General features: G+C 63.3%; 50 protein-coding genes and 1 other RNA gene (1 of these 51 cut by a window edge). 27 read left to right on the top strand and 24 right to left on the bottom strand.

Features of this window, described 5'->3' with window-relative positions; all coding sequences use genetic code 11:
* Positions 1 to 236 carry the 5' portion of an HAD-IA family hydrolase gene (locus tag QYQ98_RS03200; RefSeq protein WP_302007324.1) on the bottom strand. It extends 406 nt beyond the left edge of the window, so the window shows 236 of its 642 coding nt (coding positions 1-236); it begins with the start codon at positions 234 to 236; its stop codon lies off the left edge, out of view.
* Between the two features lie 56 nt (positions 237 to 292).
* Here QYQ98_RS03200 and QYQ98_RS03195 point away from each other — a divergent pair, with 56 nt between their 5' ends.
* The 5 genes from QYQ98_RS03195 (at position 293) to QYQ98_RS03175 (ending at position 5,216) form a co-directional block, all read left to right on the top strand.
* Positions 293 to 1,447 (top strand): Nif3-like dinuclear metal center hexameric protein, encoded by a 1,155-nt coding sequence (locus QYQ98_RS03195; protein WP_302007323.1) that lies wholly within the window; start codon positions 293 to 295, stop codon positions 1,445 to 1,447.
* A 62-nt stretch (positions 1,448 to 1,509) separates the two neighbouring features.
* Complete coding sequence (locus QYQ98_RS03190; RefSeq protein WP_302007322.1) at positions 1,510 to 2,187, top strand: zinc ribbon domain-containing protein; 678 nt, start codon at positions 1,510 to 1,512, stop codon at positions 2,185 to 2,187.
* A 6-nt stretch (positions 2,188 to 2,193) separates the two neighbouring features.
* Positions 2,194 to 3,351 carry a bifunctional RNase H/acid phosphatase gene (locus tag QYQ98_RS03185; protein ID WP_302007321.1) on the top strand — a complete coding sequence of 386 codons (1,158 nt, stop codon included), beginning with the start codon at positions 2,194 to 2,196 and terminating at the stop codon, positions 3,349 to 3,351.
* 34 nt (positions 3,352 to 3,385) lie between these two features.
* An RNA gene (rnpB, locus tag QYQ98_RS03180) (RNase P RNA component class A) lies at positions 3,386 to 3,792 on the top strand.
* A gap of 26 nt (positions 3,793 to 3,818) precedes the next feature.
* On the top strand, positions 3,819 to 5,216 hold the full coding sequence (locus QYQ98_RS03175; RefSeq protein ID WP_302007320.1) for an RNB domain-containing ribonuclease: 1,398 nt from the start codon (positions 3,819 to 3,821) through the stop codon (positions 5,214 to 5,216).
* A 28-nt stretch (positions 5,217 to 5,244) separates the two neighbouring features.
* Here QYQ98_RS03175 and QYQ98_RS03170 read toward each other — a convergent pair whose 3' ends face one another.
* A complete protein-coding gene (locus tag QYQ98_RS03170; protein WP_302007319.1) occupies positions 5,245 to 6,510 on the bottom strand; it encodes a galactokinase in 1,266 nt (421 codons plus the stop codon).
* 122 nt (positions 6,511 to 6,632) lie between these two features.
* On the opposite strand from QYQ98_RS03170, the gene QYQ98_RS03165 reads away from it, so the two are divergent.
* Entirely contained in the window at positions 6,633 to 6,839 is a 207-nt protein-coding gene (locus tag QYQ98_RS03165; RefSeq protein ID WP_302007318.1) for a hypothetical protein, read from the top strand.
* Positions 6,840 to 6,915: 76 nt separating this feature from the next.
* On the opposite strand, the gene QYQ98_RS03160 is transcribed toward QYQ98_RS03165, so the two are convergent.
* Positions 6,916 to 8,574 carry a CYTH and CHAD domain-containing protein gene (locus tag QYQ98_RS03160; protein ID WP_302007317.1) on the bottom strand — a complete coding sequence of 553 codons (1,659 nt, stop codon included), beginning with the start codon at positions 8,572 to 8,574 and terminating at the stop codon, positions 6,916 to 6,918.
* A 122-nt stretch (positions 8,575 to 8,696) separates the two neighbouring features.
* On the opposite strand from QYQ98_RS03160, the gene QYQ98_RS03155 reads away from it, so the two are divergent.
* From QYQ98_RS03155 to QYQ98_RS03130, 6 genes are all read left to right on the top strand, one after another.
* The gene (locus QYQ98_RS03155) at positions 8,697 to 10,019 is read left to right on the top strand and encodes a glutamine synthetase family protein (protein WP_302007316.1); all 1,323 of its coding nucleotides are present in this window, start codon (positions 8,697 to 8,699) and stop codon (positions 10,017 to 10,019) included.
* Between the two features lie 20 nt (positions 10,020 to 10,039).
* The gene (locus QYQ98_RS03150; RefSeq protein ID WP_302007315.1) at positions 10,040 to 13,102 is read left to right on the top strand and encodes a bifunctional [glutamine synthetase] adenylyltransferase/[glutamine synthetase]-adenylyl-L-tyrosine phosphorylase; all 3,063 of its coding nucleotides are present in this window, start codon (positions 10,040 to 10,042) and stop codon (positions 13,100 to 13,102) included.
* A 47-nt stretch (positions 13,103 to 13,149) separates the two neighbouring features.
* Complete coding sequence (locus QYQ98_RS03145) at positions 13,150 to 13,464, top strand: hypothetical protein (protein WP_302007314.1); 315 nt, start codon at positions 13,150 to 13,152, stop codon at positions 13,462 to 13,464.
* A 66-nt stretch (positions 13,465 to 13,530) separates the two neighbouring features.
* Complete coding sequence (thrC, locus tag QYQ98_RS03140; RefSeq protein WP_302007313.1) at positions 13,531 to 14,976, top strand: threonine synthase; 1,446 nt, start codon at positions 13,531 to 13,533, stop codon at positions 14,974 to 14,976.
* 38 nt (positions 14,977 to 15,014) lie between these two features.
* Positions 15,015 to 15,212, top strand: coding sequence for a hypothetical protein (locus QYQ98_RS03135; protein WP_302007312.1), 198 nt, complete (start codon positions 15,015 to 15,017; stop codon positions 15,210 to 15,212).
* A complete protein-coding gene (locus QYQ98_RS03130) occupies positions 15,175 to 16,215 on the top strand; it encodes a S1 family peptidase (RefSeq protein WP_302007311.1) in 1,041 nt (346 codons plus the stop codon). The genes QYQ98_RS03135 and QYQ98_RS03130 overlap by 38 nt, the downstream gene beginning before the upstream one ends.
* Positions 16,216 to 16,245: 30 nt before the next feature.
* Here the strand turns inward: QYQ98_RS03130 and QYQ98_RS03125 are convergent, their stop codons facing one another.
* Positions 16,246 to 17,058, bottom strand: coding sequence for a hypothetical protein (locus QYQ98_RS03125; protein ID WP_302007310.1), 813 nt, complete (start codon positions 17,056 to 17,058; stop codon positions 16,246 to 16,248).
* Positions 17,059 to 17,162: 104 nt separating this feature from the next.
* Here QYQ98_RS03125 and QYQ98_RS03120 point away from each other — a divergent pair, with 104 nt between their 5' ends.
* The gene (locus tag QYQ98_RS03120) at positions 17,163 to 17,687 is read left to right on the top strand and encodes an NUDIX domain-containing protein (RefSeq protein WP_302007309.1); all 525 of its coding nucleotides are present in this window, start codon (positions 17,163 to 17,165) and stop codon (positions 17,685 to 17,687) included.
* Between the two features lie 9 nt (positions 17,688 to 17,696).
* Positions 17,697 to 18,305: a glycoside hydrolase family 25 protein gene (locus tag QYQ98_RS03115; RefSeq protein WP_302007308.1), complete on the top strand. Its 609-nt coding sequence runs from the start codon at positions 17,697 to 17,699 to the stop codon at positions 18,303 to 18,305.
* Here QYQ98_RS03115 and QYQ98_RS03110 read toward each other — a convergent pair.
* From QYQ98_RS03110 to QYQ98_RS03095, 4 genes are all read right to left on the bottom strand, one after another.
* Positions 18,263 to 19,162 (bottom strand): CPBP family intramembrane glutamic endopeptidase, encoded by a 900-nt coding sequence (locus tag QYQ98_RS03110; protein WP_302007307.1) that lies wholly within the window; start codon positions 19,160 to 19,162, stop codon positions 18,263 to 18,265. The two genes, QYQ98_RS03115 and QYQ98_RS03110, sit on opposite strands and share 43 nt — an antisense overlap.
* 33 nt (positions 19,163 to 19,195) lie before the next feature.
* The gene (locus QYQ98_RS03105; protein ID WP_302007306.1) at positions 19,196 to 19,663 is read right to left on the bottom strand and encodes a hypothetical protein; all 468 of its coding nucleotides are present in this window, start codon (positions 19,661 to 19,663) and stop codon (positions 19,196 to 19,198) included.
* On the bottom strand, positions 19,663 to 19,866 hold the full coding sequence (locus QYQ98_RS03100) for a transcriptional regulator (protein WP_302007305.1): 204 nt from the start codon (positions 19,864 to 19,866) through the stop codon (positions 19,663 to 19,665). Before QYQ98_RS03100 ends, QYQ98_RS03105 begins: the two co-directional genes overlap by 1 nt.
* A gap of 126 nt (positions 19,867 to 19,992) precedes the next feature.
* Complete coding sequence (locus QYQ98_RS03095) at positions 19,993 to 20,703, bottom strand: hypothetical protein (protein WP_302007304.1); 711 nt, start codon at positions 20,701 to 20,703, stop codon at positions 19,993 to 19,995.
* Positions 20,704 to 20,719: 16 nt separating this feature from the next.
* Here QYQ98_RS03095 and QYQ98_RS03090 point away from each other — a divergent pair, with 16 nt between their 5' ends.
* The gene (locus QYQ98_RS03090; RefSeq protein WP_302007303.1) at positions 20,720 to 20,890 is read left to right on the top strand and encodes a hypothetical protein; all 171 of its coding nucleotides are present in this window, start codon (positions 20,720 to 20,722) and stop codon (positions 20,888 to 20,890) included.
* A 118-nt stretch (positions 20,891 to 21,008) separates the two neighbouring features.
* Here the strand turns inward: QYQ98_RS03090 and QYQ98_RS03085 are convergent, their stop codons facing one another.
* Together QYQ98_RS03085 and glnA are read right to left on the bottom strand one after the other, a co-directional pair.
* Complete coding sequence (locus tag QYQ98_RS03085; RefSeq protein WP_302007302.1) at positions 21,009 to 21,944, bottom strand: TDT family transporter; 936 nt, start codon at positions 21,942 to 21,944, stop codon at positions 21,009 to 21,011.
* 107 nt (positions 21,945 to 22,051) lie between these two features.
* Positions 22,052 to 23,461: a type I glutamate--ammonia ligase gene (gene glnA / locus QYQ98_RS03080; RefSeq protein ID WP_302007655.1), complete on the bottom strand. Its 1,410-nt coding sequence runs from the start codon at positions 23,459 to 23,461 to the stop codon at positions 22,052 to 22,054.
* 237 nt (positions 23,462 to 23,698) lie between these two features.
* Between glnA and QYQ98_RS03075 the strand changes: the two genes are divergently transcribed.
* Positions 23,699 to 24,109, top strand: coding sequence for an RDD family protein (locus QYQ98_RS03075; protein WP_302007654.1), 411 nt, complete (start codon positions 23,699 to 23,701; stop codon positions 24,107 to 24,109).
* A 39-nt stretch (positions 24,110 to 24,148) separates the two neighbouring features.
* Here the strand turns inward: QYQ98_RS03075 and QYQ98_RS03070 are convergent, their stop codons facing one another.
* From QYQ98_RS03070 to QYQ98_RS03060, 3 genes are all read right to left on the bottom strand, one after another.
* Positions 24,149 to 24,937, bottom strand: a complete 789-nt coding sequence (locus tag QYQ98_RS03070) for a DUF4191 domain-containing protein (protein ID WP_302007301.1) — start codon at positions 24,935 to 24,937, stop codon at positions 24,149 to 24,151.
* Between the two features lie 115 nt (positions 24,938 to 25,052).
* On the bottom strand, positions 25,053 to 26,291 hold the full coding sequence (locus QYQ98_RS03065) for a MaoC/PaaZ C-terminal domain-containing protein (protein WP_302007300.1): 1,239 nt from the start codon (positions 26,289 to 26,291) through the stop codon (positions 25,053 to 25,055).
* 5 nt (positions 26,292 to 26,296) lie between these two features.
* Complete coding sequence (locus QYQ98_RS03060) at positions 26,297 to 27,646, bottom strand: 3-oxoacyl-ACP reductase (RefSeq protein ID WP_302007653.1); 1,350 nt, start codon at positions 27,644 to 27,646, stop codon at positions 26,297 to 26,299.
* A gap of 178 nt (positions 27,647 to 27,824) precedes the next feature.
* Between QYQ98_RS03060 and QYQ98_RS03055 the strand changes: the two genes are divergently transcribed.
* Together QYQ98_RS03055 and QYQ98_RS03050 are read left to right on the top strand one after the other, a co-directional pair.
* The gene (locus QYQ98_RS03055) at positions 27,825 to 29,120 is read left to right on the top strand and encodes an acetyl-CoA C-acetyltransferase (RefSeq protein ID WP_302007299.1); all 1,296 of its coding nucleotides are present in this window, start codon (positions 27,825 to 27,827) and stop codon (positions 29,118 to 29,120) included.
* Positions 29,121 to 29,160: 40 nt separating this feature from the next.
* The gene (locus QYQ98_RS03050) at positions 29,161 to 31,248 is read left to right on the top strand and encodes an acyl-CoA dehydrogenase family protein (protein ID WP_302007298.1); all 2,088 of its coding nucleotides are present in this window, start codon (positions 29,161 to 29,163) and stop codon (positions 31,246 to 31,248) included.
* A gap of 211 nt (positions 31,249 to 31,459) precedes the next feature.
* On the opposite strand, the gene lipA is transcribed toward QYQ98_RS03050, so the two are convergent.
* The 7 genes from lipA to sucB all read right to left on the bottom strand — a co-directional run bounded on the left by lipA (position 31,460) and on the right by sucB (position 41,910).
* Positions 31,460 to 32,548: a lipoyl synthase gene (gene lipA, locus QYQ98_RS03045; RefSeq protein ID WP_302007297.1), complete on the bottom strand. Its 1,089-nt coding sequence runs from the start codon at positions 32,546 to 32,548 to the stop codon at positions 31,460 to 31,462.
* A gap of 60 nt (positions 32,549 to 32,608) precedes the next feature.
* Positions 32,609 to 33,349, bottom strand: a complete 741-nt coding sequence (gene lipB / locus QYQ98_RS03040) for a lipoyl(octanoyl) transferase LipB (RefSeq protein ID WP_302007296.1) — start codon at positions 33,347 to 33,349, stop codon at positions 32,609 to 32,611.
* A gap of 48 nt (positions 33,350 to 33,397) precedes the next feature.
* Positions 33,398 to 33,787, bottom strand: a complete 390-nt coding sequence (gcvH, locus tag QYQ98_RS03035; RefSeq protein ID WP_302007295.1) for a glycine cleavage system protein GcvH — start codon at positions 33,785 to 33,787, stop codon at positions 33,398 to 33,400.
* Positions 33,788 to 33,789: 2 nt separating this feature from the next.
* Positions 33,790 to 34,884: a glycine cleavage system aminomethyltransferase GcvT gene (gene gcvT / locus QYQ98_RS03030; RefSeq protein ID WP_302007294.1), complete on the bottom strand. Its 1,095-nt coding sequence runs from the start codon at positions 34,882 to 34,884 to the stop codon at positions 33,790 to 33,792.
* A gap of 13 nt (positions 34,885 to 34,897) precedes the next feature.
* Positions 34,898 to 37,795 (bottom strand): aminomethyl-transferring glycine dehydrogenase, encoded by a 2,898-nt coding sequence (gene gcvP / locus QYQ98_RS03025; RefSeq protein ID WP_302007293.1) that lies wholly within the window; start codon positions 37,793 to 37,795, stop codon positions 34,898 to 34,900.
* A gap of 62 nt (positions 37,796 to 37,857) precedes the next feature.
* Positions 37,858 to 39,654, bottom strand: coding sequence for a dihydroxyacetone kinase family protein (locus tag QYQ98_RS03020; protein WP_302007292.1), 1,797 nt, complete (start codon positions 39,652 to 39,654; stop codon positions 37,858 to 37,860).
* 117 nt (positions 39,655 to 39,771) lie between these two features.
* The gene (gene sucB, locus QYQ98_RS03015; protein ID WP_302007291.1) at positions 39,772 to 41,910 is read right to left on the bottom strand and encodes a 2-oxoglutarate dehydrogenase, E2 component, dihydrolipoamide succinyltransferase; all 2,139 of its coding nucleotides are present in this window, start codon (positions 41,908 to 41,910) and stop codon (positions 39,772 to 39,774) included.
* A gap of 125 nt (positions 41,911 to 42,035) precedes the next feature.
* Here sucB and QYQ98_RS03010 point away from each other — a divergent pair, with 125 nt between their 5' ends.
* Positions 42,036 to 42,425 (top strand): oxidoreductase, encoded by a 390-nt coding sequence (locus QYQ98_RS03010; protein ID WP_302007290.1) that lies wholly within the window; start codon positions 42,036 to 42,038, stop codon positions 42,423 to 42,425.
* Here QYQ98_RS03010 and QYQ98_RS03005 read toward each other — a convergent pair whose 3' ends face one another.
* Positions 42,426 to 43,955 (bottom strand): leucyl aminopeptidase, encoded by a 1,530-nt coding sequence (locus tag QYQ98_RS03005; protein ID WP_302007289.1) that lies wholly within the window; start codon positions 43,953 to 43,955, stop codon positions 42,426 to 42,428.
* 117 nt (positions 43,956 to 44,072) lie between these two features.
* On the opposite strand from QYQ98_RS03005, the gene QYQ98_RS03000 reads away from it, so the two are divergent.
* A complete protein-coding gene (locus QYQ98_RS03000) occupies positions 44,073 to 45,191 on the top strand; it encodes a branched-chain amino acid aminotransferase (protein WP_302007288.1) in 1,119 nt (372 codons plus the stop codon).
* A gap of 7 nt (positions 45,192 to 45,198) precedes the next feature.
* Here QYQ98_RS03000 and QYQ98_RS02995 read toward each other — a convergent pair whose 3' ends face one another.
* The gene (locus tag QYQ98_RS02995) at positions 45,199 to 46,242 is read right to left on the bottom strand and encodes a nicotinate-nucleotide--dimethylbenzimidazole phosphoribosyltransferase (protein WP_302007287.1); all 1,044 of its coding nucleotides are present in this window, start codon (positions 46,240 to 46,242) and stop codon (positions 45,199 to 45,201) included.
* Between the two features lie 21 nt (positions 46,243 to 46,263).
* Positions 46,264 to 47,022: a DUF3043 domain-containing protein gene (locus QYQ98_RS02990; protein ID WP_302007286.1), complete on the bottom strand. Its 759-nt coding sequence runs from the start codon at positions 47,020 to 47,022 to the stop codon at positions 46,264 to 46,266.
* A 192-nt stretch (positions 47,023 to 47,214) separates the two neighbouring features.
* On the opposite strand from QYQ98_RS02990, the gene QYQ98_RS02985 reads away from it, so the two are divergent.
* Positions 47,215 to 47,559, top strand: coding sequence for an iron-sulfur cluster assembly accessory protein (locus tag QYQ98_RS02985; RefSeq protein ID WP_302007285.1), 345 nt, complete (start codon positions 47,215 to 47,217; stop codon positions 47,557 to 47,559).
* 125 nt (positions 47,560 to 47,684) lie between these two features.
* On the opposite strand, the gene asnB is transcribed toward QYQ98_RS02985, so the two are convergent.
* Complete coding sequence (gene asnB / locus QYQ98_RS02980) at positions 47,685 to 49,607, bottom strand: asparagine synthase (glutamine-hydrolyzing) (protein ID WP_302007284.1); 1,923 nt, start codon at positions 49,605 to 49,607, stop codon at positions 47,685 to 47,687.
* Between the two features lie 482 nt (positions 49,608 to 50,089).
* Between asnB and QYQ98_RS02975 the strand changes: the two genes are divergently transcribed.
* From QYQ98_RS02975 to QYQ98_RS02950, 6 genes are all read left to right on the top strand, one after another.
* Positions 50,090 to 51,175 (top strand): cytochrome c oxidase subunit II, encoded by a 1,086-nt coding sequence (locus QYQ98_RS02975; RefSeq protein ID WP_302007283.1) that lies wholly within the window; start codon positions 50,090 to 50,092, stop codon positions 51,173 to 51,175.
* A gap of 18 nt (positions 51,176 to 51,193) precedes the next feature.
* Positions 51,194 to 51,625, top strand: coding sequence for a cytochrome c oxidase subunit 4 (locus tag QYQ98_RS02970; RefSeq protein ID WP_302007282.1), 432 nt, complete (start codon positions 51,194 to 51,196; stop codon positions 51,623 to 51,625).
* Between the two features lie 432 nt (positions 51,626 to 52,057).
* Entirely contained in the window at positions 52,058 to 52,678 is a 621-nt protein-coding gene (locus tag QYQ98_RS02965) for a heme-copper oxidase subunit III (RefSeq protein WP_302007281.1), read from the top strand.
* Positions 52,679 to 52,733: 55 nt separating this feature from the next.
* Entirely contained in the window at positions 52,734 to 53,582 is an 849-nt protein-coding gene (locus QYQ98_RS02960; protein WP_302007280.1) for a c-type cytochrome, read from the top strand.
* Positions 53,579 to 54,802, top strand: coding sequence for a ubiquinol-cytochrome c reductase iron-sulfur subunit (locus QYQ98_RS02955; protein ID WP_302007279.1), 1,224 nt, complete (start codon positions 53,579 to 53,581; stop codon positions 54,800 to 54,802). The genes QYQ98_RS02960 and QYQ98_RS02955 overlap by 4 nt, the downstream gene beginning before the upstream one ends.
* On the top strand, positions 54,802 to 56,439 hold the full coding sequence (locus QYQ98_RS02950; protein ID WP_302007278.1) for a cytochrome bc complex cytochrome b subunit: 1,638 nt from the start codon (positions 54,802 to 54,804) through the stop codon (positions 56,437 to 56,439). The genes QYQ98_RS02955 and QYQ98_RS02950 overlap by 1 nt, the downstream gene beginning before the upstream one ends.
* Positions 56,440 to 56,779 lie beyond the last annotated feature (340 nt).

The following is a 56,779-nucleotide window of genomic DNA, read 5'->3' as shown; positions in this document are numbered from 1 at the left end:
TGCCAGCCGCCGGCGTGCGTGAAGTCCATGTAGGCGGCGAAAGCGCGCTCCCGCGTCGCGTCGTCCATGCCCAAGTTGGCCAGCGTCTCCTCCATCGGCGGGCCCGGGATACGCGCGATGAACTCATCGGACGGGTGCTCCCAGTCCACCGTGTCGAGCGCGTGGAGGAAACCGTCGCGAATGCCGGGGAAGGAGTCGATGAGTGTGCCGTCAACGTCGAGAAGCAGTGTGATCACGCACCCCAGCATGGCAGTGCGTTGCCGCGCTGACAATCGACCTAGACTGGGACAACATGACAACGACTGTTGCTGATGTCGTCGCGGCGCTCGACGCCGCGTACCCGCCGCGGCTCGCCGAAAGCTGGGATGCCGTCGGCCTGATCTGCGGCGACCCCGCCGCTGACGTGTCGCGTGTGGCGTTCGCCCTCGACTGCACCCAGGCGGTCGCGGAGCAGGCGGTGAAACTAGGCGCCGACATGCTCGTCGTGCATCACCCGCTGCTCATGCGCGGCGTGACCTCCGTGGCCGCTGACACTCCGAAAGGCAAGGTCATCCACACCCTCGTGACTGGCGGCTGCGCCCTGTTCGCGGCGCACACCAACGCCGACTCCGCGCGCCCGGGGGTGTCAGACAAGCTCGCCGAACTCGTTGGCATCACGCCCGGCCGCCCGATCAAGGTGGTCGACCCAGACGGCCGCGACCTGTGGGGTGTGCACATCCCGCCCGCCGACGTCGCCCACGTCACCGACGCCCTCTTTGCTGCCGGCGCCGGCTCCATCGGCGACTACTCCGAGTGCTCCTTCACCTGGGACGGCCGCGGCGGCTTCACCCCGCAGCCCGGCGCGAACCCCACTGACGGCGAAGTCGGCTCCCACTACTCCGCACCGGAGACCCGGGTGCAGTTCATCGCACCGTCCCGGTTGCGCTCGCGCCTGACCGAGGTGTTGCGCGAGGTGCACCCGTACGAGGAGCCGGCGTTCGACGTGGTGCAGCTCGCACCAACTGGGGTTATGTCCCGCGCCACCGGTCTAGGGCGGGTCGGCGAGCTCCCGGAGCCGATGACGTTGCGCGATTTCACCCAGCAGGTCGCCGACGCACTGCCGGAGACCGCGTGGGGAGTCCGCGCCGCCGGCGACCCGGATCAGATGGTGCAGAAGGTCGCGGTGTCCTCCGGCTCGGGCGACAGCTTCCTGGATGCCGTGCGCGGCCTCGGAGTGGACGTGTACGTCACTTCCGACCTGCGCCACCACCCCGTCGACGAGCATCTGCGCGCGGGCGGCCCCGCAGTGATCGACACCGCGCACTGGGCCAGCGAATTCCCGTGGACGCAGCAGGCCAGCGAGATCGTCGCCAAGGCGTGCCCCGAGGTGTCCACCGGCATCATCTCCGTGCGCACCGACCCGTGGACGGTGTCCGCGCATCCGCGATCCGTGGCCGGGACCGATTAATCCGAGACCCCTTGAACCGAGATTTCTTAAACTACGCAGAACTACCCAGAAAGAAGGCTGACGTGGAACTGGAACCCGATAAGCAACGCACGCTGCTGGCGCTCGCGGAGGCGGAGCACAGTCAGGCTCACGACGCACCCGCGTCCCCCGAGCAGCAGGAGCTGGAGAAGCTCGAGGCGCAGCGGCCGGAACTTGCCAACGCCGCTGCGGCCGCGCAGCTCGCCGTCGACGACTTGGAGGCGGAGATCCTTCGCATTCAGGAGGACGAGCGGAAGCTGAAAAAGCGCGAGCTGGACGACAAGCGCCAGCTCACCGCTGAGACTGACCCGGAGCGCCGCAAGGACCTCGAGCACGACCGGTACGCCGCGAAGTCCCGCATTGCGGACCTGTTGTACGAGCTCAAGGAAGCCCACGGCGAGGTCAAAGCCCTGCGCAATAACCGCGATGTGCACGGCGCGAAGCTCGACGAGCTGGACCGCAAGATCGAGGCCGCCCGTCGCGCCGCAGACGCCGCACCGGCGAAGGAGGACGTGGACACTGACGCGTTGCGCGCTGAGCTGCCGGCGAGTGTCCTCGGCGCTTATGCGACGGTCGGCGCCGCCCGCTTCAACGGCCGCACCTGCGGCTCCTGTTTCCTGCAGCTGCCCCCAGCCGAGCGCGCAGAAGTCATGGCCGTCCCCGCCGACGAGCTGCCCACCTGTCCGAATTGCGGCGCGCTGCTCGTGCGGGTCACGGGGTAGGCGCGCGTGAAGGTCACGGTTTATACCGACGGCGGCTCGAGGGGGAACCCGGGGGTCGCGGGATCCGGCAGCGTTGTCTACGGCGAGGACGGAACGACGCTCGCAGAGATCGCGTACGTCGTGGGCCAGAAGTCATCGAATAACGTCGCCGAGTACCACGGTCTGCTGCGCGGGCTTGAGGCGGCGCGGGATCTCGGTGCGAGCAAGGTCGATGTCTACATGGATTCCAAGCTCGTCGTCGAGCAGATGTCGGGGCGCTGGAAGATCAAGCACCCGGACATGAAGAAGTTGGCGCTGGACGCGCGCGATCTCGCCGCCGGGTTCAGCGCCGTCACGTACTCGTGGGTGCCGCGCGCGAAGAACAAGAAGGCCGACGAGCTGTCCAACGTGGCCATGGATGCCGCTGCGAAGGGCGCGAAGCCGGGCATTGTGGACAGCGCCAGCTTATCGACGCCTCCTGCCCCCTCCAGCGCCACCGACTCGCGCAAAGAGAACTCGGAGGCCCACAAGACGGGCAGCCCCGCCCACTGGCAGGGGCACGATGCGCCGCGCACGCGGTTCGTCCTGGTGCGGCACGGACAGACGAAACATTCGGCGCAGAAGAGGTACAGCGGTTCGTCCGATCCAGCGCTAACGGAGCTGGGGGAGAAGCAGGCTGCGGCGGTTGCGAGTGCGGTCGCGCGGTTCGGCACGATCGATGCGATCGTCGCTTCACCGGCGCAGCGCGCGCAGCAGACCGCGCGGGCATGCGCGGAGGCGCTAGGCATCGATGCTGCGGAGATCGAGACGGTCGACGGGTTCCGCGAGATGGACTTTGGCGCATTCGAGGGGCTCACCCGCGACGAGGCGAAAGAGAAATACCCGGAGGAGTTCGGAGACTGGGAGGCGCGTGCGTCGGTGGCGCCCCCGCGAGGCGAGAGCCTGAGCAGCGCGCACCGGCGAATCACCCGCGCCCGGTTGAAGGTGCAAGAGGCACATGAAGGACAGACCGTGCTGGTGGTCACGCACATGACGCCGATCAAATCGGTGATCCGCCAGGCGCTCGAATCGGGGCCGGACACGTTCAAGCATGTGTTCTTGGACTTGGCGTCGATAAACGTGGTCGAGTTCTACGGCGAGCATGGTGTAGTCCGCTGCGTCAACGACGTCGCCCACTTCCGCTGAAAGCCCCTGGGGGAGTACAGTTACTCGCTGCGAGTGAGTCGGCCGGGTGATCGCGGCGGCCTGTACCGCCACGCATGTGGGCTGGCAGGGGTCGAGGAAAGTCCGGACTCCACAGGGCACGGTGGTTGTTAACGGCAACCCGGGGCGACCCGCGGGAAAGTGCAACAGAAAGTAGACCGCCCGGGAAACCGGGTGAGGGTGAAAGGGTGCGGTAAGAGCGCACCGGCGGATGTGGCGACACAGCCGGCCAGGTAAACCCCACCGGGAGCAAGGCAAGAATCCCTGTCGCCTGCGCAGGGATCGTCGGACGCTACGAGGCTGCCCGCCCAGTTCGAAGGTAGCTGCTTGAGGCGCCGGGCAATCGGCGTCCTAGATGGATGATCGCCGCCTGGACCCGTTTGGGGAAGGGAACAGAATCCGGCTCATAGGCCGACTCACTCGCCCAGTTTCTGCCACAATTGGCCCCCATGAAGCTCTACGCCGCACCGCTTGATTTCCGCGCGATCGCCGATGAGTACGACGTGCCCACGGATTTCCCGCCCGAGCTGCACTTGGAGGCGGCGAACGCCCGCGATAGGTACGCCGACCAGCGGCGGGACGCGCGCGACGTCGAGTTTGTCACCATCGACCCCGCCGGTTCGATGGACCTGGACCAGGCGGTCGCGATCGAAGCTAACGGCGCCGGGTACCGGGTCTTCTACGCGATCGCGGATGTCGCGGCGTTCATCGAGCCGGGATCGGGACTGCACGAAGAGTCGCTGAACCGCGGCCAGACGATCTACCTGCCGGATGGACCGGCGCGGTTGCACCCGGAGGAGCTGTCGGAAGGCTCGGCGTCGCTTCTGCCGGATACGGACAAACCCGCTGTCTTGTGGACCTTTGAGCTCGACTCCGTAGGCGAATTGACCAGCGCCAACGTGGAGCGTGCGGTGGTGCGCTCCGTCGCGCGGCTCGATTACGACGGCGTGCAGGCCGACATGGACGCGGGTCGCCTGCACCCGTCGATCGCGCTGCTGCCTGAGGTGGGGGAGCTGCGCGCGGCGTCGTCGTTACGCCGGCACGCGATCAACTTGCGCGTTCCGTCGGTGCACGTCGTCGAGCTTGACGACGGCCGCTTTGAACTCTTCATCGAGCCCCGCCAGAAGATGATGGACTACAACTCTGAGATCTCCCTGCTGACCGGGATGGCGGCGGGGAACATGATGGAGGAGGCCGGCGTGGGGATCCTGCGCACTCTGCGCCCAGCAGGTGACGAGGCTGAGGCGACCTTCCGGTGCGAGGCCCGCGCGCTGGGCTTCGATCTGCCCGACGGCGAGGACATCGGAGAATTCCTACAGTCGGTGGATCCCGACACCCCGCGCGGGATGGCCGTCATGCGCGAGGCGCAGAAGCTGCTGCGCGGGGCTGGCTATGTATCGCTGGCAAACGACGAGCCAGAGGTGCACGCCGGTATCGGCGGCTACTACTCGCACGTCACCGCGCCGCTGCGCCGGCTTGTGGACCGCTACGCCACGGAGGTGTGCCTGGCGTTGTGCGCCGGCACGGAGATCCCCAGCTGGGTCCACGAGGACATCCCGCGCGTGATCAAGACTATGGGGCGCACGTCCCAGCTTGCCAACACCGTTGACCGGGCCTGCCTCAAACTCACCGAGGCCACCGTCCTGCAGCCGTGGGTGGGGCAGAACTTCACCGGGATGGTCCTGCGCACCGACGAAGAGTACGACACCGCACGCGTCTTCATCGCCGACCCGCCGGTTCTGGCGCAGTGCGCCGGCCACCCTGAGGAAGCGACTGAAGTGGTGATGTCGCTGGTGCGGGCGGACGTGGAGAAGCGCGAAGTGCTCTTCGCGTGGCCTGCGGACTAGCTGGAGGCTTCGGTCTAGCTGGCTTTCGCTAGCTGGTCACGCGCGCGGGCGCGCCGAGCGTGACCTCCACGACGGCGAAACCATCGGCCGAGAGGTCCGCGATGGCGTTGTCGGCCATGGCATCGGGGATGTATGCTAGCGCGGCCTGGGACATGCCCGCGGCCGCCGGCCGGGCAGCGCGGGCCCCGCGCAGCTGCAGCAGCTGGATTAGCTGGTCCGGAACGGGTAGGCCTGGGGTGTGCTCGGGCTCGCCGATGACGCGGAAGAAATCGTCGTCACGCATGGATCGTAGAGCCTTTGCGGCAGACGCGGAGAGCTCGGTCTCGGCCTCGCCGAAGTCGACCCAGGCGCGGGCGGTCTCCAGCGTCGGGGCGGAGTCGGTGCCGTACACGTGGTGGCGGGCGTCGACCCACTCCACGACGCGGTCGGCGGCGTTGGGAAGCTGGCGTAGGGAAGAGACACCGAAATTGGCACAGGCATCGTCGATGAACTGACGCCCGCGTTCTACCGCTCGGCTTTCATCGGCGAACGGTGCTCCGTGGGACGGCGCAACAGACAGAATGCGCACCCCCGCCTTCGCCGGGTGAGGGGTTTGGGTGAGGGATTCATCCGCATAGTCGATAACCGACACGGAACCTTCGCGGCCGCGCAGCGCCGCCGAGTGGCGGGCCCGCAGGGCAGGCAGATGGGAAAAGACCCGCGCGGACTGGGAAGCGATGTCCGCCAGACGGGTACGAAGCGGCGCCGCGTCGATCTCGTCATCGCCTCCGAGCAGCGCCAGCGCGAGCGCCGCATCAGCGGCGTGCAGCGCCCCGAGCCCCGCCCCGAGCGGGATATCAGACACGACCGTGATGTCCATGCCGGCGGTATCGCGCGAGAGCATTTGCCTGCCGACGAGCGTGTGCACCAGCCCCCCGAACCGCTCTGCCAGCGTGCGCTCCGCACTGTTCGCGCCAGTTTCTGCGCCTGCGGCAGCTTCCGCGCCAATTTCTGTGCCGCCCTGCTCGGCGAGGGCGGCAATGTGTGCGCAGTCGGCGGTCTCGTCGGCGGTCGCTCCCGCGAATTCGCAGTGAACGGAGATAGTGCTGTCGTCTCGGGGACTGACAGCTGCGGCTGCGCGCAGGCCAGTCAGCCCGACAATGGTGATCCCGCCGAAGTGGTCAGAATTCTCCCCAGCAACGACGAAGGTGCCCGGTGCGTCCGCGACGTGGACCGAGTCGGTGCCCGTGCGGCTGCGGTGAGCCTGGGCGACGCGGTCGGACGCGGGAGTCTCGGGTGCGGTCCACACTGCCATGGGGGAGTGCACTGTCCTTTCGGGGCTGTTCGGGCGGGCGGATTTACCCCATAACAGTACCAACCGCGCGCAGGTAGCCTGTTTGGGAGCACTCTTTCCCGCCACACTGAAAGGATCAGACCATGAGCGACGAGAAGTTCTACTTCAACCCCACCACTCACGAAGTCTCCCAGGGCAAGGAAGGCTCCTGGGACGATCGCATGGGGCCGTACGATACCCGCGAGGACGCGGAGCGGGCTCTTGAGACCGCGCAGCAGCGCAACAAGGTCGCCGAGGCGCAAGACGAGGCCGACGACAACTGGGGTCAGCCGGCCTCCTGGGAGAAGTAACTCCCAAGCTCAGTCCTCGAGCTTATTTGTGCGAGCTCTTCCTGCGCCCGCGCACACCCTGTGAGGGTTGCGGGTGCTATTTCTTTTTCGGCTCCACCTTCTTGAACGCCTTCTTTACCTCCTTGACGGCCTTCGGGTAGTCCTCGAGGGCCTTGTCGCCGCGGGTCATTTCGCGCTGGTAGAGCATGCCGTACGGGAAAGTGTCCTCGCCGCGCTGGCGGGCGCCCTCGGCCAGCTTCTCGATGCGGTCGCGGGATGTCACAGCGTCCTGGTAGTCACCCAAAATCTCCTGCAGCTCCTTGCACGCCTTCGACAGCTTGCCTGCCTTCAGGCCGCTGTCCTTTGCGGCGTTGGCGGAGTAGCGCAGCTTCTTGGCGGCCTTGCGGACGTCGTGAACGTACTCCTCGCGCTGGTGCAGCGGCAGCGAGGTGTCTGGGTAATGTTCCTCTGCCAGCTTGGCGCGCTTCTTCAGTTTCTTGTAGCCGCGCTCGAGGTGCTCGTAGAGGATCTCTTCGGAGGAGCGGGATTCAGGCACAGCCTCCGGGGCCCCGGTCTCGGTGGCGGCATCCGTGGCTCCCGCTTCGGTGCCGTCGCTTTGCGTGTCAGTCGTGCCGGCGGGAGTGTCGGAGGCGAGAGGAGGGTTGGCTAGGAGGGCATCGATGTCGTCGAGAAGCGTGAAGTAGCGCTGTGAATCGAGCGTGCGCACGATGCGGCGGTGGGCGCGCTCGTACTCGCGGCGCATGTCGCCGCGGATGTGCTCGGTGGCGGGGCCATCGATCATGCCGGTGGTGTCGGAATCGAGCAGGCCGACGAAGCGCTCCTCGACGACCTCGGCATCGCGGGCGGTGCCCAGCAGCGCGGCGAGTTCCTTCAGCTCGCTTTCGAGGTGGGTGAGCTGGTCGCCAGCGAGGATGCCCTCGAAGGTCTCCAGCAGGCTGCGCAGCTCACGTGTGGCCACGCGCATTTGGTGGACGGAATCCCACTCGTCGTTGCGGACCTTCGGGTCCCATTCGACGAGGCGGTCACGCTGAACGCGCAGGGAGTCGACGACAGCCTTGGCGGGTGAGTCCTCGTCGAGGCCGTCGGTGCTCATGTACGGCGGGAGCGGTGCTGCCGCCGCGGAATCGCCAAGTGCGGTGGCTAGCTTGGAGGAAGAAGCGGACTTGCGGGCGCCGCGGTTGATCAGCAGTGAGGTGGCCTCGTGCAACAGGGCGGCGCCGTCGACGGAATCAGCCAACTCACCAGCGAGTTCGACTTCCCACTCGCGCCAAGAGGTCTGCTGGCCGCCGGGCAGAAGGGACCACGCGGTGACGTGGTCGTCGCAGAACTCGGCAACCTGCCTGCCCTCCGCGTCCAGCAGTGGGGTCTCGGCGCGGTTGTTGTCCACCTGCGCGATGGGGGAGAGGGGCTCGCGGCGGATGATGGCACGGACGGCGTCGAGAAGCTCGTCGGGCGGCGTGGACGGGTCGCTGAGCTCGGCGTGGAGCTCCGTGCGGCCGGTTGAGCCCGGCAGCTTGATGTGCCAGCCGTCGTCCTTGCCGCCGGTGCGGCGACGCAGCGTGACCTTCGCACGGGTCAGGCGCAGGTCCGCGGTGTCGTAGTAGATCGCGGACAAGCTGTGATGCGCGGTCTCGCCTGCGGACTCCACGGCGGACAGGGTGGTCAGATCGGGGACCGCGATGCTGTCGTCGACGGCGAATTTAGCCTCGACCTCGATAAACGTTTGGTTGCTCATTGGATCTGGCTTTCTTGCGTTGAGATAGTGCACACGTCGTGCTTGTTCACCCCCAGTTTACCTAACGGGATCTGACGGTGATGCGGCCTTACGGGGCTGGCATGCTCACTAGTCTTGAGGGCATGAACAGCCAACAAGAAAACGTTCTGCGCGATGTCGAGGAGCGGGACATCCGCTTCATCCGCCTCTGGTTCACGGACCTGTTCGGGGAGCTGAAAACAGTGATGATGTCCCCGGCGGAGCTGGAGACAGCCTTCGCCGAGGGCGTGGGTTTCGACGGCTCCTCCATCGAGGGGTTCTCCCGCGTGTCCGAATCCGACACGCTGCTGCTGCCGGACCCGTCGACGTACCAGCCGCTGCCGTTCGACGTGGAGGACGGGTTGCAGACGGCGCGGATGTTCTGCGATATCTCGATGCCGGACGGCAACCCGCTGTACGCGGATCCGCGCCAGGTGCTCCGCCGCCAGCTGAACAAGGCGGCGGACGCGGGCTTCGAGTGCGTGGCTAGCCCCGAGATCGAGTTCTACGTGCTCAAAGGTGATGAGCCGAAACCTGTAGATGACGGCGGGTACTTCGACCAAGCCAAGCAGAACCAGGCGCCGCGCTTTCGCCGGCAGGCGGTCTCCGCCCTGGAGTACATGGGCATTGTCACGGAGTTCTCGCACCACGAGGGTTCGCCGGGGCAGCAGGAGATCGACCTGCGCCACACGGACGCGTTGACCATGGCGGACAACGTCATTGCGTTCCGCTACGTGGTCAAGACGGTCGCGGAAAATAACGGTGTGTTGGCCACCTTCATGCCCAAGCCTTTCCGTGAGCACAACGGTTCGGCGATGCACACGCACTTTTCCCTGTTCGAGGGGGAGGACAATGCCTTCCACGACCCGGATGACGAGTATTCGCTGTCCAAGACAGCGCGTCAGTTCATCGCCGGGGTGATCGAGCATGCGGGGGAGATCTCCGCGGTGACGAACCAGTGGGTGAATTCGTATAAGCGCCTCCAGTTCGGCTCGGAGGCGCCGACGGCGGCGACGTGGGGTGTGTCCAACCGGTCCGCCATGGTGCGTGTGCCCACGTACCGCCTGCACAAGTCGGTGTCGCGCCGCGTGGAGGTGCGCACGATCGATTCTGCGGCGAACCCCTACCTGGCGTATGCCGCTATTTTCGCGGCAGGGCTGCACGGCATCGAAGAAGGCATGGAGCTCGGCGAACCCGCGGTCGACGACGTCTTCTCACTCACCCGCCGGGAGCGCCGCGCAATGGGGTACAAGGACTTGCCGGGCTCGCTCGACGAGGCGCTGCGTGTGCTGGAGAAGTCCGAGTTCATGGCCGAGGTGCTCGGCGAGCAAGTCTTCGAATTCTTCCTGCGCTCCAAGTGGGACGAGTGGCACGCCTACGAGGACCAGATCACCCCGTGGGAATTGGCCAACAACTTGAACCTGTAGGAAGCAGGTAGGAAGGAAGCATGGCCCGCAGCAGCTCACCGTCACCTGCCCAGCTCGCGCTAACAGGGGCGCACGCCGCCGAGGACCTGGAGAAAATCGGCTGGAGCGACAACGACATCCTGTACACGCTCGGAGGCTCGGGCAACCCGGACCTCACCCTCAACACGAGTTTCCGTCTCGCGGAAGCGCTCGAAGATTCGTACGGCGACTTGCTCCAGGAGCTTATCAGCGACGAAGTGCTCCGCGTCCGCCTCTTCGCCCTTTTGGGCGGCTCCACAGCCTTAGGCGACCACTTGGTGGCTCACCCGGAGGAGTGGAAACTGCTGGCGCAGCCGCTGCCCAGCTCGGAGGAGATCTTCCAGGCCATGTTGGGTGCGGTGGGGGCGGAACCGGTTGAGGGGGACCCGACTGCGTCGATAAGCATGGCGGGGCCGGGCACCTACCGTGCGGCGCAATCCGGGCCTGACGCGAAGCGCGCGCTCAAAGATGCGTACCGCACGCTGGTGATGCGTGTCGCGGCGGCGGATCTGGCGGGCACGTATTCCGCGTTCAAAGGGTACGGTGCCGAGCAGGACGAGCTGAGCTACAACGAGGTGACGGAGCTGCTCACCACGATCGCGGACGCGGCGCTGACAGCCGCTCTCGCTGTCGCGGTGCGCTCTGTCTACGGCGACGAGGAATACGACGGAAAGCTCGCCGTGATCGCCATGGGCAAATGCGGCGCGCGGGAGCTCAACTACATCTCGGACGTGGACGTCATCTTCGTCGCCGAGCCCGCTGATGCCCGGGCGACGCGTGTGGCGAGCGAGATGACCTCGGTGGGAAATTCCGCGTTCTTCGACGTCGATCCGAACCTGCGCCCCGAGGGCAAGTCGGGCGCCTTGGTGCGCACCCTCGATTCTCACGAGGCGTACTACAAGCGCTGGGCGGAGACCTGGGAATTCCAAGCACTGCTCAAGGCGCGCCCGATGACCGGCAACATGGAGCTGGGCCAGGCCTATTACGACAGGTTGCGGCCAATGGTGTGGGAGTCCTCCCAACGCGACTCCTTCGTCGATGATGTCCAAGCGATGCGGCGCCGCGTGCTGTCGAACGTGCCCGAAGACATGCGCTCGCGCGAACTGAAGCTGGGCACCGGCGGGCTGCGCGACGCCGAATTTGCCGTTCAGCTCCTCCAGCTGGTCCACGGGCGTATCGACGACTCGGTGCAGACGCAGAACACCGTCGAATCCATCGAGGCACTCTCCGCCGGCGGCTATATCGGCCGCGAGGACGCCGCCGATCTCGTCGAGGCCTACGAATTCCTGCGCCTGCTGGAGCACCGCCTCCAGCTGCACCGCTTCAAGCGCACCCACACGCTGCCTGCCGACGATGACACAGAAAACCGCCGCTGGCTCGCCTTGACCTCCGGCTTCATCTCCTCGCCGAAGAGATCGGCGGTGGACGAGCTGGATCTGCGCCTGAAGAAAGAGCGCAAGAAGATCACAGACCTCCACTCGCGCCTGTTCTACCGCCCGCTGCTGAACTCGATCGCGGAAATGAGCGTGGGCGAGGCGCAGCTGGGTGCCGATGCTGCAAAGACCCGCTTGAAAGCGCTCGGGTACACCCACCCGGACCGCGCGTACGAGCACCTGTCCGCGCTGGCGAGGGGGACGTCACGCAAAGCGAGACTGCAGCAGATCCTGCTGCCCACCCTCATGGCGTGGCTGGGGGAGACCGCCGACCCGGATGCCGGCCTGCTCAACTACCGCAAGCTGTCTGAGGCCGCCGTGGATAAGGCGTGGTTTTTGCGCATGCTCCGCGACGAAGGCGTTGTCGGCGAGCGCCTCATGCACATCCTGGGCACCTCGCCGTACGCGGCGAATCTGATCATTTCAGCGCCCGACGTGGTCAAGCAGCTGGGCGACGGCGCGTCCCAGCCGAAACTTCTGGATACCGCCCCCGACCGCGTCTACAAAGCGCTTGTGGCCGCGACGAAGCGCCACGATGACCCTGGCAAAGCCGTCAACGTCGCACGCTCTCTGAGGCGCGCGGAGCTGGCGCGCATCGCGTCGGCGGACTTGCTCGGCTTCATGGACGTGCGCGAAGTGTGCGTGCAACTCTCATGGGTGTGGGATGCCGTGCTCGAAGCCGGTTTGCGGGCTGAGGTGCGTGCAGACCTGCTCGCCCGCGGTGTGGAAGAACCGCTTGCCCGCATCGCCGTGATCGGTATGGGGCGGCTCGGCGGACAGGAACTCGGCTACGGCTCCGATGCGGATGTCGTCGTCGTGGCGGAACCCGCAGAAGGCATCGAGGAGAGCGAGGCCCTCGCATGGGCGACGAAGATCGTCGATCAAATGCGCAAACGCCTGTCCAAGCCTTCCGGCGACCCGCCCCTGGAAGTCGATCTGGGGTTGCGGCCCGAGGGACGTTCGGGTCCCGTCGTGCGGACCATCGCCTCCTACGAGCGCTATTACAAAGAATGGGGCGCAGTGTGGGAGAAGCAGGCGCTGCTGCGCGCCACCTATGTGGCCGGCGACCGGGAGGTGGGTAACGCTTTCCTCGAGGCGATCGACCCATTCCGGTACCCGAAAGGTGGAGCGAGCGAGGCCGATATACGCGAGATCCGGAGGATCAAGGCCCGCGTGGACAACGAGCGTTTGCCCCGCGGCGCCGACCGCGCCACCCACACCAAGCTGGGGCGCGGGGCACTCAGCGACATCGAGTGGACGGTGCAGCTGATCACGATGATGCACGCCCACGAGTACGTGGAGCTGCACAACACCTCTACGCTCGAGGTACTCGATTTCCTTATCACCGACCAGGCAAGTGCCATCATGGAGAGCTCCCAGGCCCGCACGCTCACCAAAGCGTGGTTGCTGGCCACCTCCGCACGCAACGCACTAGTCCTGGTCACCGGAAAACGCACCGACCAGTTGCCCGGGCCGGGTACTCAGCTCAACCAGGTCGCCGGTGCCGCCGGGTACGACCCGCACGATGCGCAGGCATACTTGGACCGCTACCTCAAGGTCACGCGCCGGGCGCACCGGGTGGTCGAGGAGGTGTTCTGGGGTGAGGAGCCGTCCTTCGAATACGACGACTGACCCGAAGCCCCCGGCCGCCGAGGCCTCCTGGAACTATGCTGGCGCGCATGGCTTTGAATCTGTCGATTGACCTGCAAGATGCTACGTACGGGGACCTCGTCGCACTAGTCGATGCTGCCCGAGCCGCTGGCGTGGACAGCTCTTCCGCTCTTCAGCTCGACGGATCCACGCTCACGCTCGCGGTGGCCGCCCCGTCCGTGGCCGCGACGCGCCGGGCACCACGCGATACCGCAGGGAGCGGCCTCTCCGGCCTCTCAAGTTTTGAGGACCGGCTGGTGCCCTCGCTGGGCGAGAACGCGGTGCGCGGAATCATGGACATCCTCACCGGTCGGCAGGATCCGCCGGGCGCGCACAGCCGCTGAACACGCGCGCGGCCCTATACCCCCCATCAGCCAACTGGGTGAGCCGGAACACGTAGACTGATGCGGGTGGATTACATCTCAACGCGCGATGCGTCAGCCGCCCCGTTCAAGTTCACCGACATCCTGCTGTCCGGGCTCGCACCGGACGGAGGTTTGTACGTGCCTGTGGCCTACCCCCGGATCACGGACGAACGCCTGACGCAATGGCGTGGTGTGCTCGCGGACGGCGGTTACCCGGCGTTGGCCGCCGAAGTGGTCAAGCTGTTTGTGAGCGACATCCCGCCCGCGAAGATTGAGGAGCTGACCGCCAACGCGTACCGCACGCCGGTCTTCGCGGACGAAGAGATCGTCCCGGTTACCAAACTCGAGGATGGCCTTTTCCTCGCGCACCTGTCGGAGGGGCCGACCGCAGCGTTCAAGGACATGGCAATGCAGCTGCTCGGCGAGCTCTTCGAGTTCGAGCTGGCCCGCCGCGAAGAGACGCTGAATATTCTCGGCGCAACGTCGGGCGACACCGGCTCCTCCGCCGAGTACGCCATGCGCGGCCGCGACAACATCAACGTGTTCATGCTCACGCCCGCCGGTCGCATGACTCCGTTCCAGCAGGCCCAGATGTTCGGTCTGGACGAGCCGAATATCTTCAACATCGCGCTCGACGGCGTTTTCGACGACTGCCAGGACGTGGTCAAAGAGGTCAACTCGGACGCCGCCTTCAAATCGAAGCACCACATCGGCGCGGTCAACTCGATCAACTGGGCGCGCCTGCTTGCGCAGACCGTGTACTACATCTCCACCTACATCAAGGTGACGGAGAGCAACGACGAGCAGGTTTCTTTCTCCGTGCCCACCGGCAATTTCGGGGATATCTGCGCCGGACACATCGTCAAGCAGATGGGTCTGCCCGTGGACAAACTGATCGTGGCCACGAATGAGAACGACGTGCTCCACGAGTTCTTCACCACCGGGCAGTACCGCCCGCGTTCCGCGGCGGAGACGCAGGCCACCTCCTCGCCGTCGATGGATATTTCCCGCGCGTCGAACTTCGAGCGCTTCATCTTCGACGTCATCGAGCGCGACGCACGCGAGACGGCCGAGCTCTTCGGGGTCAAGGCGAAAGAAAGCGGCTTCGAGCTCGAGGATCACATCATGGAGGAGATCCGCACCCGCTATGGGTTCCTTTCGGGCACCTCGACACACGCCGACCGCGTATCGACGATCAAGAGCACTCACTCCGACCACAACGTCCTGATCGACCCCCACACTGCCGACGGCGTCTTCGTCGCACGGGGTCTGGCCGATCAGGTGAATACCCCGATCGTGGTGCTGGAGACTGCGCTGCCGGTGAAATTCTCCGAAACCATCGTCGAGGCCATCGGCCAGGAGCCGGAGGTGCCGGAGCGTTTCGCCCACATCATGGATGCCGACCGCCACGTTGTGGACATGCCGAACGACGCCGAAGCCGTGAAGCAGTTCATTGCCGAGCAAGCTGAACAGGCGGAGAAAGCAGAGTAGCCAGAATAAGCAGGGAAGTCAGGGAGGCGTAGACGACTATGGCCCAGGAACAGTTCGCAGGACCCGAGCGCTACACCGAGTTCGACCCGGAGAAGTTCCTCCGCGACATGAACCTGATCAAGGACATCGGGGAAAAGGGCGAGAAGGAATCGAAGGACACGGATGACTCACAAGCCGCACAGGCCGCAGACACCGCGGATGCCGGATCCCGGGCCCCAGGAGAGCAGCACACCTAAACACGCCGCACCCGATGTCACGTACCCCTACTACGGCCTGGAGCCGGAGCCGGTGGCGGACAGCCGCCGGGAGTCTGCAGCTGGAGCGACGCTGTGGGCAGCGCTGGTAGTCATTACCACTTTCGTGGTGGCGTCGGTGGCGTGGTTGGGCATCACCACCGCCCAGAAACCGACGCCCACGGCGGAGGAGCGCCACGAGCGCGAACAGGTGCAGCGTCCCGGTGAACCGCCGGCGGACACGCCGGGTGAGGCTTCGCTGGGCTTCAGGGTCGCTGCACCACAGTTCGCCTTGTGGGCACCGGGCACGAAGATCCAGTCGACGGACCACTACCCTCAGCCGGGAGAATCCTTCACGGCTCAGTCATGCACGGTCGCGTTCAGTTTCCGCGGTCCTGAGGGGCGCAACTACGCCGTCACCGCCGGACACTGCGGCAAGGAAGGCGACTTGGTGTGGCCGACCTACGCGGAGACAGCCGCCGACTATTCAGTCGAGGTTGGCCGGTTCATATATTCGGGGCTGTACAGCGAGAATGTGGGGGAGATCGGCGATGTCGATGTGGGTATCATCGAGATCACCGACACGGAACGCTACATGGCCCTCGTGGGTAAGCCGATTGAGACCGCCCTCTACTCCGGGAATATCTCTTCGGGGGAGAAAATCTGTAAGACCGGGGCCACCACGGGTTTCACGTGCGGTGATTTTGAGGCGTCCGGGCGCACGCAGATCATCCGCACCGACGCTGGCAACGAACGGGAGACCTACGGCGACATCGCCCACGTCTGCGCGCTGCCGGGCGATTCTGGCGGACCTGTTTTCTACCTCATTGGCGGGCGCGCCAGCATCATCGGGGTTGTTTCCGGTACCGAAGCCGGCCGCGCGAATGAGCCGTGCGATACAGAAGGATCCGCTTCGAAGATGATGTCCTACTCCAATTACGATCAAGTCATGAAAGTCGTCGACCGCGTTGTCCCGGGGGTCGATTGGGTGGGGCAAACCTGGTAGGGCGGCAGTGAAACGTCGATAAGCTTCTGCTTATGAGACGTCGGCCTCCCACCACGCGTCCGCTCTACCGCGTTCCTTGACAAGGCGGTGGACCTTCTCCGGCGAGTAGGTGTAGAAGCGGATCTGTTCCACGGCGCGGGGGCGGCGCACTTCATGCCAGGTTTTGCCAATGCGCTCGGCTTCTTTCTCGCCGGAGACGTACCACGTCATGGACACGTAATTGGAATTGCCGTAGCCGGGATTATTGGCAAAGTCGATGGAATCCGCTTTTCCGTCGAGAGCCACGGTGAGCATCCGCTGGATCGTTTCGTCCGGCATGGTGGTGTAGCAGAACCCGTTGAACGTCACCCGAACGTTATCGGGTGTGGTCAGCGCCATCGAGTCCACGCAATTCTGCTCGAGGAGACGGCTGACGTGCCCCGTGAATTCCGGCAGGTCATTCAATGCCTCATCCGTAATTCCGCCCACAACCGCGACACCTGTGTACGTGCGCGCTGTCTTCGCGTCAGCAATGAAGTGCGTGCGTATCGACGCCCTCACCTGGTCCTCACTCGTCTCTGGCGGAGCCGGCTTCGGCGGGCGGGACACGCTGGTCTGGCCGTCCGATTCGGTCACCGTGGTCACTGTAGGGGTCTCGCTAGTTGACGATGATGTGGTCGTACCTGTCATCGTCGCTGAGGAACTCGCCGCGCGCTCCTCGGCAGAGGACTCGTAATTGACCACGCCGATGGCGAGCATGAGACAGACGATCAGTAACGCACCGAAGCCCACGATGAATGCCGCCGCGGGAATGCGGCGGTGGGGCTGTGTGTCGGAATCGGTGGTGCTGACCTGCGTGCTCATGATGCACACGATGTTAGTTCACCCTCTCGCCCGCGCGGGGATGCGGGACGTAGACTTGGGCGGCGAAGTTTTCTTCGTGCTCGTCGACAAGAAAGGTGCGCGCCATGCCCATCCCCGAATTCATTGTGGAAACCCGCAAGAAGATCGGCACGGATCTGATGTGGATCCCGGCCGTGACCGCGGTGGTGCTGCGCGACTCCACGGATGACTCACCCTGGGCAGTGCCCGAAGTGCTCCTGGTCAAGCGCGCCGACAACGGTGAGTGGACGCCCGTGACCGGGATCTGTGACCCGGGCGAGGAGCCCCACCACGCCGCCGTGCGCGAGGTGGCGGAGGAGACCGGCGTAGCTGTGAGCCCCGCCGCCCTCCTCGGTGTCGGTGCCGTCGGGCCCGTCGTTCACGCGAACGGCGACAATGCCAGCTACATGTCTGTTGCTCTGCGCCTCGAGGCCGACGACCCCGCCGCTGTGCCCGCCGTCGGCGACGACGAGAACAGCGAGACCGGCTGGTTCTCCATCGCCCAGATGCCGGTCACGGACCCCAAGTGGCGGCTGGTCATCGCCGATGCGGTGGCGCAGCGCAAGCACCCGGGCTCCTTCACCCCGCGCATGGGCTTTGCCAAGCGCTAGATGCTCCCAATGGGCGAATTACAGTTCGGCATCGACGTCAGCGAGCACCAGGACGGGCTGAGTCTCGTCCAGGCCGCGGCAGAGGGCGTCGAGTTCGTGGTCGTGCGCACCACCGACGGCACGTACCGCGACAGCACCTACACCTCGCACGTGCAGGATGCGCTCCGCGCCGGGCTGGCGGTTGAGGCCTACCACTACCTCCGCAACCCGTCGGAGGGGACCACCGTCGCCGAGCAGGTCGAAGCCGCCTGCGCAGTCATGGGGGATCTCGTCCTTCCCGTGTGGATCGACTGCGAAACCCCCGCCGGGCTGACGGTGGAGCACGTGCGCGACGCCCGTGACCGTTTCCTCGCGCGCGGCGTGCTGGTGGCCGGCATATACACCTATCCGCGCTACTGGAGGTGGCAGATGCTCGGCGCGGATACCGCTGAATTCGGTGCTGTGTGGTTGGCCGACTTTGGCGCAGATGACGTCGGTTCGCCGGGGGAGCTACTGAGGGGACGACAGTGGCCGCGGGACGTCGGCAAGCAGACGCCCCTCATGTGGCAGTACGGTTCGCGCGGTACCGTCGCCGGCTACGAGGCCGACGTCAACGTGCGGCGCTTAATCAACAGGTAAGCGAATGCTGTCGCGGCGACAGTGGCTGCCACCGAGATGAGCAGATCGACAGTGGATACCGCGTTGAGGTCCACCCCGTTCACCCCGAAAGCGTCAGGGGCATAAGCGAACGTGTTGCCCACCGCGTGAACCGCGGCAGCTGCCTCGATGCCACCGGTTTTGTAAGTGAGAAATATCGCGCACAAAGCAAACACTCCCACGTTGACCATGCCCATCCAGCCGTAATGGTGGCCCGACAAGAAGAACAGGAACGGCAGCAGATACGCCACCCACGCGGGGGAGAACCACTGTCCGACGATCTGCACCAACGAGCCGCGGAAGAACAGCTCCTCCGACAACGACTGCAGCGGAGCCATCGCGATAATGACGGCCAGCGCACCGAAATTGAGCAGGCCAACTGTCGCTCCGGAGCGGTCGGAAGTCGCGATGGCGAAGATCCCCTCCGCGCCGAGAAAGATGAGTGCCGGAATGAGTGCGAGGCCGAAATACTTCCAGCGGAAGCGGCGCTCAATCGACCAGATCGCGCGGGGATCACGGCCGGTGAGCCGTGCGGCTATAAAGCTTGCCGGGAGCGCAGCCACCCAGCCGATGAACAGAACGACCGCAAGGTAAGGCCGGTCGGCAAAAGTGAAGTTCTCAAAAGCGCTGACGCTGGGCTGCGCGATCTTCTCAAAGAGGTAGAACAGGCCGGTCGCCCCTGCGGTGAGGGCCATGATGAGGCCGATGGCTAAGACGAGCTCCAGCAGCGGGCGCCACCATGCGGGGCGGGGAAACGTTCCGGTTGAAACTCGTGAGAAGTCTTGCGCTGAATCAGCAGGTAAACGGTATGTGCGGCCGAGGAGATGGTAGGCGCTCATAACCGGATTTTATCACTGTGTTCAAAGAAGGCTTTAGCGGGCGATAAGCTCGTCTCGGGTGATCTTGCCGGCCAAGGAGCGCGCAATTATGAACGGCACCCACAATACCTGGACGGTGAGAAGCTTGGCGAAGAACAAAGCGACGTCCGTGGCATCGAGCTCGACCCAGTACTGGGAAGCCAAAGCGACGATAACTGAGATTATGAGAAGGGCGATCGAGAGAAAGAGTCCGGCCCTGAATCCGTCTTCTCGTGCCTCGAAGAGGCGTTGTATCTCGTACTCGTCGAGCTCCGCGGTCGGAAGATCGTTGTAATTGATCTGCTTGCGCAGAACAACCGTGCCAAGGTTCGCCGCGAGAGCCCCAAGTGCCCAGGCCATGTTCGCGATGCCAGGCTCGAAGAACTGGAGTGCGGCGGAAAGGATCACCACGGCGATTGCGGCATCAGTCAAATGGATTGTGCGGTTGCGTGTTTTGACGGAGTCAGGGATTCCGGCGCTCATTAGTGGTTCCTCCGGTAGATTTCGTCGGACATGAGGTTGAATTCTGTTCGGGAAAAGATGGCCTCAACAGGCAGGTCGAAGCCCCCGCACTTACGGAAGGCGAGATGCAGGCTGGGGTAGTGGTCGTGCGTCATGTCCCTCTTTGCGCACAGCGCCCGTACCCGATTGCAAGTCGGGTTGACCGGTTTCTTCTTTGGGAACATGGTTCAAAGTGTTGCATAAACCCAATAACAAGTCAAGGTCTTGTGCTGTTTCGTCGATAAGCGTGCTTGCTTATGAAAGCGAAACCCGGACAGTCGTCCTGGATGCCCGGGATGAAATGGCGCTATTTAGCGGCCGTATTGCTGGTACGGGTTGCCGCCGTCCGGACCTGGCTGCTGGCCCGGATTGAAGCCCGGCCCCGGCTGGCCCTGGGGTGGGAACTGCGGGTTCTGTTGGAAGCCCTGCTGCGGCTGGCCCGGACGAAAGGCCTGTGGATGGCCAGGCTGACCTGGGCTTGTGAAGCCCGGTGCGTAAGCCGACTTCTTTGACTTGTTGTGCAGCAGCGCAAAAGCGAACACCGCGATGACGATAATGACCACGAGTAGCCAGAGCCAGAAACCGAGTCCCAAGCTGGTCGGAGTGAACTCCCTTACTTCAGCGTCGCTGTTGGCGCGAACGCAGCTAATCACCGCGAGAATGAGCGCAAGCACTTGCAGAGCGGCGGCGACCAGACCGATGATGGCGGCGGCGCGATCCTTTTTGAAAAAGCCCACAACGACGGCCGCGAGATAGGCGACGAGGATCAGTGATGCCAGCGCGACTAACAAGGCCTGGTCAGCTTGAAATTCAGGCGCATTCAATATTTCTTGTTCGATCATCTGTGCTTCAGTATCGAAGCCCTCAGCATCGATGGTCATTCCGCCCCACCAGTTAAGGGTCAACGCGAAGTCGACGAGCGCATCTTCGATGTCGAAGCCATACTGGCCGCGGCCGAGCTCGCCGAACTGCTCTTCGATTATGGCGCGCTGGGCATCTCTGTCCGTTGTCATTTTCAGCATGGGAAGAAAACTGCTGATGAGAGTGACCCAGAACAAGCCGATAGCCACGAATGTCGGCCACCCCGGAAGCGAGGACTTCTTCTGCGTTGTGGCGGTCGACCCAGGAACCTGGTGGCCGGGGCCGAAGGCTCTGTGCTGCGGCTGGTTGGCCCACTGCTGGGGAGGCGGTGTGCCGTGGTTGCCTTAAGGTCTGTTCGGATCGGGCATGTTCGGATTCGTCATAATCGCCTTCTTCGAGCCGTTCTACAGTCGGCCCCAATATATACGCAGGCAGACGACTCCGCCGGAGATTGAGCTTGCAGGTTTTACGCGCGCTGGCGTCGGCCCTCCACCACCCAGCTCAAGAACCTGCCGGAGCACAGCGACCAGTGGACGATCAGAAGCAGAGGGATACTCAATGCGATCGCATCCAGCAGCTCCGAACCGTTGACAAGGGCGAGCTGATGTCCGCCCATGCTGATCGTGCCCGGCGGGAACGTGCAGGACCACCATGCCGGGGAGTAGTCGACCCAGCGCGCAACGTTGGGGTAGAAGGTGAACATGGCGAAGATCGCAAGCGGGATGGCGATGCCGAGGGCGATGAGTCCGTAGACGATGGACACTGGGCCCGGGTAGAGGATCTGCATCGCAGTGGTGGATTGCCCGACCACGCCCAGCGGAACCCATGCGGTCGCGGAATTCGCTCCCCTCAGATCAACCTTGCCGCGCCACGTTGCCCAGTAGACACGAATGAACACCGGCACCGCGGTCACGATCGACATGGCGAAGAAGATAGTGCCCATCACGTGGTACATCTGGCCGTAGTCGAGTGCGAGCCAGCCGGCGACCGACGCCGAAATCATAGGGCCGACAAGTGGCAGGCCCCAAGTGAAACGCGGGGTGCCGTCGAAACGCGTGAGCTGGATCGCCCACGTGACCACGGTAACGGGCGCACCGATCCAGAAGCCGATGAGACGGTACACGCCCTGGTCTGTGAGGCCTGACAGCGCGGCGCCGAGCGCCAAGATGCCGATGAAGAACATCGACCATTCCGCCATTGAGGTGCGTTCCCAGCTCGGGTGGCGGTACCGCAGGAATCCCACGACGAGGGCGATCAGAATCGCGCACGCGATTGAGGCGAAAAGCGCCGAGCCGACCAGCATGTGCTCCTCGACCAGCAAGCGGGAGACAATTGAAGTGCCCATCAGGCTGCCGCCCCACGCCGGTCCTGGAGGGGGAAGTTTGCGGAACTTATCAGTCACTCCGCATATGGTAATGATCGCTGGAGAACTTGCGAAAAATTAAAAAGGACCCACGGAATCCGGTGACGGAAACCGTGGGTCGTGGGGCCCTTCAGGGTCCGGCTGCTTTAGACGTCGAAGTACATTTCGTAGTCGAGCGGCGTCGGGCGCAGACGAGCCGGGGTGATTTCATCGTCGTTCTTGAGCTTGATGTAGGTCTCAATCAAGTCTTCGGTGAACACGTCGCCCTCGGTGAGGAACTCGTGGTCTTCCTCCAGCGCAGCCAGCGACGCCTCAAGGGAGGTCGGTGCCTGCGGAATGGACTTAGCCTCTTCCGGCGGGAGCTCGTAGAGGTCCTTGTCCACCGGCTCGTGCGGCTCAATACGGTTCTTCACACCGTCAATACCAGCCATCATCATGGCAGCGAAGCCGAGGTACGGGTTGCCGCTCGGGTCCGGCGCGCGGAACTCGATGCGCTTGGCCTTCGGGTTCGAGCCCGTGATCGGAATGCGGATTGCGGCGGACCGGTTGCGCTGCGAGTACACGAGGTTGATCGGGGCTTCGAAGCCCGGGACCAGACGGTGGTACGAGTTCAGCGTCGGGTTGGTGAACGCCAACACGGCACCGGCGTGGTGCAGGATGCCGCCGATGTAGAAGCGAGCAATGTCGGACAGGCCGCCGTAACCAGATTCGTCGTAGAAAAGCGGCTCGCCGTCCTTCCACAGGGACTGGTGAGCGTGCATGCCGGAACCGTTGTCGCCGGCGATCGGCTTCGGCATGAACGTCGCGGTTTTGCCCCACTCGTGAGCGGTGTTCTTGATGATGTACTTGAACGTCTGCAGATCATCGGCAGCGTGCAGGAGCGTGTTGAACTTGTAGTTGATTTCCTGCTGGCCACCAGTGCCCACCTCGTGGTGGAAGCGCTCGATCTCGAAGCCGGCGTTGGCCAGGTTCATCGTCATCGCGTCGCGGACGTTCATTGTCTGGTCGACCGGCGGCACCGGGAAGTAGCCGCCCTTCATCGGGGTCTTGTGGCCCAGGTTCGGGGAGCCGGCGTGCTCCGTCTCGCGCTCACGGTTCCACCAGCCCTCAATAGAATCCACCTCGTAGAACGCCTTATGCGCGTCGACGGAGTAACGGACGGAATCGAACAGGTAGAACTCCGCCTCAGCACCGAAGAAGCAGGTGTCGGCGATACCGGTGGAGGCGAGGTACTCTTCGGCTTTCAGCGCCACGTTGCGCGGATCACGGGAAAAGGCCTCGTGAGTGAACGGGTCGTTGACGAAGAACTTCACGTTCAAGGTCTTGGTTTTACGGAACGGGTCCACCTGGGCGGTGGCCAGATCCGGCATGAGGATCATGTCGGACTCATCAATCGTCGTAAAGCCGCGAATCGACGAACCGTCGAATGCGAGACCTTCCTCCACCGCGTCTTCGTCGAACATGGAAGCCGGAATGCTGAAGTGGTGCTCAATGCCAGGAACATCAGTGAAGCGGACATCCACAAATTCGATGTGCTCATCCTTGATGAATTTCATTGTGTCCTGGATGTTGTCAAAGCCCACGGGTAAAACTCCTTGAGTACAAATTGGGTGCTTCCAACGATCGTACATTGAAAACTGGGCCCTCCGCGGAGCTTAACGGCCCCGAAGTTTCCTAAGAGTTCAGAATGCGAAACCCGTACTCTATCCTTGACCATCATGGGTAACGCGCAGCGTGGCGGCAACGCCGGAAATCAACCGTCAACTCCAGCCGGCGGTTCCGACAACGAGTACATGGTCGGTCGCTGGCCGGGTGAGCAGCTCGGCATGCCACAGACGGGCAGCGGTTCGATGGCCTCTGTCATGCGGCGCGCAGTCGGGGTCCTCATCGACTGGGTCATTTGCTGGATCATCGCCGGTTTCATTGTCATGAACACCCACGCTTTCGGCGGGATCTCGACGCTGACGTACTTCCTGTGGCTGGTGCTGGGAATCATCAGCGGCTGGCTCTTCGCGCGCACCCCGGGGATGGCGGTGTTGGGGATGGGCGTCGCCCGTGTGGACACACCTGGTGAGACCGTCGGTTTCTGGCGTGCGGCGGTGCGCACCATCCTCACCGGGTTCATTTTCCCGGCGGCGATTGTCGACGCTGACGGCCGCGGCATGCACGACCGCGCGACCGGAACAGCAGTAATCCGCTCGTAGCCTCCTTCGGCTCACGAGCGGACGAGCTGGTGATGAGGCTTATTTGCCCTTGCGCTGCTGCATGCGGCGCATCTTACGGTTCATTCCCGCCATGTTCTGCGCCTGGTGCGGCATCGGGCCCTTCGGCAGACCCGCGCGCTGCCCGCCGCGGATATTGTCCATCGCCTCGAGCTTCGCGTTGACGGAGTAGACCTCGTCCTTGCTGTAGTTCTTCGGCAGCTTGAGCAGGTGGCGCTGGAGCTTCTTCGGCGGAACTTGGCCTTCACCGGATCCCACGAACACCTCGTGGATGGGCACGCCGGCGACAAGGCGGTCGATGCGCTTGCGCTCCTTTTCCATCATCGGCTTCAAACGCTTCTCGTTGCCCTCGCCGACAAGAATGATGCCCGGGTTGCCCACCACGCGGTGAACCGTGTCCATCTGCGGGTTCGCGGCCACGCCAGTCTTGGTTAGCCACACGATACCCATGGTGTTGCGCATGTTCTCCAGCGTCCAACCGGCAGCACCGGGGGTGTCGCCCACCTCGTCGTACATCGAGCCCTCGAGGCGGCGGGTGAAGATGAACATAGCTAACACGAAGCCGAGGAGCAGGCCGAGCACCAGCATGAAGCACTGGCCGTTGAACAGCAGGCCGATGAGGAAGAACAGCAGGCCCACGCCCAAAATGGCGGCCAGCATCAGCGGGATCAACTTCTTGTCGCGCTTGCGCTGGAGGTTGAACGCCTGCCAGATCTGCGAACGGGTCTGCTTGCGTTGCGTGCGCTTTGCCGAGCGCTGCTCTTTCTTCGCGGATTTCTCGGCGGCGCTTGCCTTCTTGTCCTTTGCCATGGTCACCAGACTATCGAAGAGGCTGCGGGCCGCACGAACTGCCACTGGCTGAGGAACAGAAAACCCGCCGCCTCCGGCAGTGCGGTGGCGACGGGTGAGTAACGTGGGTTGGCGCTTACAGCGGTGTCAGCTCAGCGTTGAGGTGCAGCTTGTCCGGCTTGGACGAACCGCGCAGCTGAATCCCGTAGGAGCCGTTTTCCTCTTCGATGGTCCACAGCGCGACCTGCGCCGGGATCACCACAGGTTTGACGAACTCGACGGAGTAGCGCAGTGCCTCCGGCAGCTTGCCTTCGAGTGGAGCGAGGACCGCCGCCGCCGAGTACATGCCATGGGCGATCCGAGCCGGGAACCCGAAGAGCTTCGCACCCAGGTTGGAGGTGTGGATCGGGTTGTGGTCGTTGGATGCCTCGACGTAGGCGTTGACATCGGAGCCGGTCCAGCGCCAGCGGGCATTCGGCTTGAACTCCGGAAGCTCTGGCTTGGGCAGCACCTTGCCGGAATCCTCCGCGCGGGTGGTCACACTGACATCCGCCGACTTGGCGAATTTCGCGCCCATGCCCAGGAATGTCGAGGTCTGGCGCCACACCGGCTCGCCGGCGGTGTCGCCCTCGGCGAAGATCTCGGTGACGATGTCCACCAGCAGCCCGCGGCGATGCGGACGGAGGTTCTCACCGTGGGAGCGGATCGTGTACGTCCCATCCACCGTCAGGGTGCGGGATTGCTCGATCACGTTGGTCACGTGCACCGCGCCCATCGCCGGGTAGGGGAAGTCAGGGCGGGAGAGCAGCTCCATGACGAGCGGGAAGGAGAGCACGAAGAAGTACGTCGGCGGGATCTCGTTACCGAGACGCAGACCCGTCGCACTGGTGTAGTTGGCCAGGTTCTCCTGGCCGATCTTCACGCCGCCGACTTCGATCGCGGAGGTCGGGTCCTTCTTCGCCTCGCGCGTGCCACCGACACCGGGGATCGCGCTCAGGAAGATCTTGCGGTTGATCGCCTTCAGGTCCGGGATGGACTTCAGCGTCTCGTAGGTGCGGTCCGCACCAGCCGCCCCCTTCTTCTCACCGTCGCCGGCGGCGTCGGCGGCCTTTTGCTCGGCCTTTTCCGTGGCCTCGGCAGCCTTAGCTTTTGCCTCGCCCGCTTTTTGTTCGGCATTGTTGCTGAGCCCTTCGACCTTGGTGGAGACAGTCTCCTTCACATCGTCGAACGCGTCAGCAGCCTTCTCAGCAAGGTCCTCGGCCTTGTCCTGGGCCTTGGCGACAGCTTCCTTCGCGTCGGCCTTGGATTCAGCTGCGGCCTGATCAGCCTTCTTCTTGGGGTCCTTGTCGTCGCCCTTGTTCACAGCAGTAGTCATGGTGCTTACGCTCCCAGCAGGTTCTGGCCGCAGACGCGGACCGTGTTGCCGTTGACGGCGACGGAGGACGGCGCGGAGAAGTACGCGACCGTCTCGGCGACGTCGACCGGACGACCGCCCTGGTTCAGGGAGTTCAGGCGGCGGCCGACCTCACGTGGGCCGAACGGCATCGCTGCGGTCATGTCGGTCTCGATGAAGCCCGGTGCGACGGCGTTGATGGAGCCGCCGAGCTTGGCGATACGGTCGGACAAGGCGTCGACGAAACCGACGACACCGGCTTTGGTGGTGGCGTAGTTGGTCTGGCCGCGGTTACCAGCGATACCGGCCATGGAGGACACACCGACGATGGCGGGCTTCTCGGCGAATGCGTCGGCGTCGAGAAGAGCCTCGGTGATGCGGACCGGTGCGACGAGGTTGATGTTCTGGACCATGTTCCAGCGGCCCTCGTCCATGTTCACGAGCAGCTTGTCGCGGGTGACACCGGCGTTGTGCACGATGGTGTCGATCTTGCGGCCGTAACGCTCCTGGGCGTGCTTGGCAATCTCCTCGGCAGCCTTCGGATCGGTCACGTCGAGCGGGAGAGCGGTGCCCTTGACCTTGTTGGCGGTTTCGGCGAGGCCTTCGCCAGCCTGCGGAATGTCCACGCAGATGACCTTGGCGCCGTCGCGGGCGAGGGTCTCCGCGATGGTCGCACCGATGCCGCGCGCTGCACCAGTAACGACGGCGAGGCGGCCCTCAAGCGGTTTCTCCCAGTTCTCCGGGAGCTGAACATCGACCGGGGTAATGCGGATGACCTGGGCATCGACGAAGGCGGACTTGCCGGACAGTAGGAAGCGGAGAGTGGACTCGACCTTATTGATCTGGGTGCCGTCGATCTCCGGGTCCACGTACACCAGCTGGACCGTGGCAGCCTTGCGCATTTCCTTTGCCAAGGAGCGGGTGAAGCCCTCCAGCGCCCGGGCGGCAATGCGGGCATCGGCGTCGTCGATAAGCTCCGGCGTGGTGCCGATAACGACGATGCGTGCGTTGTCCAAGACCTTCTTCAGCTGCGGATTGAAGAAGTTGTAGAGCTCGACGAGGTCTTCCGGCTTCTTCAGCTCGGTCGCATCGAAGACGATGCCGGCGCGCTTGGTGTCAGCTTCGGCCTTGATGAGCTTGTACGGGCCTTCGAGCAGGGGCGTCAGCTCACCGGCGAGGCGGCCGCTGCCGCCGACGACGACCGGGCCGTGGAGAAGAGGCTCGCCCTGCTTGTAGCGGCGAAGGGGGTACCCCTGGGGGACGCCGGCTTTCGCGGCGAGGGGGGAGTTGATGATCTGTTCGAGGAGGCCTTTCGATGCCACAATATTCTCCTTCATTTTCGGCAACAGCGACCGTTCCAATTCGGTAGCTCTGTGTCGAATACTATTATAAGATCGCAATGGTGACGAACCTTACAAAGTTCGAACTTTGTAAAATGCCAGACATTAATCTCACGGTAAACAACTGATCAGCAGTTACTTACCTCGAGCTCCATGGGAAGTGCAGGAACTAAGCATGAATCAACCCCGCAAAGTAGCCATCCTCGGCGGAAACCGTATCCCGTTCGCGCGTTCCAACAAGGAATACGCCAACGCTTCTAACCAGGACATGCTCACGTCAGCGATCAACGGTCTGGTTGCCCGCTACGGTCTGCAGGATCAGGAGCTGGGTCTCGTGGTCGGTGGCGCTGTGCTCAAGCATGCCCGCGACTTCAATCTCGTGCGCGAGTCCGTGCTTGGCTCCGAGCTGGCCTCCACGACCCCCGCGTTCGATGTGCAGCATGCATGCGGCACCTCGCTGACGTCTGCAATCCAGGTCGCCGACGCAATCGCACTTGGCCGCATCGAGAACGGAATCGCCTGCGGTACAGACACCACGTCCGACGCGCCGCTCGCCGTAAACGATGCCCTGCGCAAGACGTTGATCCGCCTGTCCAACGCGAAGTCCACGAAGGACCAGCTCAAGCTCGTCGGCTCCATCCGTCCGAACCAGCTGGCACCGGAGCAGCCGCAGAACGGCGAGCCGCGCACCGGCCTGTCCATGGGCGAGCACGCCGCGATCACCGCGCGTGAGATGGAGATCAGCCGCGAAGCACAGGATGAGCTGGCGGCAACCTCCCACCAGAACCTGGCCAAGGCGTACGAGGAAGGCTTCTTCAACGACCTGATGACCCCGTTCCTGGGTGTTAACAAGGACACCAACCTTCGTCCGGACTCCTCGGTTGAGAAGCTGTCCAAGCTCAAGCCCGTCTTCGGCAAGAAGGATGCGGAGCAGCACGGAGGCACCGCCACGATGACCGCGGGTAACTCAACCCCGCTTACCGACGGCGCTGCGGCAGTCCTGCTCGGCTCCGAGGAATGGGCACAGGAGCAGAACCTCCCCGTCCGCGCTTACCTAGTCGACTCCGAGCTCGCTGCCGTTGATTTTGTCTCCGGCAAGGATGGCCTGCTCATGGCCCCCACTTACGCAGTGCCGCGCCTCCTTGAGCGCAATGGTCTTACCCTGCAGGACTTCGACTTCTACGAGATCCACGAGGCATTCGCTTCCCAGGTCCTGGCCACCCTCAAGGCATGGGAGGACGAGACCTACTGCCGCGAGCGTCTCGGCCTGGACAAGCCACTGGGCTCCATCGACCGCTCCAAGCTCAACGTCAAGGGCTCCTCGCTGGCTGCCGGCCACCCGTTCGCGGCCACCGGCGCGCGCATCCTCGCTTCCGCAGCCAAGACCCTGGAGGAGAACGGCGGCGGCCGCACCCTCATCTCCATCTGTGCCGCAGGTGGCCAGGGTGTCGTAGCCATCATCGAGCGTTAAACCGAACACTTCACGCAAGCTTCTAAGAAAGAAGGACATCATGACTTCTGTTGAGGAAAAGGGCCGCAAGGCCAAGCCGGAATCCCGCTCGCCGAAGGCGTTGCCGGAGACTCCGGATCAGGCTGTCGCCGGCAAGCTGAAGACCCTGCTCGACGGACCTTGGGAAGAGCAGAAGGACAATATCCGCGAGCAGCTCAACCGCGAAGAAACGCTGCCGATGATCGAAGGCTCCGTCGAGGAGATTCGTGCAGCCTTGCTGGAGAAGGTCAAGATGGTGGCCGCCTCCGGCATGATGCAGACCGCCTTCTCCAAGGCGAACGGCGGCTCCGGTGAAGCTCACGTGGGCATCCTTGGCCTCGACCTGCTCGGCCAGTTCAATGGTTCGCTGGCCATTAAGTCCGGTGTGCAGTTCGGCCTGTGGGGCGGCGCTGTCGACGTGCTGGGCACCGAGCGCCACCGCGAGTACGCGCAGGGCGCCATGGACCTGTCCAAGCTCGGCTCCTACGGCATGACCGAGCGCGGCCACGGTTCTAACGTCCAGGAGCTGGAGACCACGGCCATCTACGATCCGGAGACCCAGGAGTTCGTGATCAACTCCCCGTCCCCGTCGGCCACCAAGGTCTACATCGGCAACACCGCCCGCGACGGCCGCTGGTCCGCCGTCTTCGCCCAGCTCTACACCCCGGGTGAGGAAGAGTCCCACGGCGTGCACTGCTTCGTCGTACGCATCCGCGAGGATGACGGCTCCCCGGTTGAGGGCGTCAAGATCGGCGACCACGGCCACAAGGGCGGCCTCCTCGGTGTCGACAACGGCACCTTGACCTTCGACAACGTCCGCATCCCGCGCGAGGCTCTGCTGAACCAGTTCGGCGACGTGGACGAGGCAGGCAACTACACCTCCCCGATCGAGTCGAAGAACCGCCGTTTCTTCACCATGCTGGGCACGCTCATCCGCGGCCGCATCGCAGTCGGCGCCGCCGGTTCCGGTGCGACCAAGTCTTCGCTGGCCATTGCCACGAAGTACGCGCACAAGCGCCGCCAGTTCGATTACGGCGACACCGGCACGGAAGACAAGCTGATCGACTACCGTGCTCACCGCCGCCGCCTGATCATCCCGCTGGCCCGCACGTACGCCGTCCAGCTGCTCCAGAACCAGTTGACGGCGCGCTACGCGGACCAGACCGCCCGCCAGGCATCGGGTGAGTGGTCCACCACTAACCCGACCGAGGCACAGGCCCTCGCATCCCGCGAGATGGAGACCCTGGCCGCGGCGTTCAAGGCTGTCGCCACCGAGCACGCCACCGACACCATCCAGGAGTGCCGCGAAGCCTGCGGCGGCGCCGGCTTCATGTCGGAGAACCTGCTGACCACCTACCGTGCCGACACCGACGTGTACAACACGTTCGAGGGCGATAACACCGTCCTGCTGCAGCTGGCCGGCAAGAACCTGCTCACGGCCTACACCAGCGAGATGGCGAACCCGTCCGCGATGGACATTGTGAAGTTCGCGGCCACCAACGTGACCGACATCTTCCGCAGTCGCGCAGGTCTGGGCTCCACCGTCCAGTCCGTGGTGGACACCTTCACCAGCGAGGAAGCGTCCCTGTTCGACGCCGACTACCAGCTGAAGGTCATCCAGATGCGCGAGCAGCTGGTCATGCGCTCCTTGATCCGCCGCGTTCAGGGTGCACGCAAGCTGGACAAGGCAGAAGCTGCCAAGGTCATCGACAAGTCCCAGGACCACATGCTCAACGCGGCGTGGGCTTACATCGAGAACCTCATGGTCCAGGCCATGATTGAGGCCGAGCGCTCCCTCCCGGTGGGCTCTGTCGAGCGCGATGTCTTCGAGCAGGTCCGCCACCTGTTCGTCTTCGACACCATCGTCCGTAACGCTGGCTGGTACCAGGAGCACAACGTGATCTCCTCCGGCCGCGTCAAGGCAGCCCGCGCCTCCATCAACGACCTGGTCGACTCCCTCGGCCCGTGGTCCGAGGTCCTGGTTGACGCCTTTGCCATTCCGTCAGTCGTTCTCGACCGCCCGCTGTTCAAGGACGGCGGCACCGACGACAGCCGCGATAACCCGGAGGCATGGAAGGTCGGTTCCAACATTCCGACCGGTAAGAAGTAGGGATAGCCGGTAGACCTAGTAACGGATCAACCCCCACCTGAAGGCTCTGAGGGCTCTCAGGTGGGGGTTGCGTCGTGGATGGGAACTTGACGCGGCTACAGCTTTGAGAAACCAGCTACTTGGATCCAGCTATTCGATTGTTTTAGGGCGTTTAGCTGGTTCCAACTAGCTGGATCTAGCCAGGGCCTGCCAGGCCCAGGTGCCAAATGCGCTAGTTCGCCCCGATGCCTGGCATGCCGAGGGTGACGGATGGGCGACCGGCGGAGACGACTGGGGTCTCCTCCGAGGCGCCGTACTTGTTCAGCAGAGTCTCGGCCTCCTGGTCTGTGGCGCCCTGGGAGGTCTGAGCAAGGTGCTTGAGGTTCTCGGGAAGCTCGCGGCCGTGGAACTTCATAGCCTCGACGTAGAGCTTGCCGGCGCGGTAGGAAGAGCGCACGAGCGGGCCGGACATGACGGCGGCAAAGCCCATGTCGTAGGCGGCGTCGCGGTACTCGATGAATTCCTCTGGCTTCACCCAACGCTCAATCGGGTGGTACATGGGGCCGGGGCGCAGGTACTGGGTGATCGTGATGATGTCCGTGCCTGCATCGTGCATGTCGGCGAGGGCCTCGAGGACCTCCTCACGGGTCTCACCCATGCCCAAGATCAGGTTGGACTTGGTGATCAGCCCGTAGTCGCGCGCCTGGCGGATGACGTCCAAGGAGCGGTCGTAGCGGAACGCGGGACGGATGCGCTTGAAAATGCGCGGCACCGTCTCCAAGTTGTGGGCGAAGACCTCGGGCTCTGCTTCGAACACCTCCTGGAGCAGGCCCGGCTTGCCGGAAAAATCCGGGGTGAGGTTCTCTACACCGGTGTGCGGGTTGAGCTCGTGGATCTTGCGCACGACCTCGGCGTAGAGCCATGCACCCTCGTCCTCGAGGTCATCGCGGGTCACACCGGTAATGGTGGAGTAGTTCAGCTGCATCTCGCGCACTGACTCAGCGACGCGCTGCGGCTCTTCCACATCCAGCGGCTCCGGCTTGGCGGAGTTGATCTGGCAGAAATCGCAGCGACGGGAGCAGTTCGCGCCGCCGATGAGGAAGGTGGCCTCGCGGGATTCCCAGCACTCGTGAATGTTGGGGCAGCCGGCCTCTTGGCAAACGGTATGAAGGGACGCGCCCTTCACTTTCTTCCGCATGTCCTCGTATTCGGGGCCGGTTTTGACGGCGTTGCGGATCCAGCGCGGCTTGGATTCGATGGGGGTCTGCGCGTTGCGTTTTTCCACGCGGCGCAACTTGCGTCCTTCTTCTGCGACAGTCACGCATCCAACGTTAACCGTGTCCGCGCAAACGTGCGAATATCGCTGGCACGGACACCCCTTTTAGAGTCGCGCGCGTGAAATGGTGTGGTCGGCGACGCTGAGTTCGCCCGAGAATGCGCGGTCGAGGTTGCGGACGACAATCGGCGCGATTTCGTCCGGTGTGATGTCGCGCCCAGTTTCCAGGCTGAGCGTGGTCACGTCAGCGTCGTTGATGCCGCACGCGACGATGTGACTGAAATATTCGAGGGTGTTGTTGCAGTTCACGGCCAATCCATGCATGGTCACGCCGTGTGTTACACGGATGCCCAGCTGCGCGATCTTGCGGTCGCGCCGCACGCCTATCGACGGATCGTCTGCCGGCACCCACACACCCGAACGCCCCTCGATCCGGCCGGCGTCGGGGACGCCGAATTCGCGCGCGGTGACGATCAGGGCTTCCTCGATACGTCGGACGAAGTCGACCACGTCGACAGGGTCGGCGAGTTTGATGATGGGGTAGACCACCAGCTGGCCCTCGCCGTGCCATGTGATGCGCCCGCCGCGGTCCACGGTGACGACTGGTTGGCCGTTATCGGGGAGGTCCTCGGGCTGTGTGCGCTTTCCGGCGGTGTAGGTGTTGGGGTGCTGGAGCACCAGTAGCGTGTCTTCGATCTCCCCGCGGTCCCTCTGGGCGGCCAACTCCGCCTGCAGCTTCCACGTCTCCGCATAGTCCACGAGCCCCAGTTCCCGCACGTCAAGTGGGGAATCTGAGGCTCGGATGGAACGGTCGGCCGGGAAGAAAGGTTCACGAGGAGCGGTCATGCCCTACATGGTAGACCTCGTGGCTGCGCCGGTTGCGGAGAGGACTGGCTACAGTCCGTTTGCGGAACCGTACTCCTCGGCGGTCATGAGCGGGCCGGCGGACTCGACAGAGACCTCGAAAAGCCAGCCTTCGCCGAACGGGTCGTTGTTGATCGCCTCGTAGTTGTCCTCGATCTCCTCGTTCACAGCGGTGACGGTGCCGGTGACCGGGGAGTACAGGTCGGAGACGGACTTGGTGGACTCGACCTCGCCGCAGGTCTCGCCGGCGGTGACGGCGTCGCCGACGGCCGGAAGCTCAGCGAAGACGATTTCGCCGAGGCGTTCGGTGGCGACGGAGGTGATACCGACGCGCACGGTCTGGCCCTTGACGGCATCAGCGGCGGCGTTGACCCACTCGTGGTCCTCGGAGTAGGAGAAATCCTGGGGCAGATCAGACATGGCTATTTGTCCTTTCGGGTGTAGAACGGGGTCTCGCTGACGGTGTACGCGTAGCGCCTACCCCTGATTTCCACTTCCACTTTAGTGCCCGGCTCGGCGTGCGCGGGGTCAATGTGCGCGAGAGCCACGGGGTGACCCAAAGTGGGGGAGGGCTGACCGGAAGTGACCACGCCGATGCGCTCTCCGGAGCTGTTCTCGTCTGCGAGGAAGATCTCCGCTCCCTCACGTGCGGCGCGGCGCTCTTCGGAGGTCAGGCCTGCAATGACGACGGACGGCTCGCGTCCGGTCAGGGCGTTCTTGCCCACGAAGTCGGCTTCCTTCTTTGCAAAGGCGCGGCCCATGCCCGCCTCCACCGGGGTGATATCCGCGGTCAGCTCGTGGCCGTAGAGAGGCATGGATGCCTCCAGGCGAAGGGAATCGCGCGAGGCCAGGCCGCAGGAGATACCGAAGCCGATCACGGCGTCCCAGATCTTCTCGGCGTCGGCGTTCTGGCAGAACAGCTCGAAGCCGTCCTCGCCGGTGTAACCGGTGCGGGCGACGAAGACCTCTACATCGCCGTTGTCAGAGCGGAGCGTGGTCCATGCACCGGAGTAGTAGGCAAGCGGCGCCGGATCGTCGGCAAGCAACGGCGTCAACGCGTCGAGGGCACCTGGCCCCTGGACGGCGATGAGCGCGACATCCTCGGAGTCGTTGCGGATCTGAACGTCGAAGCCCTCGGTGCGTGCTTGGAACGCGGCCCACACGGTGGCGGTGTTCGCGGCGTTGGGCACGACCATGAAGTGGTCGTCGGTGAACTTGTAGGTGATCAGATCATCGAGGATACCGCCGTCTTCGTCGACGATCATGGAGTACTTCGCCTTTCCGACCTTGAGGTTGGACAGGTTGGAAATGAGCACGTAGTCGAGGTACGCGCCGGCATCAGGCCCGGTGACGTCGATCTCACCCATGTGGGATAGATCGAAGATACCCACGGCTTCACGCACGGCGCGGTGCTCTTCGAGTTCACTGCCGTACTTCAAAGGCATGGTCCAGCCACCAAAGTCGGTGAACGATGCGCCGAGCGCCTCGTGCTTGCTGTGCAGCGGGGTCTGTGGCATGGCGGTAACTCCTTTATTTGCTGTTCTCTTCGGTGACGACTGGCTCGATGATCTCCCCGTCGTCAGGATTGGCTGCCAGGTCGAATGCCTCCGGCGGCGGGCAAGCGCACACGAGGTTGCGGTCGCCGTAAGCCTCGTCGATGCGGCGGACCGGCGGGAAATACTTCGCCGTCAGCAGAGACTCGACCGGGTACGCGGCCTGCTCGCGGGTGAAGGCGTAGTCCCAGTTGGACGTGACCAGGCTGCGGGCGGTGTACGGCGCGTGGTGGATGACGGAATCCTCGTATGACACGTTGCCGTCGATGATGTCCTGGATCTCCGCGCGGATGGAGCGCATCGCGGTAATGAAGCGTTGCAGTTCCGCGATGTCCTCGGATTCGGTCGGCTCGATCATCAGCGTGCCGGCGACTGGGAATGCGAGAGTCGGTGCGTGGAAGCCATAGTCGACGAGGCGTTTTGCCACATCGGCGGCGGTCACTCCGGATTTATCGGTGATCTCGCGCAGGTCGATGATGCACTCGTGGCCAACGAGCCCAGCGTTGCCGGTGTACAGGACCGGGTAAGAGTCGTTGAGCTCGTGCGCCAGGTAGTTAGCGTTGAGGATGGCGTTGCGCGTGGCAGAGGCTAGGCCCTCGGCACCGGACATAGCGATGTAGGCCCACGAGATGGGGAGCACGCCGGCGGAACCGTAGGTGGTTGCGGCGATAGGCACTCCGGCGCCCTGCATGGCTTCCTTAGCGGCCTCTTCGCCGCTGATCTGTGGATCGGAGGGCAGGAACGGGATCAGGTGCTCACCGACGCCGATCGGGCCGATGCCCGGGCCACCTCCGCCGTGGGGGATGGTGAATGTCTTGTGCAGGTTGAGGTGGCTGACGTCGCCGCCGAAATCGCCCGGGCGCGCCAGACCGGTCAGGGCGTTCATGTTCGCCCCGTCGATGTAGACCTGACCGCCCACCGCGTGAATCTTGTCGGCCACCTGCGTGACGGTGTCTTCGTACACGCCGTGGGTGGACGGGTAGGTGATCATGATTGCGGCGACGTGCTCGCCGTACTGCTCCAGCTTTGCGTCCAGGTCGGCCATGTCGATGGAGCCGTCGTCCGCGGTCTTGACCACCACGACACGCAGGTTCGCCAAAGTCGCCGAGGCGGCGTTCGTGCCGTGCGCGGATGCCGGGATGAGGCAGATGTCGCGCTCTGTGTCCCCGTTGGCCACGTGGTAGCGGCGGATGGCCAGAAGGCCTGCCAGCTCGCCGGTCGCGCCGGAGTTGGGCTGCACGGAGACTGCGTCGTAACCGGTGATTTCCACCAGCCAGCTGGTCAGCTCATCGATGAGTTCGCGCCAGCCCTGCGTGTACTTGTCCGGCGTGAAGGGGTGGACGTTGGCGAAGCTGGGCCACGTGATCGCTTCCAGGCCCGCGGTGGGGTTGAGCTTCATCGTGCACGAACCCAGCGGGATCATCGTCCGGTCGAGAGCGAGATCCTTGTCGCCGAGTGCACGGATGTAGCGCATCATCATCGTCTCGGAGTGGTGGGTGTTGAACACTTCGTGGGTGAGCACGTCAGTCGTGCGAGCCAGTTCACCCGGCAGGTGGTTGTCTCCCTGAGGCGCAGGTTCGTCGATGATGCCGAAGCCGCCGAGGAGAGCCGCGAGATCCGCTTCCTCAGTGTCTTCACCGAAGTTGACCGCCACAGTGTCGTCGTCGATCGCGCGGGCGAGGTACCCGGACTCCGCGAGAGCGTCCACGATGCCCTGCGCACGCCCCGGCACCGTCACCGCGACAGTGTCGAAGAAGTTCTGGTGCTTGATCGTCAGGCCAGCATTGCTTATCGACGCAGCGAAGCGCCCCGCCCACTCATGCACGTCCCGCGCGATCTCGCGAAGGCCCTCCGGGCCGTGGTACACCGCGTACATCGATGCGGTGACAGCGAGCAGCGCTTGGGCTGTGCAGATATTAGAGGTCGCCTTTTCGCGGCGGATGTGCTGCTCACGGGTCTGCAGCGAGAGACGGTAGGCCGGGTAGCCCTCCGCGTCGACAGAGACTCCCACGAGGCGGCCCGGCATCTGCCGCTTGAGCTTGTCGGTGACGGCCATGTAGGCGGCGTGCGGGCCGCCGTAGAACAACGGCACACCGAAGCGCTGGGTGGTGCCGACGGCGATGTCCGCGCCGAGCTCGCCAGGGGACTCCAGCAAGAGGAGTGCCAGGGGATCGGCGGTGACGGTGGCGAGACCGCCGCGGGAGTGGATCGCCTCGATCACTGGGCGCGGGTCGACGATGTCGCCCTCGGTTCCCGGGTAGGCCAGCACAACGCCGACAAAGTCCTCGCCGACCAGGTTGGAGTCCACCGCAGCGACTTCCACTTCGAGGTCCAGAGCGCGTGCGCGCTCGGCGGCGACTGCGATGACCTGGGGGTGCAGGCGCGCATCCAGCAGCACCCGGCGGCCCTTCTTCACCGCGCGAGACATGAGGCCGATGGCTTCGGCGACCGCGGACGCTTCGTCGAGCAGCGAGGCATTGGCGATGGGCAGTCCAGTGAGATCCTGCACCATCGTCTGGAAATTGAGCAGAGCCTCCAAGCGGCCCTGGGAGATTTCCGGCTGGTAGGGGGTATACGCCGTGTACCAGCCGGCATCCTCGACCACGCCGCGGCGGATCACCGGGGGCGTGAGGGTGGAGGAGAACCCTTGGCCGTAGAAGGCCTTGAGCACCGTGTTCTTACCGGCTAGTTCCCGCAGACGATTCTGCGCCTCGTACTCCGTAAGCGGCGCCGGCAGATCAAGCGGTGCTTTGGCGAGAATGCCCGGCGGGGTTGCGGCGGTAACCAGCTCGTCGATCGAACCGTAGCCGACGGCATCCAGCATGAGCTTACGCTCGCTGTCTGTCGGGCCAATGTGGCGGGAAATGTAATCCACGACAACTAGCTCCTTTAGTCTTCAGTGTGTCACGTTCGACTATGAGTGTAGAAAATCGCGATTTAGAAATCGTCGACGGCTGCCTCACCGAATAGCCAGGTGATGGCGATTGCACCCGGGTCTGGCACATCTGCGGCGGATTCGCCCAGGTAGGACGCGCGGCCTTTCTTGGCCTGCATGCCACGGGTGGACTTGGCGCCTTCCACTGCGGGGCCGTGGATCTGCTCGAGGGCCTCGGAGATGGAGCCGGGCACGGTGCCGTCGACAAGCTTCTTCGCTTCCTTCGCGGCGGGGGCGAGCGCGTCGATCAACGTGTTGTCGCCTTCTTTCGCGCCGCCCAAGTCGGTGATGGCCTGAACACCGTTGTTGAGCCCGGCGCTGAGCGCCTTGAGGAAGTCGGCGGTGTCTGCTTCGCGGGAATCCACCTCTGCTTCGGCGAATGCATCGCCCATTTCGCGGAAAAGGGTCCCTAGCACGGCGCCGGAGGTACCGCCGGCGCGCACGAGCATCCGGTGTGCGAAGAACGAGAGAACGTCGGCATCGGTGCCTTTCAGAGGGGTCTCGATATCGCCGAACGCCGCCTCGAGATTCTGCCCGAAGTCGCCGTCGCCCGCCACGCGGTCCAGCTCCGTCAGGTCGTCGTAGGATGCTCCGAGGCGGTCAGCGAACGTGCTGAGCCATTCATTCTCGCCTCCCTCGTTCGGCGTCTCCTCGTCGTCGACCATGTGAACCGCGGTGTACTTGGGGTCTGCGACCACAGCGGGCCACGCGGGTGCGTTCGTCTCCGCGTCGAGGAGCTCCAGAATCTCGTCGTCGACCACCGAAACGGTCAAGGACACGCCCGTCATGTTCAGTGCTGTGACCAGTGTGCCCACAATGCCGCGGCGCACGGTCACTCCGCGCTCGCTGAGCTGGGAGACCGCCTCGCCGAAGATGAGGTCGAGCTCGAGGGCGCTCGTAGCTCCCAGGCCGTTGACCAAGAGCACAACATCTTCACCCTCGAGTTTGACGTCGGCGTTCTGCAGAGATTCCGTGATGCCGTCGAGCAGCTCACCCACGAGGTCGTGTGCGGTCGGCTTCTCGCCCTTGGTGGTGTCGCGGCGCTCCACACCCGGCTCGCCGTGAATGCCCACGCCGATCTCGATCTCGCCCTCGTCCAAATCGAACGTCTGGCGGTCGCTCGTGGGCAGGTGACCCGGCATAAGGGATACCGCCATGCTGCGGGACTGGTCGGCGACTCTCTGTGCTGTTTCTGCGACGGTTGCTAGGTCGTCCCCGCGGGCAGCGGATGCGCCAGCAATCTTCTCCACAATGATCGTCGCACCGGTGCCGCGGCGACCCGGGGAATCGTCTTCGTCATCGATCTCCGTGGCTGCGTCATCGGCCACGGTGACTGTGGCGACTTCACCATCGACGCTGTTCGCGGCGACGGTGAAGTTCATGACATCGCCGGTGTAGTTCTTCACCACGTGGACCACACCCTTGCCGCGGTCCGCCCACTCCGTCGCCGCCGTGATCTGGACGGCGTTCGGGGAGGTGAATAGCAGACCCGGGCAAGCGGCGTCGAGCATGCCCACGCCGATGAAGCCGGCGTGCATCGGTTCGTGTCCGGAACCCCCGCCGGAGATTACTGCGACGCGTTCGTCGTTGTCACTGTCAGCATAAGCGTCGTCAGTGAGGCCAATGAAGCCCTCACTGTGCCACTCGGCGTACGGGTGCGCGGCAACCAGTCCGCCGAGCGCCTGTTCCATGAATACAGACGGCTCGTTGCGGAAGGACTTGTAGCTGTACTTCGCCGATTTTTCTTCGGCAGAGTTGGTATCGTTGGTTGCGTTTTCGTTCTGGTCTTCCTGTGTCATGCCTTCCAGTGTATCGACTGTCGTGAACACCCGTTGACGGGATGAGAAACGGCCCGGCACCGACGGGGGAGTCAGTACCGGGCCGTGGCGACCTTCTCAGGCCTGATGGAGCTGAGCTTAGAGCTCCATGTCACCCTCGAAGTCGCCCGCTTCAATGCGGTCCTTGATGGTGGTGATGAAGCGGCCCGCATCCGCACCGTCCACGATCTGGTGGTCGTAAGTAAACGGCAGGTAGCACATCTGGCGGATGGCGATGGAGTCGATGCCGTCCTCGGTGACGATGATCGGACGCTTCACAATCGCGCCGGTGCCCAGAATGCCGGACTGCGGCGGGGTGAGAATCGGGGTGTCCAGCAGAGCGCCGGCGGAACCGATGTTGGTCACCGTGAAGGTGGCACCGGAGAGATCATCAGGGCGCAGCTTCTTGTCGCGCGCACGTGTGGCCAGGTCGGCGATTCCCTTGGCGATGTCGGCGAGGGACATGTCCTGGGTTTTCTTCAGCACCGGAACAAGCAGACCCATCGGGGTGTCAACGGCGATGCCGATGTTGACATCCTCGTGGTAGGTGATCTCCTTCGTATCCTTGTTGTAGGAGGCGTTCACGTTCGGGTGAGAAACCAGGGCCTCGGATGCGGCCTTGACGAAGAAGGCGAGGAACGTGATGTTCGCACCGTGCTTGTCCACGAAGGACGGCTTGACCTTCTTACGCAGGTCGGCGATGCGGGTGACATCGACTTCCTGGACGTGGGTGAGCTGTGCCGAGGTCTGCAGGGACTCGACCATCTTGGCCGCGGTGATCTCGCGGATGCGGTTGACCTTCTGGGTGGTGCCGATGAGGTCCTGCTTGGCCGGGTCCACAGCCTTGGAGGACCAGCGGGCGCGCGGGCCGGATGCCTGGGTTTCGGCTTCGGTGGCCGTGGTGTCCGCGGCCTTCGTGTCGGCAGCTTCGGCGCCACCCTTCGCGGAAGCACCCTCAGCAGCCGCGAGGACATCCTGCTTGCGGATGCGGCCGCCGACACCGGTGCCCTCGATGTTGTTCAGGTCCACGCCGTGCTTGTCGGCGAGCTTGCGCACCAGCGGAGTGACGTACGGAACCTTGCCGCCGTTGTTGACCTTCGCGGAGGTGTTGGTGGACTGAGTAGCCGTGCTGGTCTCGGCCTTCTTTTCAGCCTTCTTAGGCTCGGCCTTCGGCTCCTCTTCCTTCTTCGGAGCTTCCGCCTTCTCTTCCTCGACGTCCTGGTCCTCAGCGTCGTCGCTGTCCTCGGAAACAGCTGCCTCAGCGTCGCCGATGCGTGCGATGACAGCACCGACCTCGATGGTGTCATCTTCCTCGGCGAGGATCTCCAGCAGGGTGCCCTCAACCGGGGACGGGATCTCGGTGTCGACCTTGTCGGTGGAGACCTCGAGCAGCGGCTCGTCGACCTCGACCATGTCGCCCACGGACTTCAGCCAGGTGGTGATGGTGCCCTCGGTGACGGACTCGCCGAGCTCCGGCATTTCCACGTCGGTGGATTCGCCGGAGCCCTTCTTGTTGGAGGAGGAGGACTTGGAAGCGGACTTCTTCGGTGCGTCCTCCGGATTATCGCCCTCGCCAGCGGCGGAGTTGTCATCGTCGACCTCTTCGTCGGTGTCTGCGACATCCTCTTCCTCGCTGGAAGCGACGGCATCGGCATCGCCGACGCGTGCGATGACTTCGCCGACCTCGACGGTCTCATCTTCCTCAGTGAGGATCTCGACGAGAGTGCCGGCGACCGGGGACGGGATCTCGGTGTCGACCTTGTCGGTGGAGACCTCGAGCAGCGGCTCGTCGACCTCGACCTCGTCGCCGACTTCCTTTAGCCAGGTGGTGATGGTGCCCTCGGTGACGGACTCGCCGAGCTCCGGCATCTCCACGTCGGTGGCGGAACCGGAGCCGCCGGACTTCTTCGCCGGCTGGGAGTCGGCCTTCTTCTCTTCGGGCACCTCAGCTTCATCAGCCTCGTCGTCGGAGGATGCGGAGGCGCCGGACGGCTCCTCGCCCTCGTCGCCGACAAGTGCGATGACCTCGCCCACCTCGACGGTGTCGTCTTCCTCTGCCTTTATCTCCAGCAGCACGCCAGCGACCGGGGACGGGATCTCGGTGTCGACCTTGTCGGTGGAGACCTCGAGCAAAGGTTCGTCGACCTCGACGGTGTCGCCGACCGACTTCAGCCACGTGGTGATGGTGCCTTCAGTGACCGATTCGCCCAGCTCGGGCATCTCTACAGAGTGAGCCATGGTTGTTGAGTCTCCTCAAAAATTGCAGACATTAATTCGTTTCCAGCGTACCCGCTTAGTGGCATACGTGCGCTCGCGGATGACCGCAATGGGGTGTGTTCCGTGTCGCCTATAAAATGTGGTGAGTGTTCAACATCTTCGGATCTCGGAAAAGCAATTCGCCGATCAAGCCTCCCCGCGGCCCCGGCGACACCGTGCGACCTGAAGATGTCCAATATCTCAAGCAGTGGGCGGACCAGCATGGTTTCGTCGAGGGTTTTGTGGAGCCGGAGACCCTAGTCAACGAGATGTCCGTAGTCCTAGTGGCGGAAAACGGCGAATTCACGCGCCGGCGCATCGGGGGCCCGAAGGGGATTGACGCAGTCAGCAAAGCACTGGGCATCCTGCTTTACGACGTTGAGGAGACCGGCTACCCCGACCGCATGCGTAAACGGATGGAGCAGGACCGAATCCTGCGCAGGCGCGCCGAGCAGCGGGAGCGCCGCGCCCGGTTCGAGCGCGGGGATGAACTCTGACTAGATCAGTCCGCTAATCGTCTCCACGAGCGTGCGGACGGGAACACCCGTTGCCCGGGAGGGGGTGAAGCCGTAAGCGCCGCCGGTGTTCCAGGCGGGGCTGGCGACATCGACGTGGGCCCATTCGATGCCGTCGCCGATAAAACGTGAGAGGTAGGTGCCGGCGAATTCCATGCCGCCGAAGCGGTCGCTATTGGCGTTCTTGACGTCGGCGACTTTCGAGGCGATCTCCTCCTCGTGTTCTTCAAGGAGCGGCATGGCCCAGCCGGGCTCGTCGATGCGTTGGCCGTTGTCCGCGATGCGGTCGCGCAGCTTGTCGCTTCCCATGACGCCGAAAGTGCGTTTACCCAGCGCCACCATCTGGGCTCCGGTGAGCGTCGAAGTCTCGATCAAGTGGGTGGGGGAGTCCTCGCAGGCGCGGACGATGGCATCCGCGAGGACGAGGCGCCCCTCAGCGTCAGTGTTGATGACTTCACTGGTGATGCCCCCATAATGGGTGATCACGTCACCGGGGCGCTGCGCGGAACCGGACGGCATATTCTCCGCCAACGGCATCCACGCATCCAGGCGGACCGGAAGGTCGAGTGCGGCGACCGCGCATGCCGTGGCTAGGACTGCGGCGGAACCGCCCATGTCCATGACCATCTGTTCCATGCCGGAAGCGGGCTTGATGGAGATGCCGCCGGAGTCGAAAGTGATGCCTTTGCCCACCAAGGCGACCGAGGTCTCCACAGATGCTGTGTCCGGTGCCCACGTCAGGTGCACGAGGCGAGGCGGGTGTGCGGAGCCTTGGCCGACAGCCGTGATCCCGCCGAAGCCTTGGTCCCGGAGTTGCTCCTCATCCAGGATCTCCACGTCAAGCCCAGCGGATGCGGCGATCTGCTCCGCATATCTGGCGTAGATCTCCGGGTAGAGCAGATTCGACGGGGTGTTGACCAAGTCGCGGGCCAAGGCGACCGCATGTCCGATGGTCGCGGCGCGCTCGAACTCTTCTCGTTCCTGTTCGTGTCCGAGGCCGATCACGGTGATCTGCGGGGCGGAGTCGGCGGTGTCGAAATCATCGGCGGCAATGTTAGTGGTTTCGGTGGCATCCACGTCGGCACTGGCCTGTGTTTTCAATCCGGAATAGGAGTAGCCACCCAGCAGCAGGCCCTCGACGGTGGGGGCGACACCGAACTCGCTGGACACCACGGCGCGGTCGATTCCCTTCAGCGACCGCGCCGCCGCGCCCATCGCGCGTCGCACGGAGGAGTCGGAAGTGTCCTCGCCGAGACCAACGGCGACATAAAGGACACCGTCTACAACGACCCGGGTGGTCTCCCCGAGTGCGCAGGTAGTGCCCACCGCTTCCAGCGCCTCCAACAGTCCGTCGCGGGTGAGAGTGGACACCGGCAGCTCAAGGGCGTCGCCCTGGACGACGGGGATGAGCCGGGCTGCGCCGTCGATAAGCGCGGCCTCGGCGGAAGCTGCGAAGTCTACGCGCGGCAGGAGACCGTGGGAAGGGAGGACACCGGTGGTGTGGGAAAGCATTGAACGCACACTCCTTCTTGCAAGACGTTAACTACGTGCGAATCCGGGGCCCGATCCTACGTGAGCGCGGGAGTGCCCACGGTTGAGCGTCACCGTGCGGGCGTATGCTGGGGCACCATGACGAACTTGGAATTCACCGTGAAGATGAACGAGAATCCGGCGAGCGAAGAGCAGCGCGCCGAAATTCTCAAGAACCCGAAATTCGGCGAGAAATTCACCGATCACATGGTGGCCATCGACTGGTCTGAGGACGAAGGCTGGCACAACGCCCGCGTCGAGCCGTACGCGCCGATCGAATTCGACCCGGCGTCCATGGTCTTCCACTACGGCCAGGCGATCTTCGAGGGTCTGAAGGCGTACCGCCAGCCGGACGGATCCATCGCGACATTTCGGCCGGAGCAGAACGCGCGACGCATGCAGAATTCTGCTGAGCGTTTAGCCATGCCGGATCTGCCCGAGGAACTCTTCGTGGAATCCCTGCGCCAGATCGTCGACATCGACGAGGCCTGGGTGCCGGAGGCTGGCGGCGAAGCAGCCCTGTACCTGCGTCCGTTCATGATCTCCACGGAGATCAGCCTCGGCGTGAAGCCGGCCAGCACCTACACTTACTACGTCATCGCGTCCCCGGCCGGCGCTTACTTCTCCGGAGGCATCAAGCCGGTCAAGGTGTGGATCTCCGAGGACTACGTCCGCGCCGCGCCGGGTGGAACAGGTGCCGCTAAATTCGCGGGCAACTACGCGGCGTCCCTCCTCGCGCAGGCACAGGCCCAGGAGCAGGGCTGCGACCAGGTCGTGTGGCTGGATGCGATCGAGCGGACATATATCGAGGAAATGGGCGGCATGAATCTCATGTTCGTCTACGGCTCGGGAGATGGCGACGGGAACGTCAAGCTTGTCACACCGGAGCTGTCCGGCTCTCTGCTGCCCGGCATCACGCGCGACTCCCTGCTTCAGGTTGCACAAGACCTGGGGTACGAGACGGAGGAGCTGCGCATTTCGGTCGAAGACTGGAAGAACGATGTTGCGAAGGGGAAGATGACCGAATCCTTCGCGTGCGGCACCGCGGCCGTAATCACTCCGGTCGGCCACATCGTAGGCAACGACATCGACTTCACCGTCAACGACAATGAGGCGGGCGATGTCACCATGGCTCTGCGCGAGCGCCTGACCAAGATTCAGCGCGGCGAGGTCGAGGACACCCACGGCTGGGTCCACACGCTCATCCCAGCACCGTAGTTAGCGCTTATCGAAGTTTCACGGGGCCGGCATCATCGCCTGCCCCGTTTTGCGTATACATCTCGTCTCCGACCAGCTCTACCGCCGATGCGATCAACGGGAGCACTGCGGCACCGCCGGCGCCTTGGCCCGTGGTCATGTCGAGGGCAGCCACAGGGGTCAGATCGAGTGCGTGCAGACACACCTTATGGCACGGCTCCGGTGTCAGTTGGCTGGCGATCAGCCACTCCTTCACACCGGAGGCGAGCCGCTCGGCGGCGTAGGCGGCGGCGGAGGGGAACGCTCCGTCGATAAGCACGGGCGTGCGCCGCACCGCACATTGCGCAATGAACGCTGTCAGCGCAACGAAATCCGGCGAAGAAATTCGGCGCATCACTTCCGCGACATTATCGTGGGCGTCACGAGCGCGGAACATCGCGTCGCGTACCGCAGCGATCTTGATTTTCCAGATCTCGTCGTTGATTCCACTTCCACGACCGACGGCCATCACAGGCTCGGTGAAGGTGAGAGTGCCCACAACAGCGGCGGCCACGGTGGTGTTGGCCACCCCGATATCGCCAGGTATGACGATGCCACATCCGGCATCGACCGCGGTGTCTGCGACCTTTTTGCCGAGCTCCGCGGAGTTAGCGAATTGTTCATCGCTCATCGCGTCTTCGACATCGATTGCCCCGGAGCCCCGACTGATGAGCGATTCCGGCGCATCCACGCTGACGCGCACCAGCTCCACTGATGCCCCAGCCGCGCGCGCCAGCGTGTTCACGGGGGCCGCGCCCGCGGCAACCTCGTCGGCCTGCAGAGCGGAGGCATCTGGAGTGAACGCGGAGACACCTCGCCGAGCGATCCCGTGGTCGCCCGCGAAAACGACGATGCGCGGAGATACGACCGCACGAGGAGGAGCTTCGCCTTGGCGGCCGGCGACCCACGCACCGACGGAAGCGAGGCGGCCGAAAGACACGCCGCGCGGGTTTTCGGTCATGGCGGCGAGGACGCTCGCCTCAACAGCCCTATCCGGCAGCGGTACCTGGTCGAATTCCAATGAAACGCTCATGGTCGTGCCTGTCGTTCGAGGTTAAATCTTGGTGCCAGCTTCTACCCGTGGCTTTGGTGTGCGCCAACCGCGCGGCTGCGACGCGCGCGAGTAGGCATACATACCCAGCCCGAACCCAGTCTCGTCAGTATCGGGGAATTTCTCGCGCACGGCCCGGTTGGCTCGGCGGCCGATGAGGACGATCTCCACGAAGATGCCGATGATGAACACCATCGAAATGAGCGAGAGAATCTCAGCCACGCGCGGCAAGAAAATGCCAATGATCATGATGGCGAGCAGAACCACCATGGCCGGCAGCATGTAGTTGGACAAGAAGCGGCGCGAATCCACCCAATCGCGGACGTAACGACGGATCTCACCCTTGTCGCGGTCCATTAGGTAGCGCTCCTCGCCCGCATCCATGCGGGCCTGGATCTCCTTGTTCTGCTCGCGCCGCTCCTGCCGCTCCTTCTTCTTGTAGTCCTTCCATTCCTCCTTGGACATGGACGACTTCAGTTCTTTGCGCTTTTGCGCCTGCTGCGGTTTGGACATCGCGTTCGGGTCGCGGACGACACCGCGCTTGACCTCCTGGTCGTGGCGTTTCGGTGTCGGGCGGCCCTTTGGCGGGGTGTAACCCTTCGGCAGCGGCTTGCCGTCCTCGCCGACGTTCTTCTTCGCCGTCTGCCCAGCTTCGCTTGTGAAAGGCTTCGAGCTCCCGCCGAGGTCGAGCTTGGTGGAGCCGCCGTTAGCGGCCGCGTCATCGGCCGCAGGGGCATCGGATTTCTGCCAAGGAAGTTTCACGCACTCTAGGCTACAAAACACTGACGTGCAGGTGGGAATACGGGTGCAGTAGGTGACGTTATGGGTAATCAGAAGCACTGGTTTCAGCCTAAACGGTCTGTGAACAGCGCAAGTTAGGGTGTACTAGCATCCAGGTGCCGGCCCGGAGTAGGCTCGGTCCCCAACACGATTCGTAGGCAAGGAGAAACGATCATGACTGCACCGACTTCCGCAACCGGCGTGAAGCTCACAGAAGCAGCCGCTGCAAAGGCGAAGGCGCTGCTGGATCAGGAAGGACGCAACGACCTGTCCCTGCGCATCGCCGTTCAGCCGGGCGGCTGCGCCGGGCTGCGTTACCAACTCTACTTCGACGACCGTGACCTCGAAGGGGACAGGGCCGATGTCATCGGTGGTGTCCGTCTCGTGGTGGACAAAATGAGCGTCCCCTATCTGATGGGCGCCGAGATCGACTTCGCTGACACGATCGAGCAGCAGGGTTTCACCATCGATAACCCGAACGCAGGCGGGTCTTGCGCTTGCGGTGACTCCTTCAACTAAAGAGGAGAACTTTGCGCGAATGCCCCTCCGCTGGAAGCAGCGGAGGGCGGCAGAATGAGAAAAGGGAGCGCCCCAGTTGATCGGGGCACTCCCTTTCTGTTGAAACGATGGGCCGAGTACGGCGGCTAGAGATCCACCGGGTACTCGCGGTGCTCGATACCCGGATCGATGCGCTGCTCGACAAAGACGCCGTGCCAGATCATGAATGCCAACACGGTCCACAGACGACGTGAGTGATCGGAAACTCTGTCGCGGTGCTCTCTCAGCATCTCGAGGACCTCGGGTTTGTTGAAGATCTCGTCGGTCAGGGACTCCCGAATAGTCTCTTCGGCCCAGCCGTAGAGCTCGTCGCCCGCAAGCCAGTGGCGCATAGGTACGGGGAAACCGAGCTTCTTGCGGTTCAGGACATGCGGCGGAACGATCTGCTCCATGGCCTTGCGTAGCGCGTACTTTGTGGTTCCGTGGGAGATCTTCAGATCTGCCGGGATGGTTTCTGCGACGGCGAAGACCTCCTTATCCAAGAACGGCACGCGCAGCTCGAGGGAGTGTGCCATGTTGATCTTGTCTGCCTTGACCAAGATGTCGCCGCGCATCCAGGTGAACAAGTCGAGGTGCTGCATGCGCGCGACAGGATCCATGTCCTGCGAGCGGGCGTAGATCGGGGCGGTCACTTCGCGGTGATCCCATTCTGGCTTTGCCCACGGGAGAACGCGTCGCAACTGGTCGTAATTGAAGGAGCGGGCGTTGCCGTAATAGCGGGTTTCCATCGGTGAGGTGCCACGTTCGAGAAGAGACTTACCCTTCATTCCTTCCGGCAGAATCCGACCCAATTTGTTCAGTCCTTTGAGCAACGGGTCAGGCATCTTCTCGAAGGGTGCGAGCGACAAAGGCTCCTTATAAATGGTGTATCCACCGAAGAGTTCGTCGGCTCCTTCGCCTGAAAGCACCACCTTGACGTGCTTGCGAGCCTCCTGCGCGACAAAGAACAACGGAACGAGGGAAGGGTCCGCGACGGGGTCATCGAGGTACCACATGATCTTCGGGATCGCGTCCGCATACTCCTCAGGGGAGACGACTTTGACGATGTGCTCGACGCCGATCGCTTCAGCGGATTCGGCGGCGACATCCACCTCGGAGTACCCCTCGCGTTCGAAGCCCGTGGTGAAGGTCAAAAGATTCGGGTTGTGGCGCTTGGCAAGCGTCGCGATCGCTGTCGAGTCGATACCGCCGGAGAGGAAGGAGCCGACGGTAACGTCAGCACGCATATGCTTTGCGACGGAATCTTCCAGCGCCCCGGCGATCTTGGTGAACAGTTCCTCCTCTTTGTCCTTGGGCACAGGAAGAACATTGAACTGCGGGTTGAAGTAACGCTGCGCTTCGACCTGGCCACCGGGAGTGAGAGTGGCGGTGCAGCCGGATTCGAGGCGGCGAATCGAGCTGTGCAGAGATTCAGGCTCGGGAACGTACTGCAGGTCGACATAATGCTCGATGGCACGACGGTCCAGGCTGAGGTCTAGACCGAGCTGAGGTGCCATTTCCAGGAGGGCCTTTTTCTCGGAAGAGAAGACGGTGCCTGACTCAGTGGTGGCGTAGTACAGAGGCTTGATTCCGAATTGGTCGCGGGCGGCAAACATCGTTCGGGTCTCGGTGTCCCAGATAACGAAGGCGAACATGCCGCGAAGATGCTTGACCACTTCGGGGCCCCAGTGGTGGTAGCCGACGACAATGGTCTCCGAATCGCCCCCTGTGTTGAAGTCGAGTCCTGCGGCCGTCAGCTCCTCGCGCAACTCGACGTAGTTGTAAATCTCGCCGTTGAAAGTCAGGGCGTAACGTTCCGGATTCTCGGCCGGGCCCCAACGTAGCGGCTGGTGGGAATGCTCGAGGTCGATGATGGCGAGGCGATTGAAACCGAAGAGGGCGTCCTCGTCGTGCCATGTACCGGCAGCATCGGGGCCGCGGTGATAGAAGCATGGGAGAGCTCGCTCCGCTGCATCCGCGAACTCGGAAGCGTTGGAGGTGCTTGTCAGCATGGCGAGAAGACCGCACATGGGAATGACTCCTTAGATGGTCATTTAAGGAAAACGTTTTCAGCCCTACCCACAATAAAGCCCGGATGGACCACCGCCGGAATTGGCGACCATCCGCGTGGCGCGATGCCAGGGGTCGCGCCGGGGAAGGACTGTACGAGGGGCCACCTTTAGCCCGTCCCCAATAGGGGTGCAACTTCCGGTTGATATTCAGGCCGAATTATGTGACTGCTGACACACATGAGGAGGAGGGCGGTGGCTACGGGGCACGGTCATAGCAGGTAACCAGCGGGTAATGGGATTGTCGTCGGGCCGGCTTAGGTAGGCGGGCTGGACTGCCTGAACATGCGAACCCCGGCAGGTTAGGAACGGCGCGCAGATAATCTATTCTGACTGGGTAGGAATATTCTGCTGTCCTCTCCCGTGGCTGGAATCCAGTTGGGGCGGAGACATGAAGAGTATTCACAGCTTTTTCGTTTGTGTGGACAGGAAGGCAGACACACGTGGATACGGCAAAGAACCGTGGCCTGGCCAAGAAGATCGGAGTCGCAGGCGTGCTCGCGCTCAGCACTCTCGGTCTCGCTGGCTGTGAGGCTGAACCGCCGAGCGCATTGTCGAACTTGCTCGACATGGGCTGGCCGGACCCCGTCACCCCCGAAGGTGCAGGCTTGTACAACTTCTGGGTGTGGGTCTGGCTGGCGGCCTGGATCATCGGCATCATTATGTGGGGCATCTTCCTTTACGGCATCTTTGCCTGGGGTGGGAAGCGCCGCCAGAAGCAGGGCGCCGGGGAATTCCCGAAGCAGCTGCAGTACAACGTTCCGTTGGAGCTGGGACTGACCATTGTTCCGATCATTATTGTGATGGTCCTGTTCTTCTTCACCGTTCAGGCTCAGACCAAGGTCACTGCCCTGGATAAGGAACCGGAAGTCACCGTCGACGTCACCGGCTTCCAGTGGAACTGGAAGTTCGGTTACGCGCAGGTCGGTGCTGATCTTTCCCCGACGGGCTCCGATTATGACGGGGCGGACCTGGAGCGTCAAAAGCTGGCTGACGAGTCGAAGTACGACGATGACGACGTGCACAACGCGAACCCGATTCACGGTCATTCCATGTCAGACAAGTCCTACTTGAACTACAACAAGATCGAGACAGTGGGCACCACTGAGGAGGTCCCGGTTCTGGTCCTCCCGACGGACACTCCGATCGAGTTCCGCTTGGCGTCCGGCGACGTGTCCCACGCTTTCTGGGTCCCGGAGTTCCTGTTCAAACGCGACGTCTACTCCCACCCAGAGGCGAACCAGCAGGAACGTCGCTTCCAAATTGAAGAGATCAGCAAGGAAGGCGCCTTCGTCGGCCGCTGTGCTGAGATGTGCGGTACCTACCACTCCATGATGAACTTCGAGATCCGCGCGGTCTCCCCGGATAGGTTCCGCGACTACATGCGGTTCCGCGAACAGAACCCGAATGCGGCTAACTCCGAGGCCCTCGCATCCATTGGCGAAGAGCCCTTTGCAACGTCCACCCGTCCGTTCAACTCCGACCGAACCGGAACCCGCGACGGCGACAACGCCGTGCAGAACGTCTAAGAGAGGCTAGGAAAAGCAATGGGAACTGGAGCAAAAGTTTTCTACGCCAACGGCGTCTTTCTGACCATCATGGCGGTGTTGTACGCATTCGCCACGAATTTCGTCGGCGATGATGCCTACCTGTACGGCTACGAATGGGCCGGCGGCGTCGCGCTCATCTTGGCCTCGGCCTTCTCGTTCATGCTCGGTGGCTACCTGAACTTCACGGAAAAGCGCAGCGACGTTCTTCCGGAGGACTGGGAGGAAGCTGAGGTTGAAGACGGGGCAGGTGTTCTGGGCTTCTTCTCGCCGGGCTCGATCTGGCCGCTCGCAATGACCGGCGGCATCTGCCTCATGGCCTTCGGCATCGCCTTCTGGCAGCTGTGGCTGCTGGCTGTCGGATCTGTCATCTTGATCTGGGCGACCACCAAGCTGAACCTGCAGTACGGCATTCCGCGCGAAAAGCACTAGCAGTCAACGCCTTCCGCTAGAAGCGCACCCCCGCACCGATAATGGTGCGGGGGAATTTTCGTTGTTGGCGGTAGGCCACATAGCGACCGCGCCGAAACGGGGGTCAACCGAAAGTAGGGGAGAGTTCGTGTTTTCGCTGGGGCGAAATGTGAATCGCATCACACCCGGGAACTGTTTGAGGTGACTCCAGAGCGCGAGCGGCCCGGGAGATTAATCGCGCGCATCGAGGGGGGGTTGGGAGCAGTCTACGAGTTCGTCGATGACCAGCGTCGATGTGCGTCGTAAAGCGGCGCCTTTTAGTTCCCGACAATCTTGGGTGTACCGACACGCGGCTAACCGGCAATTAAAAGGGCAGGTCCACGTTGTGTTCACATGAAAAATCCGGGGGTGAACAAGGTGACTTTATGGATGAAAAGGGCGATACTGTAATGCGTGACGACTGCAACAACGAACCCAGGTATGGCGACAGCGCCCGACCGTCTCCCTGTGCTGAACCGGCCGAATATGGTCAGCGTGGGAACGATCGTGTTCCTCGCCCAAGAATTGATGTTCTTTGCCGGCTTGTTCGCGATGTACTTCACTTCGCGCGCAAACGGCATGTCCAACGGCGATTGGTCGAACCAAACGGCCCACCTAAACGTGGTCTTCGGCACGATCATCACCGTCGTTCTCGTGACCTCCTCGGTCACTTCTCAGATGGGTGTCTTCGCCGCTGAGAAGGGCGACGTCTTCGGTCTGCGCAAATGGTTCACGGTGACCATTGCGCTCGGCGTGGTCTTCTTGGGCCTCGTCGCATTTGAGTGGACCGAGATGGCTATGGCCGGTGTCACCCCGCAGGCTAGTGTGTACGGCTCGGTGTTCTACATCATCACCGGCTTCCACATGGCTCACGTGACGGCGGGAATCATCGCTTTCATTGTGGTCATGCTGCGCGTGGCCAAGTCGAAGTTCACTCCGGCGCAGGCAACCGCCGCCATGGTGACTTCGTACTACTGGCACTTCGTCGACGTCGTGTGGATCGGCGTGTTCGTTACTCTCTACCTGGTTCAGTAGCCCGTCCCTCACCGGACGTAAGCACGAACCACCGATTTTCGCTTAAGGGAACAACATGGATAACACCCCAAAGAAGGCGCGGAACCGCCGCAAGATGCGCCGCACCGCCGCCGGCGCTCTTGCGCTCGGTATCGGCCTGTCGGGTGCCGGCCTGCTGGCTACGGCCCTGACCCCGGATGCACAGGTGGCCACCGCCCAACGCGATGACCAAGCGCTGATCCAGGAGGGCAAGGACCTCTACGAGCAGGCCTGCATCACCTGCCACGGCGCAAACCTCCAGGGCGTGAAGGATCGCGGCCCGTCCCTCATCGGTACTGGCGAGGGCGCTGTGTACTTCCAGGTGAACTCCGGCCGTATGCCGATGATGTCTAACGATGCCCAGGCTGAGCGTAAGAAGCCGCGCTACTCCGAGGCGCAGACCTTGGCTTTGGCGGCATACGTCGCAGCTAACGGCGGCGGCCCGGAGCTCGTCTACAACGAAGACGGCTCGATCGCTATGGAAGAGCTTCGTGGCAAGAACTTCGATGGCGAAATCCAGGCTGCCGATGTTGCACGTGGCTCGGAGCTGTTCCGCCTGAACTGCGCTTCCTGCCACAACTTCACTGGACGCGGTGGTGCGCTGTCGTCCGGTAAGTACGCGCCGGTTCTGGACCCGGCCAATGAGCAGGAGATTTACCAGGCGATGCTGACTGGTCCGCAGAACATGCCGAAGTTCTCGGACCGCCAGCTGACAGCAGATGAAAAGCGCGACATCATCGCCTTCATCAAGTCGTCCAAGGAGACCCCGAGCCCCGCAGGTTGGGCGTTGGGCGGCATTGGCCCCGTCGCTGAGGGTCTGGCTATGTGGATCATTGGCGTCACCCTCGTCGGTGCAGCCGCAATGTGGATTGGATCGCGCTCATGAGCAACGAAGTGAAGAAGAATTACACCAGCGAGGAGCTGGACAAGATGAGCAACGCCGAGTTCGCCGCTCTGGGCACCGAGCTTGACGACGTTACGGTGGCGTACCGGAAGGAACGCTTTCCGATCGAGAACGACCCTGCTGAGCAGCGTGCGCAAACCGGCATCAACATTTGGTTGGTGCTCTCAATCATCGCGGGTCTTGCTTTCTTAGGCGTCTACCTGTTCTGGCCATGGGAGGCTCGCTTCCACGGCCAAGAGGGCTTGTGGAAGTACAGTCTGTACACTCCGCTACTCGGCCTGACATCGGGCCTGTCGCTCGTTTCCCTTGGCGTAGCTATTGTGCAGTACGTCAAGAAGTTCGTGCCGGAGGAGATCGCGGTGCAGCGTCGCCACGACGGCCGCTCTTCGGAGCTCGACCGGCGTACGACGACCGCCCTGCTCAACGATGCGTGGCAGACCTCCACTCTTGGTCGCCGCAACGTGATGAAGGGTCTTCTTGGCGGTGCCGGACTGATGGCCGGATTGGTCATCATCGCTCCGCTCGGCGGCATCATCAAGAACCCGTGGCGCGTCCGCCACGAGATGAACTACAACGGCGACGGCACTCTGTGGACCCAGGGCTGGTCCCTGGCCCGCGAAGGCAAGAAGCTGTACCTGGGTCGTGACACGGCCGCCATCGCCGAACTGCACGAAACGGGTGCTGGCAAGCACTACAGCACCGCTGGTGTTTCCCGCCTCGTGCGCATGCGTCCGGAGGATCTCGATGCGGCCGCCATGGAAACGGTCTTCCCGCTGTTGGAAGAGGACGTCAACGACGGCAATAAGTACGACCCGGAGCGCGACGTGTACGAGAACCACATGCACTCCATCCACGGTCCGCGTAACGCCGTCATGCTGATCCGCCTGCGTTCGTCCGACGCCGAGAAGGTCGTCGAGCGCGAGGGTCAGGAGGACTTCCACTACGGCGATTACTACGCCTACTCCAAGATTTGCACGCACATTGGTTGCCCGACCTCGCTGTACGAGGCCCAGACCAACCGCATTTTGTGCCCGTGCCACCAGTCGCAGTTCGATGCGCTGGAGCACGGCAAGCCGGTCTTCGGCCCGGCGGCGCGCGCACTGCCGCAGCTGCCGATCGAAATTGACGAAGACGGTTACCTCATCGCCCGCGGGGACTTCATTGAGCCCGTCGGCCCGGCCTTCTGGGAGCGTAAGTCATAATGAGCACGAAACTGGAACAAGCCGCGGACAACATCGACTCGCGGTACACAATCTCGGGCATTCTTCGCCCGCAGCTGAACAAGGTCTTCCCGACTCACTGGTCCTTCATGCTAGGTGAGATGGCGCTGTACAGCTTCATCATTCTCCTGCTGACCGGTGTGTACCTCGCCCTGTTCTTCGATCCCTCGATCACCAAGGTGATCTACGACGGCGGCTACCTCCCGCTCAACGGTGTCGAGATGTCGCGCGCATACGCGACGGCGCTGGACATTTCCTTCGAGGTGCGTGGCGGCCTGTTTGTACGTCAGATGCACCACTGGGCTGCCCTCATGTTCATGATGGCAATGTTCGCCCACATGCTGCGTATCTTCTTCACCGGCGCTTTCCGTCGCCCGCGTGAAGCGAACTGGATTATTGGCGTCACCCTTATCCTGCTGGGCATGGCAGAGGGCTTCATGGGCTACTCCCTTCCGGACGACCTGCTCTCCGGCGTCGGTCTGCGAATCATGTCCGCGATTATCGTGGGTCTGCCCATCATCGGTACCTGGCTCCACTGGGCGATGTTCGGCGGCGATTTCCCGTCCGACCTCATGCTGGACCGTTTCTACATCCTCCACGTTCTGATTCTCCCGGGCATCATTCTCGCGCTCATCGCTGCGCACCTGCTGCTCGTCTGGTTCCAGAAGCACACCCAGTTCCCCGGGCCGGGTCGCTCCGAGAACAACGTCGTGGGTATCCGCATTATGCCGGTCTTCGCTGTGAAGGCAGTCGGCTTCGGTCTCCTGGTCTTCGGTGTCCTGGCTCTCATGGCAGGTCTCACCACCATCAACGCCATCTGGAATATCGGCCCGTACAACCCGTCGCAGGTCTCCGCTGGTTCCCAGCCGGATATTTACATGCTCTGGACTGACGGTGCCGCACGTGTCATGCCGGCGTGGGAGCTTTACTTGGGCAACTACACCATCCCGGGCGTGTTCTGGGTTGCGCTGCTCGCCGGCCTCATGGTTGTTCTGCTGCTGACCTACCCGTTCATCGAGAAGAAGGTGACGGGCGACGATGCCCACCACAACCTGTTGCAGCGTCCGCGCGATGTACCGGTTCGCACCGGTATCGGCGTGATGGCTCTGGTCTTCTTCCTGCTGCTGACGCTGTCCGGTGGTAACGACCTGTTTGCTTACCACTTCCAGATCTCGCTCAACGCGATGACCTGGGTCGGTCGTATCGGCCTGATCGTACTGCCGCCGTTGGCTTACTTCATCACCTACCGTATTTGCGTCGGTCTGCAACGCAGTGACCGCGAGGTTCTTGAGCATGGTCTGGAGACCGGCGTGATCAAGAAGCTGCCGAACGGTGCGTTCGTTGGCGTCCACCAGCCGCTCGGGCCGGTCGACGACCACGGTCACCAGCTGCCACTCGAGTACGCGGGTGCCCGCGTGCCGAAGCAAATGAACGAGCTCGGTTATGCCGACTCTGAGACCTCCGGAGTCTTTTCGCCAGATGATCCGTCGATCACAGCGAAGCGCAATGAGATTAAGCGCGCTAACCACCACGAAGAGGTGGAGACCCTCCGTGCCCTCGAGGCCGAGAAGGAGCTCTCCGACCGCGACGCTGGTGCCTCGGTGCGCAAGCGCAAATAGGACGCGCTAGTAAGCGTCTAGCCTCCTCCCTCGCGCTCCACGTCAACACCGTGGGGTAGGGAGGAGGTTTCGTCTTTTATAGCGTTTGAGTAACGGTGTGGCGAGCGTCACAAAAGAGTTTCTGGATGCAAGTGGTCGCTTGAACGGCGTTGGGTCTTCAGGTGAAGAAATTGTAAAACTGCAGCGTAGCGTAACTGCGTCTTGCGAATTCCCGGAAGCTGGGATGCGCCTGTGAGCGGCGACCGGTCCCGCAGACCACTAAAATCAGAAAATTACGAATTGATAACGGGCGCGCCGCTAGACAACATCCGTATCCATTTCGTAACCTATTCGAGACCTT

It is taken from the genome of Corynebacterium sp. P3-F1, from assembly GCF_030503635.1.
Lineage (GTDB): Bacteria > Actinomycetota > Actinomycetes > Mycobacteriales > Mycobacteriaceae > Corynebacterium.
The sequence above is the reverse complement of the archived record's forward strand: the minus strand, read 5'-3'. Positions and strand labels throughout refer to the sequence as shown.

Bases quoted from the DNA above. Each gene is read 5' to 3' on its own strand.
- QYQ98_RS03100 (WP_302007305.1), bottom strand. From the start codon at position 19,866: ATGTTCCCAAAGAAGAAACCGGTCAACCCGACTTGCAATCGGGTACGG.
- QYQ98_RS02995 (WP_302007287.1), bottom strand. From the start codon at position 46,242: ATGAGCGTTTCATTGGAATTCGACCAGGTACCGCTGCCGGATAGGGCT.
- QYQ98_RS03075 (WP_302007654.1), top strand. From the start codon at position 23,699: ATGGTCGGTCGCTGGCCGGGTGAGCAGCTCGGCATGCCACAGACGGGC.
- QYQ98_RS03165 (WP_302007318.1), top strand. From the start codon at position 6,633: ATGAGCGACGAGAAGTTCTACTTCAACCCCACCACTCACGAAGTCTCC.
- glnA (WP_302007655.1), bottom strand. From the start codon at position 23,461: ATGAAATTCATCAAGGATGAGCACATCGAATTTGTGGATGTCCGCTTC.
- QYQ98_RS03145 (WP_302007314.1), top strand. From the start codon at position 13,150: ATGGCTTTGAATCTGTCGATTGACCTGCAAGATGCTACGTACGGGGAC.
- lipB (WP_302007296.1), bottom strand. From the start codon at position 33,349: ATGACCGCTCCTCGTGAACCTTTCTTCCCGGCCGACCGTTCCATCCGA.
- QYQ98_RS03060 (WP_302007653.1), bottom strand. From the start codon at position 27,646: ATGAAGGAGAATATTGTGGCATCGAAAGGCCTCCTCGAACAGATCATC.
- QYQ98_RS03005 (WP_302007289.1), bottom strand. From the start codon at position 43,955: ATGCTTTCCCACACCACCGGTGTCCTCCCTTCCCACGGTCTCCTGCCG.
- QYQ98_RS03115 (WP_302007308.1), top strand. From the start codon at position 17,697: ATGGGCGAATTACAGTTCGGCATCGACGTCAGCGAGCACCAGGACGGG.
- QYQ98_RS03125 (WP_302007310.1), bottom strand. From the start codon at position 17,058: ATGAGCACGCAGGTCAGCACCACCGATTCCGACACACAGCCCCACCGC.
- QYQ98_RS03095 (WP_302007304.1), bottom strand. From the start codon at position 20,703: ATGCTGAAAATGACAACGGACAGAGATGCCCAGCGCGCCATAATCGAA.
- QYQ98_RS03070 (WP_302007301.1), bottom strand. From the start codon at position 24,937: ATGGCAAAGGACAAGAAGGCAAGCGCCGCCGAGAAATCCGCGAAGAAA.
- QYQ98_RS03135 (WP_302007312.1), top strand. From the start codon at position 15,015: ATGGCCCAGGAACAGTTCGCAGGACCCGAGCGCTACACCGAGTTCGAC.
- QYQ98_RS03000 (WP_302007288.1), top strand. From the start codon at position 44,073: ATGACGAACTTGGAATTCACCGTGAAGATGAACGAGAATCCGGCGAGC.
- QYQ98_RS02950 (WP_302007278.1), top strand. From the start codon at position 54,802: ATGAGCACGAAACTGGAACAAGCCGCGGACAACATCGACTCGCGGTAC.
- QYQ98_RS03150 (WP_302007315.1), top strand. From the start codon at position 10,040: ATGGCCCGCAGCAGCTCACCGTCACCTGCCCAGCTCGCGCTAACAGGG.
- QYQ98_RS03110 (WP_302007307.1), bottom strand. From the start codon at position 19,162: ATGAGCGCCTACCATCTCCTCGGCCGCACATACCGTTTACCTGCTGAT.
- QYQ98_RS03065 (WP_302007300.1), bottom strand. From the start codon at position 26,291: ATGACTACTGCTGTGAACAAGGGCGACGACAAGGACCCCAAGAAGAAG.
- QYQ98_RS03055 (WP_302007299.1), top strand. From the start codon at position 27,825: ATGAATCAACCCCGCAAAGTAGCCATCCTCGGCGGAAACCGTATCCCG.
- QYQ98_RS03090 (WP_302007303.1), top strand. From the start codon at position 20,720: ATGAGAGTGACCCAGAACAAGCCGATAGCCACGAATGTCGGCCACCCC.
- QYQ98_RS03170 (WP_302007319.1), bottom strand. From the start codon at position 6,510: ATGGCAGTGTGGACCGCACCCGAGACTCCCGCGTCCGACCGCGTCGCC.
- QYQ98_RS02970 (WP_302007282.1), top strand. From the start codon at position 51,194: ATGGGAACTGGAGCAAAAGTTTTCTACGCCAACGGCGTCTTTCTGACC.
- sucB (WP_302007291.1), bottom strand. From the start codon at position 41,910: ATGGCTCACTCTGTAGAGATGCCCGAGCTGGGCGAATCGGTCACTGAA.
- QYQ98_RS03120 (WP_302007309.1), top strand. From the start codon at position 17,163: ATGCCCATCCCCGAATTCATTGTGGAAACCCGCAAGAAGATCGGCACG.
- QYQ98_RS03130 (WP_302007311.1), top strand. From the start codon at position 15,175: ATGCCGGATCCCGGGCCCCAGGAGAGCAGCACACCTAAACACGCCGCA.
- QYQ98_RS03160 (WP_302007317.1), bottom strand. From the start codon at position 8,574: ATGAGCAACCAAACGTTTATCGAGGTCGAGGCTAAATTCGCCGTCGAC.
- QYQ98_RS02985 (WP_302007285.1), top strand. From the start codon at position 47,215: ATGACTGCACCGACTTCCGCAACCGGCGTGAAGCTCACAGAAGCAGCC.
- gcvH (WP_302007295.1), bottom strand. From the start codon at position 33,787: ATGTCTGATCTGCCCCAGGATTTCTCCTACTCCGAGGACCACGAGTGG.
- QYQ98_RS03105 (WP_302007306.1), bottom strand. From the start codon at position 19,663: ATGAGCGCCGGAATCCCTGACTCCGTCAAAACACGCAACCGCACAATC.
- QYQ98_RS03050 (WP_302007298.1), top strand. From the start codon at position 29,161: ATGACTTCTGTTGAGGAAAAGGGCCGCAAGGCCAAGCCGGAATCCCGC.
- QYQ98_RS03020 (WP_302007292.1), bottom strand. From the start codon at position 39,654: ATGACACAGGAAGACCAGAACGAAAACGCAACCAACGATACCAACTCT.
- QYQ98_RS03195 (WP_302007323.1), top strand. From the start codon at position 293: ATGACAACGACTGTTGCTGATGTCGTCGCGGCGCTCGACGCCGCGTAC.
- gcvT (WP_302007294.1), bottom strand. From the start codon at position 34,884: ATGCCACAGACCCCGCTGCACAGCAAGCACGAGGCGCTCGGCGCATCG.
- QYQ98_RS02955 (WP_302007279.1), top strand. From the start codon at position 53,579: ATGAGCAACGAAGTGAAGAAGAATTACACCAGCGAGGAGCTGGACAAG.
- QYQ98_RS03175 (WP_302007320.1), top strand. From the start codon at position 3,819: ATGAAGCTCTACGCCGCACCGCTTGATTTCCGCGCGATCGCCGATGAG.
- asnB (WP_302007284.1), bottom strand. From the start codon at position 49,607: ATGTGCGGTCTTCTCGCCATGCTGACAAGCACCTCCAACGCTTCCGAG.
- QYQ98_RS02960 (WP_302007280.1), top strand. From the start codon at position 52,734: ATGGATAACACCCCAAAGAAGGCGCGGAACCGCCGCAAGATGCGCCGC.
- QYQ98_RS03155 (WP_302007316.1), top strand. From the start codon at position 8,697: ATGAACAGCCAACAAGAAAACGTTCTGCGCGATGTCGAGGAGCGGGAC.